This window comes from Acidimicrobiales bacterium, assembly GCA_035546775.1.
Taxonomy (GTDB): domain Bacteria; phylum Actinomycetota; class Acidimicrobiia; order Acidimicrobiales; family JACCXE01; genus JACCXE01.
This window is the reverse complement of sequence record DASZWD010000048.1, coordinates 1-40,736: the sequence shown is the minus strand read 5'-3', so window position 1 is coordinate 40,736 and position 40,736 is coordinate 1. Positions and strand designations below refer to the sequence as shown.

General features: G+C 69.5%; 38 protein-coding genes and 1 riboswitch. Of the genes, 18 read left to right on the top strand and 20 right to left on the bottom strand.

Translation table 11 applies throughout. From position 1 onward, the window contains the following. On the bottom strand, positions 1 to 3,716 hold a 3,716-nt coding region (locus tag VHC63_12000), incomplete at its 3' end, for a Calx-beta domain-containing protein (GenBank protein HVV37320.1). Positions 3,717 to 3,909: 193 nt separating this feature from the next. On the opposite strand from VHC63_12000, the gene VHC63_11995 reads away from it, so the two are divergent. Both VHC63_11995 and VHC63_11990 read left to right on the top strand, forming a co-directional pair. Then, positions 3,910 to 4,365 carry an Rrf2 family transcriptional regulator gene (locus tag VHC63_11995; GenBank protein HVV37319.1) on the top strand — a complete coding sequence of 152 codons (456 nt, stop codon included), beginning with the start codon at positions 3,910 to 3,912 and terminating at the stop codon, positions 4,363 to 4,365. Continuing rightward, entirely contained in the window at positions 4,362 to 4,802 is a 441-nt protein-coding gene (locus VHC63_11990) for a hypothetical protein (GenBank protein ID HVV37318.1), read from the top strand. Before VHC63_11995 ends, VHC63_11990 begins: the two co-directional genes overlap by 4 nt. On the opposite strand, the gene VHC63_11985 is transcribed toward VHC63_11990, so the two are convergent. Next, complete coding sequence (locus VHC63_11985) at positions 4,799 to 6,124, bottom strand: acyl-CoA dehydrogenase family protein (GenBank protein HVV37317.1); 1,326 nt, start codon at positions 6,122 to 6,124, stop codon at positions 4,799 to 4,801. The two genes, VHC63_11990 and VHC63_11985, sit on opposite strands and share 4 nt — an antisense overlap. Before the next feature lie 64 nt (positions 6,125 to 6,188). Then, on the bottom strand, positions 6,189 to 7,169 hold the full coding sequence (locus VHC63_11980) for an aldo/keto reductase (GenBank protein ID HVV37316.1): 981 nt from the start codon (positions 7,167 to 7,169) through the stop codon (positions 6,189 to 6,191). Positions 7,170 to 7,185: 16 nt separating this feature from the next. On the opposite strand from VHC63_11980, the gene VHC63_11975 reads away from it, so the two are divergent. Genes VHC63_11975 through VHC63_11960 form a run of 4 tightly spaced genes read left to right on the top strand, consistent with a single transcriptional unit; the run spans position 7,186 to position 12,097 of the window. Beyond that, positions 7,186 to 8,277: an adenylate cyclase regulatory domain-containing protein gene (locus VHC63_11975; protein ID HVV37315.1), complete on the top strand. Its 1,092-nt coding sequence runs from the start codon at positions 7,186 to 7,188 to the stop codon at positions 8,275 to 8,277. Positions 8,278 to 8,289: 12 nt separating this feature from the next. Further along, complete coding sequence (locus VHC63_11970; protein ID HVV37314.1) at positions 8,290 to 9,753, top strand: AMP-binding protein; 1,464 nt, start codon at positions 8,290 to 8,292, stop codon at positions 9,751 to 9,753. Positions 9,754 to 9,770: 17 nt separating this feature from the next. Continuing rightward, the gene (locus VHC63_11965) at positions 9,771 to 10,928 is read left to right on the top strand and encodes a YibE/F family protein (GenBank protein HVV37313.1); all 1,158 of its coding nucleotides are present in this window, start codon (positions 9,771 to 9,773) and stop codon (positions 10,926 to 10,928) included. After that, complete coding sequence (locus VHC63_11960) at positions 10,925 to 12,097, top strand: YibE/F family protein (GenBank protein HVV37312.1); 1,173 nt, start codon at positions 10,925 to 10,927, stop codon at positions 12,095 to 12,097. The genes VHC63_11965 and VHC63_11960 overlap by 4 nt, the downstream gene beginning before the upstream one ends. On the opposite strand, the gene VHC63_11955 is transcribed toward VHC63_11960, so the two are convergent. From VHC63_11955 to VHC63_11940, 4 genes are read right to left on the bottom strand one after another with little or no spacing between them, the layout of a single operon-like run. Continuing rightward, positions 12,057 to 12,923: a metal ABC transporter permease gene (locus VHC63_11955; protein HVV37311.1), complete on the bottom strand. Its 867-nt coding sequence runs from the start codon at positions 12,921 to 12,923 to the stop codon at positions 12,057 to 12,059. The two genes, VHC63_11960 and VHC63_11955, sit on opposite strands and share 41 nt — an antisense overlap. After that, complete coding sequence (locus VHC63_11950) at positions 12,920 to 13,810, bottom strand: metal ABC transporter permease (GenBank protein HVV37310.1); 891 nt, start codon at positions 13,808 to 13,810, stop codon at positions 12,920 to 12,922. The genes VHC63_11955 and VHC63_11950 overlap by 4 nt, the downstream gene beginning before the upstream one ends. Then, positions 13,810 to 14,673, bottom strand: a complete 864-nt coding sequence (locus tag VHC63_11945) for an ABC transporter ATP-binding protein (protein HVV37309.1) — start codon at positions 14,671 to 14,673, stop codon at positions 13,810 to 13,812. The genes VHC63_11950 and VHC63_11945 overlap by 1 nt, the downstream gene beginning before the upstream one ends. A 27-nt stretch (positions 14,674 to 14,700) precedes the next feature. After that, complete coding sequence (locus VHC63_11940; GenBank protein ID HVV37308.1) at positions 14,701 to 15,627, bottom strand: zinc ABC transporter substrate-binding protein; 927 nt, start codon at positions 15,625 to 15,627, stop codon at positions 14,701 to 14,703. Positions 15,628 to 15,709: 82 nt separating this feature from the next. Between VHC63_11940 and VHC63_11935 the strand changes: the two genes are divergently transcribed. After that, complete coding sequence (locus VHC63_11935) at positions 15,710 to 16,543, top strand: M15 family metallopeptidase (protein HVV37307.1); 834 nt, start codon at positions 15,710 to 15,712, stop codon at positions 16,541 to 16,543. Positions 16,544 to 16,604: 61 nt separating this feature from the next. After that, positions 16,605 to 17,036, top strand: a complete 432-nt coding sequence (locus VHC63_11930; protein ID HVV37306.1) for a PPOX class F420-dependent oxidoreductase — start codon at positions 16,605 to 16,607, stop codon at positions 17,034 to 17,036. On the opposite strand, the gene VHC63_11925 is transcribed toward VHC63_11930, so the two are convergent. Next, positions 17,033 to 17,905, bottom strand: a complete 873-nt coding sequence (locus VHC63_11925) for a phytanoyl-CoA dioxygenase family protein (protein HVV37305.1) — start codon at positions 17,903 to 17,905, stop codon at positions 17,033 to 17,035. The two genes, VHC63_11930 and VHC63_11925, sit on opposite strands and share 4 nt — an antisense overlap. A gap of 23 nt (positions 17,906 to 17,928) precedes the next feature. Here VHC63_11925 and VHC63_11920 point away from each other — a divergent pair, with 23 nt between their 5' ends. From VHC63_11920 to VHC63_11900, 5 genes are read left to right on the top strand one after another with little or no spacing between them, the layout of a single operon-like run. Then, positions 17,929 to 19,290 (top strand): hypothetical protein, encoded by a 1,362-nt coding sequence (locus VHC63_11920; protein HVV37304.1) that lies wholly within the window; start codon positions 17,929 to 17,931, stop codon positions 19,288 to 19,290. Continuing rightward, the gene (gnd, locus tag VHC63_11915; protein ID HVV37303.1) at positions 19,291 to 20,220 is read left to right on the top strand and encodes a decarboxylating 6-phosphogluconate dehydrogenase; all 930 of its coding nucleotides are present in this window, start codon (positions 19,291 to 19,293) and stop codon (positions 20,218 to 20,220) included. Next, positions 20,217 to 21,704, top strand: coding sequence for a glucose-6-phosphate dehydrogenase (zwf, locus tag VHC63_11910; protein ID HVV37302.1), 1,488 nt, complete (start codon positions 20,217 to 20,219; stop codon positions 21,702 to 21,704). The genes gnd and zwf overlap by 4 nt, the downstream gene beginning before the upstream one ends. Before the next feature lies 1 nt (position 21,705). Then, positions 21,706 to 22,368, top strand: a complete 663-nt coding sequence (pgl, locus tag VHC63_11905; GenBank protein HVV37301.1) for a 6-phosphogluconolactonase — start codon at positions 21,706 to 21,708, stop codon at positions 22,366 to 22,368. Beyond that, the gene (locus VHC63_11900) at positions 22,352 to 23,089 is read left to right on the top strand and encodes a glucose 1-dehydrogenase (protein ID HVV37300.1); all 738 of its coding nucleotides are present in this window, start codon (positions 22,352 to 22,354) and stop codon (positions 23,087 to 23,089) included. Before pgl ends, VHC63_11900 begins: the two co-directional genes overlap by 17 nt. Before the next feature lie 127 nt (positions 23,090 to 23,216). On the opposite strand, the gene VHC63_11895 is transcribed toward VHC63_11900, so the two are convergent. From VHC63_11895 to VHC63_11885, 3 genes are read right to left on the bottom strand one after another with little or no spacing between them, the layout of a single operon-like run. Continuing rightward, on the bottom strand, positions 23,217 to 23,765 hold the full coding sequence (locus tag VHC63_11895; GenBank protein HVV37299.1) for a hypothetical protein: 549 nt from the start codon (positions 23,763 to 23,765) through the stop codon (positions 23,217 to 23,219). A 4-nt stretch (positions 23,766 to 23,769) separates the two neighbouring features. Continuing rightward, a complete protein-coding gene (locus VHC63_11890) occupies positions 23,770 to 24,438 on the bottom strand; it encodes a fumarylacetoacetate hydrolase family protein (GenBank protein HVV37298.1) in 669 nt (222 codons plus the stop codon). Next, positions 24,438 to 26,090, bottom strand: coding sequence for an arylsulfatase (locus VHC63_11885; protein HVV37297.1), 1,653 nt, complete (start codon positions 26,088 to 26,090; stop codon positions 24,438 to 24,440). The genes VHC63_11890 and VHC63_11885 overlap by 1 nt, the downstream gene beginning before the upstream one ends. Before the next feature lie 13 nt (positions 26,091 to 26,103). Here VHC63_11885 and VHC63_11880 point away from each other — a divergent pair, with 13 nt between their 5' ends. From VHC63_11880 to VHC63_11870, 3 genes are read left to right on the top strand one after another with little or no spacing between them, the layout of a single operon-like run. Continuing rightward, positions 26,104 to 27,408, top strand: coding sequence for an enolase C-terminal domain-like protein (locus VHC63_11880; protein ID HVV37296.1), 1,305 nt, complete (start codon positions 26,104 to 26,106; stop codon positions 27,406 to 27,408). Next, on the top strand, positions 27,401 to 28,456 hold the full coding sequence (locus VHC63_11875) for an extracellular solute-binding protein (protein HVV37295.1): 1,056 nt from the start codon (positions 27,401 to 27,403) through the stop codon (positions 28,454 to 28,456). Before VHC63_11880 ends, VHC63_11875 begins: the two co-directional genes overlap by 8 nt. Next, positions 28,453 to 29,403 (top strand): aldo/keto reductase, encoded by a 951-nt coding sequence (locus tag VHC63_11870; GenBank protein ID HVV37294.1) that lies wholly within the window; start codon positions 28,453 to 28,455, stop codon positions 29,401 to 29,403. Before VHC63_11875 ends, VHC63_11870 begins: the two co-directional genes overlap by 4 nt. 142 nt (positions 29,404 to 29,545) lie before the next feature. Here the strand turns inward: VHC63_11870 and VHC63_11865 are convergent, their stop codons facing one another. From VHC63_11865 to VHC63_11835, 7 genes are all read right to left on the bottom strand, one after another. Next, positions 29,546 to 29,917, bottom strand: a complete 372-nt coding sequence (locus tag VHC63_11865; GenBank protein HVV37293.1) for a hypothetical protein — start codon at positions 29,915 to 29,917, stop codon at positions 29,546 to 29,548. A gap of 93 nt (positions 29,918 to 30,010) precedes the next feature. Further along, a complete protein-coding gene (locus VHC63_11860) occupies positions 30,011 to 30,847 on the bottom strand; it encodes an ECF transporter S component (protein HVV37292.1) in 837 nt (278 codons plus the stop codon). Next, positions 30,844 to 32,394 carry an ATP-binding cassette domain-containing protein gene (locus VHC63_11855; GenBank protein HVV37291.1) on the bottom strand — a complete coding sequence of 517 codons (1,551 nt, stop codon included), beginning with the start codon at positions 32,392 to 32,394 and terminating at the stop codon, positions 30,844 to 30,846. The genes VHC63_11860 and VHC63_11855 overlap by 4 nt, the downstream gene beginning before the upstream one ends. Then, positions 32,391 to 33,437 carry a hypothetical protein gene (locus VHC63_11850; protein HVV37290.1) on the bottom strand — a complete coding sequence of 349 codons (1,047 nt, stop codon included), beginning with the start codon at positions 33,435 to 33,437 and terminating at the stop codon, positions 32,391 to 32,393. The genes VHC63_11855 and VHC63_11850 overlap by 4 nt, the downstream gene beginning before the upstream one ends. Then, positions 33,434 to 34,207: a hypothetical protein gene (locus tag VHC63_11845; GenBank protein ID HVV37289.1), complete on the bottom strand. Its 774-nt coding sequence runs from the start codon at positions 34,205 to 34,207 to the stop codon at positions 33,434 to 33,436. The genes VHC63_11850 and VHC63_11845 overlap by 4 nt, the downstream gene beginning before the upstream one ends. Further along, positions 34,207 to 35,742 (bottom strand): hypothetical protein, encoded by a 1,536-nt coding sequence (locus tag VHC63_11840; protein ID HVV37288.1) that lies wholly within the window; start codon positions 35,740 to 35,742, stop codon positions 34,207 to 34,209. Before VHC63_11840 ends, VHC63_11845 begins: the two co-directional genes overlap by 1 nt. Before the next feature lie 85 nt (positions 35,743 to 35,827). Then, positions 35,828 to 35,966, bottom strand: a riboswitch (cobalamin riboswitch). Continuing rightward, positions 35,952 to 36,812: an LLM class F420-dependent oxidoreductase gene (locus tag VHC63_11835; protein HVV37287.1), complete on the bottom strand. Its 861-nt coding sequence runs from the start codon at positions 36,810 to 36,812 to the stop codon at positions 35,952 to 35,954. It overlaps the preceding riboswitch by 15 nt. A gap of 30 nt (positions 36,813 to 36,842) precedes the next feature. Between VHC63_11835 and VHC63_11830 the strand changes: the two genes are divergently transcribed. Then, positions 36,843 to 37,220 carry a cupredoxin domain-containing protein gene (locus tag VHC63_11830; GenBank protein HVV37286.1) on the top strand — a complete coding sequence of 126 codons (378 nt, stop codon included), beginning with the start codon at positions 36,843 to 36,845 and terminating at the stop codon, positions 37,218 to 37,220. Here the strand turns inward: VHC63_11830 and VHC63_11825 are convergent. Both VHC63_11825 and VHC63_11820 read right to left on the bottom strand, forming a co-directional pair. Beyond that, the gene (locus VHC63_11825; protein HVV37285.1) at positions 37,217 to 38,731 is read right to left on the bottom strand and encodes an amidase; all 1,515 of its coding nucleotides are present in this window, start codon (positions 38,729 to 38,731) and stop codon (positions 37,217 to 37,219) included. The genes VHC63_11830 and VHC63_11825 overlap by 4 nt on opposite strands. A 5-nt stretch (positions 38,732 to 38,736) precedes the next feature. Next, positions 38,737 to 39,324: a helix-turn-helix domain-containing protein gene (locus tag VHC63_11820; GenBank protein ID HVV37284.1), complete on the bottom strand. Its 588-nt coding sequence runs from the start codon at positions 39,322 to 39,324 to the stop codon at positions 38,737 to 38,739. 54 nt (positions 39,325 to 39,378) lie between these two features. Here VHC63_11820 and VHC63_11815 point away from each other — a divergent pair. Beyond that, a partial coding sequence (locus VHC63_11815; protein ID HVV37283.1) for an FAD-dependent oxidoreductase occupies positions 39,379 to 40,736 on the top strand: 1,358 nt, incomplete at its 3' end.

Sequence of the window (40,736 nt, the reverse complement as noted above, 5' to 3'; positions counted from 1 at the left end):
GCGACGAAGTTGCCGCCGCCAAACTCGCCGTACGGTTTGAAGTCGACGCTGGTCGGGACCAGATCACCGGTGTAGACCTTGACCCGGTTGGTGCCGGTCCAGACGCCCACGACGATCTCGGCGTGGCCGTCGCCGCTGAGGTCACCCATGGCGACGGTGAGGCCGCCGGGGAACGATGCGCTGCCGACCATGACGCCGCCGTTGCGCAGCGTGCCGTCGTGGTTGAACAGCCGCAGGTGCGGACCGCCGCCCGACCACGGCACCACGGCGATTTCCGCCTTGCCGTCGCCGTCGACGTCACCGGCGGCGACGTTGACGCCGCCGTTCCAGTTGGGCTGGGCGTTGGGGTCGATGTAGGCCATGAACCCGAACAAGCGGGTGCGGCCCTCGCCCTTGGTACCGGTCGTCACTTCGACGTCGGGGCCACCACCGGCACCCGGGCCGGTGATGATCTCGTCCTTGCCGTCGCCAGTGACGTCGCCGGTCGCAACCGTGACGCCACCGTGCCAGTCCGCGCTGTAGGCGAAGAAGCCACCGTCGACGGGCGTGAGCGTCTGGCCGTTGACCTTCCACACGATGACGTGCGGACCGCCACCCGGACCCGCTCCGGTGATGATCTCGTCGACGCCGTCGCCGTCGATGTCACCGGCGGCCACGAACACGCCGCCGCGGAACTGGCCGCCGGCGTAGGCGAACGTCGAGGTCAGCAACTGACCGGTGGCCGAGTACACCGACAGCACCGCGGGATCGCCGGGGCCGGACCCGGTGATGATCTCGTCGACGCCGTCGCCGGTGACGTCACCGCGCGCGACGCGCTTGCCCGCCGACGTGTTGCCGTCCATGAATCCGACGGTGGCGGTCGTGCTGCCGACGGAGAACGACTGGATGTGCGGACCGCCGCCCGGACCGGCGCCGGTGGTGATCTGCGGATGCGCCGTGTGCGGAACGGTCGTCGACGTCGTGGTGGTCTCGCCCGGCGTCGTGGTGGTCGTCGTCCCCTCCGTGTCGTCGTTGGTGATGGTGCCGTTGCCCGTGCCGTCCGAGATTGTGGCGTTGGTCGGCGAGCTGAGCGTGACCGTGTAGCCCTCGTCGGGCTCGACCGTCGTGTCGCCCTTCACCGGAACCGTGAGCGACTTGGTCGTGTCGCCCGGGTTGAAGGTGAGATCGCCCGACGTCGCGGTGTAGTCGTCGGGCTGGGTGGCGGTGCCGTCGGCCGTGGCGTAGTGCACGGTGACGGTCTGGCCGCTGGCCGGGGCGAGTGTGACGTGGAACGTCGCGTTGGTGGTGCCGCTGTTGCCCTCGGTCACCGTGGCGTTGTCGATCGACAGCGCCGACGCGTCGTCGTCGTCGATGATCGTGGCGGTGCCCGTCGCCGGTGTACCCAGCGTGGCGTTGCCGTTTGGCGAGCTGATCGTGGCGGTGAACGTCTCGTTCGGCTCGTCGAGAGTGTCGGCGATGACCGTCACGTCGAAGTCGGCCCGAGTCGCGCCCGGGTCGAACGTGAGATTGGCCGAGCCCGTGGTGTAGTCACCCGGCGACTTCGCCGTTCCATCAGCGGTCGCGACGTGGACGGTGATCGGCTTCGACGACGGGTTGCTCAGCGAAACGCCGAACGTGGCCGTCGTGTTTGTGCTCGACCCTTCCGTCACCGTCGTGTTGCCGATCGAGATCGTCGGTGCGTTGTCGTCGTCGGTGATCGTCAGCGTCGCGTCGCCATCACTGATACCGGCGCCGGACTGGTTGGTCAGTTGGACGTCGACGGTCTCGTTGTCCTCGTCGACGGTGTCGCCCACGACGGGAACGTCACAGGTCTTCGACGTCTCGCCCGGCGCGAACACGACCTTCGTCGCGGTGACCACGTAATCGCCCTTGCCGTCGCCAGTGTCGGCCGTCGCGTTGCCGCTGTTCGGCTGGGGCGTCGTGCAGTCGACGTCGACTTCCTGGCCTGACGCGGCCGACAGCGTGACCGTGAGGCTGGCTGCCGTGCTCGGGCTCAGGCCCGTGTTGCCTTCCGTCACCGTCTTGTCGGCGATCGACAGCGTGGGCGCGGCGTCGTCGTCGGTGATCTTGGCCTGGCCGACCGCGTCCGTGATCGACGCGTTGCCTGCGCCGGTCAGCTGCAGCTGGAAGTACTCGTCGGATTCGTGCTTCGTGTCGTTGACCAACGGCACGGTGACGGTCGCCGTCGTCTGCAGCGCGTTGATCGTGACGCACGTGCTGGCGGCGGTGTAGTCGGAACCCGCCACGGCAGCCGCGCCCGTTGCCGGGTCCTGGGGGCCGTCAGCGGTCTGGTAGCAGACCGGCACCGACGCGGTGTTGAGCGGCGGGCGGTTGACCGTGATCGTGAACGTCGACGGGCCACCGGACTCGCTCACGGTCGGGGCGTCGCTCACGCTGACGGTCGGGATGCTGCCGGTGTCGTCGTCGTGGATGAGGCCCTGTGCCTGGCCGTCGCCGATCGCCGCGTTGCTGGCGTTGGAGAGGTTGAGCACGAACGACTCGTCGCCCTCGGTGTTGTTGTCGCCCCGGATCGGGACCGTGACCGTCTTCGACGTCTCGCCGGGCATGAACTCGAGACCGGTACCCGGGGTCGGACTCGCAGCCGGGTCACCGCTGCCGCTGGTCGCGATGTAGTCGGCGTTGGCATCCGTCGAGCCCGACGTGGCCGTCCGGTCCGCCGTGGCGTAGTCGACGACGACTCGCTTGTTCGACGCGGGAGTCAGCGTGACGGTGAAAGTCATGTTGACGGTGCAGGTCTGCTGGGCGTCGAGGGTGTGCCCGCACGGCGTGTCGTTCTCGGTGACCGCCGCGGGGTCGGCGACGTCGAGGCGCGCCAGGGCGTCGTCGTCGACGATCTTGCCCTCCGCCATCGCCACGTTGGCGGCGTTGACGTCGTTGGTCGCCTTCAGCCGCAGCTCGACCCACTCGTCGAACTCGTCCTTGGTGTCGGGCGTGATCGGCACCAGAACATCGGCGGAGAGGTCGCCGGCGTGGATCGTGACCGGAGTGCCGGCCAATGCGGTGTAATCGGTCCCGGCGGTGGCGGCCAGCGGGGGCTGCACGCCCGGCGTGTTCGGATCGGTGTCGTTGGTCGGGTCGTGGGTGAAGGCGTAGAAGGTCTGGTCGGAGCCGGCCTTGGCCGACAGCGACGCGGTGAACTTCATGTTGACGGTGTCACCGGTGTTGCCCTCGACCTGCGAGGTATCGGGCAGGCTCAGACCCGGAGCCGCGTCGTCGTCCTGGATCGTGACCGTGCCGTTGGACCCCGCCACGAACGTTCCGCCGTTGCCGTTGGTGACCGTGCCGAGCGCGACGGTGAAGACTTCGTTGCCCTCGTCGATCGTGTCGCCCTTGACGTTGAACACGACGTTCTTCGACGTCTCGTGCGGGGCGAAGACGACGTCGCCGCTCTGGTCGACGTAGTCGACGCCGTTGGTTGCCGTATCGCCCTGCGCGCCCGTCGTGTAGTGGACCGTCACCGAGCTGGTGTTGTCCTGTGACAGCGCGAAGGTGACCACGACCGGCGAGTTGCCGAAGTTGCCCTCGGTCACGTTGGCGTTGTGGTTGGTGAACGTCGGCGCCGGGTTGACGTCGACCGTCGGTGAGCCGTTGGCTTGGGCCACCAAACGCGGCAAGCCGACGCCGGCTACGAGGGCCACCGCCGCAAAGGCAGCAATGGCGATGCGGCCCCGGCGCGAACCGGTGGCCCTGAACACATTCGGCACGTTGTCTCCTTCAAGCCCTGTCCCCACCCCCGGTGAGGGCCCCTGCCCCAGCAGGAAAAGCAACCGGCAGTTTCTCACAAAGCGCCCCCAAACGCCCGACAAACGCGCCAATTCTTTGACCTCACAGCGTTGACCTCTCCCAGAGCTAGAGGGTTTTTCTGCTGTCTGAGGCAGACTCACACCCGTGCACATCACCGCCAAAGCGGAGTACGCCATGCGGGCGTTGCTCACCCTGGCCGCACACGACGGCGGCCCACTCACCGCCGACAAGCTGGCGTCGGCGCAGTCGCTGCCGGTGAAGTTCCTCGAGAACATCCTCGTGGACCTCCGCCGGGGCGGGCTGGTGCGCAGCCAGCGCGGGTCCGAAGGCGGGTACCGACTCGCCCGCCCCGCGGCGGAGATCAGCGCCGCGGACGTGCTGCGCCTGGTGGACGGCCCGCTGGCGGAGGTGCGCGGGGTGCGCCCCGAAGCGGCGTCCTACGAAGGCCCCGCCGCCCACCTCCAAGAGGTGTGGGTGGCGGCTCGCGCGTCGTTGCGCGGGGTACTCGACAACGTGACCCTCGCGGACATCGCCAGCGGCAAATTGCCCAAGCGGGTTGCCGACCTCGCCGCCAACCCGGAGAACTGGCAAGCGCGGTGAACACCATCAAGCGCGACGGCAAGCCGATGCTCATGCTGTGGCGCGGCGTGCGGGTGCGCTGCCCGCGCTGTGGCGGCGGGAAGCTGTTCGTGCACTGGTTCAAGCTCAAGGAGCGCTGCCCGACCTGCGGCTACAAGATCGACCGCGAGTCGAACGGCGGGTTCTGGCTCGGCGGCTACGTGATGAACACCGCGCTCGGCGAGTCGCTGCTGGCGCTGTACCTGCTGTGGTTCGCCGCCAAGGTCATCAACAACCCCGACATGCGTATCGGGCCGTATCTGACTGTCGCCATCGCGCTCGCGCTGCTACCGCCGCTGATCCTGTTCCCGATGTCGCGCACGACCTGGATGGCCGTCGACATGCTCATCCACCCCCTCGAGCCGTGGGAAGTCGCCGACGCGGACTTGCACCGCGCCGACAGGAAGGACGCTACTTAGGCGTTCTTGGGCAGTTCGGAGAACGGCGTCGCCGGGTCGGGACCCGGCTCCTTGGGCAGACCGAGGGCGCGCTCGCCGATGATGTTGCGCTGGATCTGGTCGGTACCGCCGTAAATCGGCGGCGCCTGCGCGTACAGGGCGCTCATCGTGATCATGCCGAGGAACGGATTGCCGGTGGCCTTGTCGTTGACCTCGCGCTGCTCGTCCTTGTAGGCGTGCAGCATGCCGCTCGGGCCGAGGATGGCGAGGCCGAGGTCGCGCTGCGTGCGCACGATCTCGGACTGGCCGAGCTTGGCGATGTTGGCCATGCCGGGGATGTCGCCGCCGCGGGCGCGCACGCCCTTGAGGCGCTCGGCGTTGAGGCGGCCGATCTCACCGAGGGTGTGCAGCTTGGCGAGGCCCTGGCGGATCGAGGCGTCGTTCGCCTTGCCGTTGCCCTTGGCCATGCCGATCAGCATCTGGGCGCTCGACTGGCGCGTGCCGCCGCGGGGACGCGCCGCGCGCGACTCGGTGCGGGCCTGGACGAAGTCGCCGGCGCGCATCTCGAGGTTCTTGGCGATCGTGCCGGGCATGGCGCTCGCACCCGCACCGCCTCCGCCGGCGCCGAGACCGGCGCGCTCGTTGGCGAGGGTCGTGTTGGCCGCCGCCCAGCCGTTGTTGACGTCGCCGATGACCCAGTTCTCGGGGACGATGGCGTCGGAGATGAAGACCTCGTTGAACATGGCGTGGCCCGTCATCTCGACGAGCGGGCGCACGTCGACGCCGGGCTGGTGCATGTCGATGGCCATCCACGAGATGCCCTGGTGCTTCGGGGCGTCGGGGTTGGTGCGGGCGAGGAGCATTCCCATATCCGCCGTCTGGCCCATCGACGTCCACACCTTCTGGCCGTTGATGATCCACTGCTCGCCGTCCTTGACGGCCTTGGTCGTCAAACCGGCGAGGTCGGAGCCGGCGCCGGGCTCGGAGAACAGCTGGCACCACGCCTTCTGGCCGGTGACGATGTCGCGCACCAGCGTGTCGATCTGTTCCTGATTGCCGTGGGTGGCGATGGTGGGCGCCGCGAGGAGCAGGCCGAGGCCGCTCGGGGCACCGAGGGCGCCGTATTCGGCGATGGCGTTGGCGACGGCGACGGCGTCGGCGCGGCTGAGCTCACGGCCGTAGGCGTTCTTGGGCAGCGTCGGTGCCGACCAGCCGGCGGTACCGAGCTTTTCCCACCACTGGGCGACGGTGAGATCGGGGTCCCAATTCTCGTCCAGCCACGCCTGAAGCTCGTCGAGGATCTCGGCGCCGGAGCGCGTGTCGGTGGTCTCAGTGACAGCCATGCGGCAACGTTGTCAAAACTTGACCGAACGGTCAAGTTGCCGCCGCTGTGTGCGGAGTTGTCCGCTACCGGAAGAGGCCGGTGATCTCGCGCATGCGACCGAGGACCTCGGGCGTGAGCTTGGGCAGCACGTCGAGGGCGCCGAAGTTGTCGACGACCTGCTCGGGCCGGCTGGCGCCGGTGATGACCGTCGAAACGTGCTCGTTGGCCGCGCACCAGGCGATCGACAGCTGGGCCAGCGTGCAGCCGAGCTCGGTGGCGACGTCGCGCAGCTGCTTCACCGACTCGTTGCGCTTCGGGTCCTTCAGCATGTTCTGGAGCCACTCGTAGCCCGGCAGCGCGCCGCGGCTGTCCGACGGGATCTCGCCGTCGATGTACTTGCCGGTGAGCAGGCCGCTCGCGAGTGGTGACCACGTCGTGAGCCCGAGCCCGATGTCGTCGTAGAGCCGGGCGTACTCGCGCTCGACCTTCTTGCGTTCGAAGAGGTTGTACTGCGGCTGTTCCATCACCGGCTTGTGCAGGTTGCGTTTGTCAGCGACGTCCCACGCGGCGCGGATCTCGTCCGCCGACCACTCCGACGTTCCCCAGTACAGCGCCTTGCCCTGGTCGATGAGGTCGCTCATGGCCCACACCGTCTCCTCGATCGGCGTGTGCGGATCGGGGCGGTGACAGAAGATCAGGTCGAGGTAGTCGAGGCCGAAGCGCGCCAGTGAACCGTTGACCGCCTGGAACAGGTACTTACGGTTGAGCGTGTTGCGCCGGTTCGGTCCCTCGGCGAGGCCCCAGAAGAACTTCGACGACACCACGAAGGACTCGCGGTCCCAGCCGAGCTTGTCGAAGGCCTGGCCCATGATGCGCTCGGACTCGCCCGCGGCGTACGCCTCGGCGTTGTCGTAGAAGTTGCAGCCGGCCGCCTGCGCGGCGGCGAGGCAGTCGACCGCCTTGTCGACGTCGATCTGCGGGCCGAAGCTCACCCACGAACCGAAGCTCAACACGCTCACCTGCAAGCCCGAGCGTCCCAACCGTCGATAGATCATCTCTGCCATGCAAGAGTTCTAGCCCGTGTCGCTCGACGAGTTCGCCGCCGCTGGACTGTACGACCGGGACGCGCCGCGGGCCGACGAGCGCCGCGAATTGCTCGAGCATCTGGCGTCGCGCTTCGCCCTCGACGACATCATCGCGATGGCACAACAGACACCGCCGTACGTGATCGCGGCGTCGCTCGCAATGGAAGCGCCGACGTTCATCAGCGCGCGACAAGCGGCGGTTGCGGCCGGCGTGCCGATCGAGGACGTCAGGGAGTTGCGCGCCGCGCTCGGTTGGCCGGTCGTCGACGACGACGACGCGTCGCTGCCCGACACCGTCGTCGAAGACCTCGCGTTGTTCGCGCTGGCGAAGGCGTCGTTCGAGCCGGCGGCCGTGAACGAGTTCGTCCGCGTGCTCGGAGCCGCCGTGCTGCGGCTCATCGAGGCGGGCCGATCGATGATGTCGTCGAGTGCTGACCGAGAAGGCCGGGCGACGGAACTCGAGCTGTCGATGGCCAACGAGGTGTCGAACGCCGCGTGGAACGCCTTGCCGCCGCTGATCGGTCACGTCATGACGGAGCACGCCGGCAAGGAACTCGACTTCGCCACCCGGGTGAACGACGCCGATCTGCGCCTCGGGGTTGTCTTCGTCGACCTCGTGGCGTTCACGAGCTGGACGGCGTCGGTGTCGCCGGCGGTTCACGCCCGGGTGCTGGCGCGTTTCGAACGCGCCGCCTGGGAGATCGCCGTCGCGCACGGCGGCCGCCTGGTGAAGCTCATCGGCGACGAAGCGATGATCGTCGCACCAAGCGCGGCGGCCGCGTTGCAGGTCGCAACCGAGCTGGTGCGCTTCGCCGCCGCCGACGGCGAACTGCCGCGGGCGACGGCCGCCGCGGGTTTCGGTCCGGTGGTGGCGCGCGGCGGCGACTACTTCGGCGCGCTCGTGAACCTCGTCGCGCGCGCCATCAGCGTGGCACAGGCGAACGAAGTGCTGGTGACCGAAGACGTCGTGGGGCTGCTCGACGCCGGTGCGTGGCGCTGCGTGGAAAAGGGAACGTTCGACCTCAAGGGCGTGGACGCTCCGGTGACGCTGTGGCGCGTCGAGCAAGCGAGCACGCCGCCCAACTAGACATCGCTGCCGATGGCGCCGATCTCGTTTCCCGCACGTCTGAAGCAACTCGCCGACGAAGCCCCCGACCGCGTCGCGGTCACCTGCGACGGGCGACAGATCACCCGCGCCCAGCTCGAAACGCGCGCCGATACGCTGGCACGCCACCTGCGCGACCTCGGCGTCGGCGAGGGCGACCTCGTCACCATGGCGCTGCCCAACTCGATCGACTGGTACGTGACCGCGCTCGCCCTGTGGAAACTCGGCGCCACGCCCCAGCCGGTGTCGTACCGGCTGCCGGCCGTCGAGCTCGAGGCGATCATCGAGTTGGCGAACCCGCCGCTCGTGATCGGTACCGACGCCACGCCGACGTCGTCGCGCCCGCTGTTCAAGGTGAGCGAATGGCTGCGCGACAACCCCGCACCGTCGGGCGACACCGAGCCGCTGCCCGACAAGATCTCGCCGGCGTGGAAGGCGCCGACGTCGGGCGGCTCGACGGGTCGCCCCAAGCTGATCGTGTCGGGCGACCCGGCGGCGATGGACCCCGACGCCGCGCCGCCACTGATGACCCAGCGCGACGGCTGCATGGTGATGCCCGGCCCGCTGTACCACAACGCCCCCGTGGTGTGGACGTGCCAGGCGCTGCTGTGGGGCAACCACGTCGTGCTGCTGCCGCGCTTCGACGCGCACGCCACGCTGGCGGCCATCGAGGAGCACCGCGGCGATGTCGTCTACGTCGTGCCCACGATGATGAAGCGCATCTGGCGCCTGCCGATCGACGAGCGCGAGGCCTACGACCTGTCGTCGCTGCGCGTCGTGTGGCACCTCGCCGAGCCATGTCCGGTGTGGTTGAAGGAGGCGTGGATCGAGTGGCTGGGCGCCGAGAAGATCGTGGAGCTGTACGCCGGTACCGAGGCGCAGATGGCGACGATCATCACCGGACCCGAATGGCTGGCGCACCGCGGGTCGGTGGGCCGCGTGCCGCCGGGCCAGGTGATGATCACCGACGAGGACGGCAACGAGCTGCCGCCGGGGGAGATGGGCGAGGTGTGGATGCGCTCGGCGCGCGAGACGCCGACGTACCGCTACATCGGGGCGCAGGCGCGCCAGCGCGACGGCGGCTGGGAGAGCCTCGGCGACACCGGTTACCTCGACGCCGACGGCTACCTCTATCTCGGCGACCGGTTGTCGGACATGATCCTCAGCGGCGGCGCCAACGTGTATCCCGCCGAAGTCGAAGCGGCGCTGCAGGAGCACCCGGCGGTCGAGAGCTGCGCCGTCATCGGCTTGCCCGACGACGACCTCGGCAACCGCGTGCACGCCATCGTGCAGGCGAACGCTTCGACGTTCGACGCGGAGCACGTGAAGTCGTTCCTCGCCGAACGTCTCGTGCGCTACAAGGTCCCGCGCACCTTCGAACTCGTCAGCGAGCCGTTGCGCGACGACGCCGGCAAGGTGCGGCGCAGCGAACTGCGCGCCCAGCGCATTCCCAACTAGCGCGTAAGACTGCACGCGTGAGAGAACGGCTGCGGGCCCTGCCCGTGCTCGACCGCACGCTCTTCGGGATCGTCGCGGCGATCGCGCTGGCGACCGTGGTCGGTCTCATCGCGCTGTGGCCCAGCGGCGGGCTGCCAAAGCTCAACGAGCAAGGCAACACGTTGCCCTACGTCAAGGCGAAGGTAACGGGCGCCACCACGATCAGTTGCCTCGACCCCGACGAGAACCTGCCGACGCACTGCAAGCGGTACTCCGTGCGCGTGATCTCCGGCGTGAGCCACGGCCTGACGGGCTCGTTCCGCGTCTCGAATATCGACTTCTCCGTCCCGACGATCCACACCGGTGCCCGGGTCGTGCTCTCGTACAACCCGTACGCTCCCGCCGCCTACCGCTACTCGTTCGTCGAGTTCGACCGCTCTACGCCGCTGCTCGGCCTCTTCGTCGCGTTCGTGGTGGTGGTGATCGGCTTCGGGCGTTGGAAAGGCGTGCGCGCCCTGGCCGGCCTGGCCGTCAGCGGCGCCGTGGTCGTGCTGTTCTTGCTGCCGGCGTTGCTGAACAACCACAACTCCACGCTCGCCGCCCTGATTACGACGTCGGTCGTGGGCTTCGCCGCGCTCTACATCGCGCACGGGGTGACCCGCGCGACAACGGTCGCGTTGATCGGCACGTTCGCGTCGGTGGGTCTCATCACGGCGATGGCCGTCATGTTCACCGCCCTGGCGAACTTGACCGGCCTCTCCGACGAGTCGTTCCAGCTGCTGCGGGTGACGGCGAGTTCGCTCGACCCCCGCGGCGTCCTCGTCGCCGGCATCGTGATCGGCGCCCTCGGCGTCCTCGACGACGTGACGGTGACCCAGGTCTCGGCCGTCAACGAGTTGCGCGCCGCCAATCCCGAAATGACGGGGCGCGATACGTACCGCGCCGCCGTGCGCATCGGTCGCGATCACGTCGCGTCGACCGTCAACACCCTCGTGCTCGCCTACGTCGGTGCCGCGCTGGCGCTGCTGCTGTTCTTCTTCCAGGAGGGACGCGCGGTCGCGCAGGTGCTGAACCGTGAGGTCGTGGCGGTCGAGATCAGCCGCGCGCTGATCGGCTCGATCGGCCTCATCATCGCCGTGCCCGTCACGACCGCCCTGGCGGTCGCCGTGCTCGTGCGCGCCGACGACACCCCGTGAGCGCCGGCCATACACACGGCCGCGACGGCGGCAACCTCCACATTCCCGCTCCCCTGGCGCGACGGCTGACCTTCACCGTCGTGCCCTTTGCCGTCATCGTGCTGGTCGGCATTGTGGTGCTGTGGCCCCACGGGCGCGGGCCGAACCTGACCGACGTCTTCGGTAGCCAGAAACTGATCAAGGCCACCGTCGTGTCCGTCGACTCCGGTGATTGCGCGAACGGCGACTGCCGGGTCGTACAGGTGCGCCTGCGGGACGGCCCGCACAAGGGTGCGATTGTGACGCTGCAGTCGAGTGGCACCGCCGGGCCAGCGATCCACCTCGGCGACCGCGTCGTCGTGGGTTCGTCGACCGACGGCGGCGGGCGCTCGTACTTCTTCGCCGACTATGACCGCGACTTCCCGCTGCTGGTGCTCGGGTTGTTGTTCGTGGGCGCCGCCGTCGTGTTCGGCCGCGTGAGCGGGCTGCGCGCCCTCGCCGCCCTGGTGGCGAGCCTGGTCGCCCTGGTCGCCTTCGTGATCCCGTCGGTCCTGCACGGCCACAGCCCGATCGCCGTAGCGCTGGTCGGCGCCGCCTTCATCATGCTGGTGGTGCTCTACGTCACCGGCGGATTCAACACCCAGACCACCGTCGCCGTCCTCGGCACGCTGGCCAGTCTCGCGTTGATTGCGGCGCTCGCGTGGATCTTCGTCCAGGCAAGCAAGCTCACCGGACTCGCCGACGAGGACGCCGCCTACCTCTCGGCCGCGGCATCGAGCATCAACCTGCAAGGCCTGTTGCTCGGCGGCATCATCATCGGTTCGCTCGGCGTGCTCGACGACATGACGGTCACGCAGGTATCCGCGGTGTGGGAACTGCGGCGCGCCAACGACGAGTACGACGCCCGCACCCTGTATCTCGCCGCTGAGCGCGTCGGACGCGACCACATCGCGTCAACGGTCAACACCTTGGTGCTCGCCTACGCCGGCGCGTCGCTGCCGCTGCTCATCTACTTCACGCAATCGAATGTGCACCTGCGCCAAGTGCTGACCAGCGAAGTCGTCGCCGTCGAGATCGTGCGCACCCTCGTGGGCAGCATCGGCTTGATCGCGTCGGTGCCGATCACGACCGCGCTCGCCGCGTACGTCGTCACGCGCCCGCACGTCGAGGCCGAAGCCGACCTCCACTAGCGGCGGTGCCGAGGTACCCGGCGGTGATGACGGCGAGGATGGCGAAGCTGGGCGGCACCTTCGGCACGACGTAGCTGAACGTCATCCCGGCCCAGAGTGCGACCACGGCTACGGCAACGGCAAGCGCCATTCCGCGATAGGGCCGCGCGGTCAGGCGCATCGCGATGCCGGCGGGTCCCGCGAGGAGCCCCAGGATCAGCAGGGCCCCGACGGCCTGGGTCGCTTCAGCTGCCGTTGCGCCCACCAGGGCGAGGAAGACGTAGCCAAGGATGCGCACGGGCACACCGCGCGCCGATGCGACGTTTCCGTCGAGGCTGGCGAACAGCAGTGGGCGCGCGATGACGATCCCACCGGCGAGTAGGACGATGGCGATCACGACCGCGGTGCGCGCCGCGGCGGCGTCGAGTCCGAAGATGGACCCGAACAAGACGCTGACGCCCGCAGTGCCGTGACCGGTGCTGTGTCCCGTCGTGAATATCGACAGCGCCAGGACGCCGAGACCCAGAATCCAGGCGAACGTGGCGCCGATCGTGACGTCGTCGGCGCGTCCCTGCGGTCCGATGGCGCCGAGCAACAGCGCCGTGCCGATGGTGGCGGCGAACAACCCGAGGCGAGCGTCGACACCGAGCGTGAGCGCGATCAACGCCCCGGTGAAGGCGACGTGGCTCAGCGCGTCAGCGGTGAAGATCTGGCTGCGCAGGACGAGGAAGTACCCGATCAACCCCGCGGTGGCCGCGATCGCGGTGCCGGCGACCAGCCCGTGGCGCATGAAGGGGTGGCTGAGCATGTGGCCGAGCCCGACGACGGGGTTGAGCGAAGCGATCACGACGCCTGCAGCACTCGACGGGATCGACGCGGCACAGCCGCGGTGAGCACGACTGCGATCAGGTACGCGCCGAACGCGACCGTCGTGACGTAGAACCCGATCGGGTAGCTCGAGTAGTACGCCAGCGCGAGGCCCGACCACGTGACACCCAGGGCGAGCGCGACGGTCAGCCCGACACTGAACACGGGATTGGTGGTGATTCGCTGCGCGGTGGCCGCAGGCAGCACGAGGAGCGCGAACACCAGCAGCGAGCCCGTGATCTGGCTGGTGGCCGCAGCGGCCACGCCCAGCAGCACGAGGAACACCGCCGACAGGAGCCGCACCGGTACTCCGCTCGCCGTGGCCACGTCGGGGTCGACAGAGGCAAACAACAGCGGGCGCGCCACCACCGCCAACGCGATCAGTCCTGCGGTCGCGATCGACGCGAGCCAGACAACACCCGCCGTCGTGATGCCGAGGAAGCTGCCGAACAGCAGGGCGTTGATGCCGTTGAGGTTGCCCCGGTACAGCGACACGAACAGGAACCCACACGCCAGGGCGAAGGCTTGGACGGTGCCGATCACGGCCGACTCCTCGCTGAAGGACCGGCGGCCCGACTGCGGCTGCGCGGCGATGACCAGTGCCGCGGCAAGGCAGAACGCGAAGAAACCGAGATTGGCGCTGGCGCCGATGAGGACGGCGCCGGCCGCGCCGGGAAAGCCAACCACGGCCAGGGTGTGGCCGGCGAAGGACTGGCGGCGCAACACCATGAACCAGCCAACGCAGCCCGCGGTGACCGCCGCGATCGTGCCGGCGCGGAACGCGTTGACCATGAAGGGGTACTCGAAGAGCTGGCGAAGGTCGCGCGCGACGTTCCAGCTCAGCTCCGGGTTGACCCCCGCGAGCATCAGTGGGAGTGCCGGTCGTGGTGGTGGGCCGGCGGCTCGGGGTGACCGACCACCACCAGCCTTCCGTCGGAGGCCGACAGGACCTCGATGGGCGTGCCGTATAGCTCGCTAAGCGTGGCGCTGGTGATGACGTCGCGCGGCGCCCCGATCGCCGCGCCGCCGGGTCCGAGGTAGATCACCCGGTCGAGATAGCTGGCGACGGGGTTCACGTCGTGGGCGACGAGCATCACGGTCATGTTCTGCTGGCGACAGATGTCCGCGACGAGACCGGCCACTGCGGCCTGGCTGGGGAGGTCGAGGCTGTCGAGCGGCTCGTCGAGCAACAGCATCCTGGGCCGGCGGACGAGAGCCTGAGCGATCAGGAGCCGTTGCTGCTCGCCGCCGGAAATCTGCCCAATAGGGCGGTCGGCGTAGGCGCTCGCACCGACCAGCTCGATGACTTCCTCGATGCGCGCCTGCGCCTCGCGATGGCGCTGTCGCCCGAACAGCGGCAACGGCACGCCCCAGCGGTCGCCGTCGAGGCCGAGGCGGACGACGTCGACGCCCCGGATCCGCAGCCCCGCGTCGAAGCTGCGGCGCTGGGGCAGGTATCCGATTTCGTGACGCGTCTCGCCGGCGGGACGACCGAGGACCACCGCGGTCCCGCCGCTCAGCGGTTGCAGCCCGAGCAGCACCTTGATCATCGTCGACTTACCCACACCGTTGGGTCCGAGGATCGCAACGAATTCGCCGGTTCCCACCGTGAGGTCGACGTCGCGCCAGATCGTGCGCGCGCCGGCGCGTACCGACGCGCCGCTCAGTTGTACGGCGACGGGGACCGCAGCGGGTTCCGACCTACGCCCGCTCGCTCGTTCGATCGACACGGCGCCCATGATCTCGCGCGGCGACCGTTACTTCCCGGTTGCCGCTGCCAGCGCCGCCTCGAGGGCGCGCAGTTCCGCTGTCTGCCACGCCTGGAAGGTGGCACCCTCCGGAGTGAGCGTCTCGGTCACGGTCGCGACGCCGATCGCCTTTGCCTTGGCGGCGTTGACGAGCCGCTGGACGTCGGGCGTGGAGTTCTGGCTGTTGAACACGAAGACCTTGATGGCCTTCGACGCGATCTGTTCGTCAACGGTGGCCTTGTCGGCCGCGGTCGGATCGTTGCCTTCGGCGATGGCGTCGAGGAACGACTCCGGCGTGACCAGGTCGAGACCGAGGGCGGTGGAGAGCGGGGCGAAGATGCTTTCGGACGCGCCGACCGGCGTGCCGGTGTACTTGGCCTTGATGTCGGCGATCACCGCGTGGTACTCGGCGAGGCCCGTCGACTCGAAGGCGTCATGTTGCTGGTCGAAGTACGCGGCGTCGGCCGGGCGCAGCTTCTTGTACTCCGCAGTGATGGCGGTGATGACTTTCTCGACGGTGGTCGGCGAGTACCACTGGTGCGGGTTGTCGCCCTCCTTCAGCCCGACGAGATCACCGACCTTGGTGATGGCGCGACCCGATACCGGGTTGGCGCTCAGGAGCTTGTCGGCCCACCCGTCATACCCAATGCCGTTGACGATGACGTACTTCGCCGAGGCGATCTCGCGCCCGTCGCCCGGCGTCGGCTCGTAGTCATGGGGATCGGTGTCGGGGTTGGTGATGAGGCTGGTGACGCTGACCCGATCGCCACCGAGTTGCGTGGCGATGCTGCCCCAGAAGTCCTCGGCCGCGACCACGGCCAACTTGCCGCTCGCCGACTTGGGCGACTTCGAATCACTGCCGCAGGCCGACAGGGCGAGGACGACACATAGGGATATCGCGATACCGCCCAGCAGGCGGCGTGAGAGACGGGACATGGTCGGTAAGCTAAGCGAGAATGATTCTCATTACAAGCTGGGGCGCGGATGGGGGAACAATCCCTCTGGGTACCATCCGGCGGTGCGCGTCCCCGTCGCCGTCCTCTTGGTGATCGCGATGGGACTCGGAGGGTGCGGGCGCGGCGGGACTTCGACGGCGACGTCCACGTCGACACGCGTGACGACCGCTCCGGCGTCCACCACGACGACGACCGCCGCCTGGGTGGTGGGAGCCACCGCCTTGCCACTGCGACCCGACGGGCTAGGCGAGATGCTGCCGACGCCGGCGCCGTTGGTCGACCGCCGCTTACCGACCAAGGACCTGCTGCCGCCGCCGTCGTCGGGTGCGTTTGCCTCCACCATCAGCCCGATCAGTGACGCGATCCGGACCCGCATGGGTGAGACGTATCACGACGGATGCCCCGTCACCCTGAGCGAGCTGCGATATCTGACGGTGTCGTTTTGGGGCTTCGACGATCGCGCCCACACGGGAGAGCTGGTCGTCAACCAGTCACAAGCGAACAACGTGGTGCAGGTGTTCGCCACCTTGTTCGCCCACCGTTTTCCGATCGAGGAAATGCGCCTGCCTACCACGGCCGATCTCGACGCCCCCCCGACGGGCGACGGCAACAACACGGCGGGCTTCGTGTGCCGAAACTCCCGCGGTACTTCCAGCTTCTCGGCCCACGCCAGCGGCCTCGCCATCGACGTCAACCCGTTCCAGAACCCCTACAGCAAGGGTGACATCGTGCTGCCGGAACTGGCGTCGGCCTACCTCGATCGCTCCAACCATCGACCCGGCATGGTCTACGCCGGCGACGTCGTCCAGCGCGCCTTCGCGTCAATCGGCTGGAGCTGGGGCGGCGCCTGGCGCAGCCCCGTCGACCGGATGCACTTCACCGCCACTGGTCACTAGGCGCGTGCGTCGTCCGAACTCAAGCCACCCAGGCAGGCGCCCGGGGTTACGGTCTCGGGCGATGGCCGCTCCGATGAATGACGACGCGCGCCGCGCCTTCCTCTCCGAGGGCACGCGCACCGGGAAGCTGGCAACGACGATGCAGGACGGCTCGCCCCACGTGACGCCGATCTGGTTCGTGCTCGACGGCGACGACATCGTCTTCACGACCCACGAATCCTCACTCAAGGGCAAGGCGCTGCTGCGCGACGGCCGCGTCTCGATGGTGGTCGACGACCAGGCGCCGCCGTACTCCTTCGTGATGGTGAAGGGCACCGCCGTCGTCTCGCGTGACCTCGACGACCTCGTGGCGTGGGCCACGAAGATCGGCGGCCGCTACATGGGCGCCGAGCGCGCCGCAGAATTCGGGCAGCGCAACGGCGTCGACGGCGAACTGCTCGTCCGCATCACGCCGACCAAGACCGTCGCGCTGGCCAACGTCAGCGGCTACTAGAGCGCGGCGCGCCAGGGCGTCACGTCGAGCCCGGGATATTTCGCCTCGAAGGCGTCGACCATCGCCGCGTTCCAGTAGGGGTGCCCCGGGCGCGGGATCGAGAACAGCGCCAGCTCTTCGGGGGTCTTGCCGCGGGCGAAGCGGGCGAACGTCGGGTCGTTGCCGAGGCGACCGTAGGCGTCGTAGCTGAACCACTCGGCGGCCGCCGGCCGGTAGCCGACGACGATCACGAACCGCGACGCGTCCGCCCGCGCGAAATCGGTGCCGCGGTGCCACACGTCGGAGCGGTACGCCAGCAGCGTGCCCCGCTTGGCCGTGGCGACGACTTCGTGCTCGTACAACTCGTCGTAGGAAACCTTCGACCGGCTGCGCGGCACCAGCCGCGGTGGGGCGCAGTCCTCGTCCACGTCGGACAGGAACAGGAACGCCTCCATGTGCCAGTAACCCGGCTCCATGCGCGCCGGGATCAGCGAGTGATTGCCGTCCTGGTGGATCGGCTGCTCGTAGTTGATCGCGCCCGCCCACTTGCCCCACACCGCCCCTTGGTAGACGCGCAGGTCGTCGTCGGCGAGCGCATGGCGGGCGAACTCGACGATGCGCGGGTGCACGAACAGGTCGTTGAGCCGGCGCCCGCCGTGCACGGGAAACCCGCGCATCCCGTCGAATTGGCTGCCCCGGAACTGCTTGCCCACCGGCGTCCCGTCCCCGTAGCGGCTGGCGCGGTTGTAGTCGTCGAAGGTGTCCTCGGCGTAGAGGCGCTCGAGTTCAGGGGCGACGGCGTCGACGTCGTCGGTCGGCACGAGCCCCTCCACGAGGGCCCAACCTTCTTCCTGCCACTGGCGCGCCGCGTCCGCGAATTCATAGGCCATGCGCGGAGGGTACGTTCACCGTCATGGACGATGCGGCTCAAATTGCCAAGCAGCTCCTGAGTGGCGACACCGCGCTGTGGCCGTCACCCAACGTGGCCGACACCCGCCTCGGGTGGCTCACGATCGCCGAGCGGTTGGCGGCGGAGGCCACTGAGCTGCGGGCGTGGGCCGACAGCGTCGAGCGCTCCCGCGTCGTGCTGCTCGGCATGGGCGGCTCCTCGCTCGGGCCCGAAGTACTGCGCGCCGCCATCTTCAGCGACCACCTCACGGTGCTCGACACCACCGAGCCCTCGACGGTCGCCGCCGCCACCGAGGACTTGTCGGACGCGCTGATCCTCGTGTCGTCGAAGTCCGGCGGCACGCTCGAAGTGCAGACGTTGCTGGCGCGCTGCTGGGAACGCCAGCCCGACCCGGCGCGCTACGTCGCCATCACCGATCCCGGCACCGGGCTCGACGCCCTCGCCACCGAGCGCCGGTTCAGTCGTGTGTTCCGCAACGACCCGAACATCGGCGGGCGGTACTCGGTGCTGTCGTATTTCGGTCTCGTGCCCGCCGCGCTCCTCGGCTACGACGTTGCCGCGCTGCTCGAGGCGGCCGCGAGCGTCGACGCCGTCGACGCGGTGCAGCACGGCCTCGACATGGGCGCTGCCGCCTTGGCCGGGCAGGACAAGGCGACGATCCGGGTGCCCGAGGCCTACAGCGAGTTCGGGTTGTGGGTCGAGCAGCTGATCGCCGAGAGCTTGGGCAAGCACGGCAAGGGCGTCGTGCCCGTTCCGACGACGGAACCCGAACACGGACCTGACCGCCACGAGATGACGGTGACGCTGTCGTCGCCCGAAGACCTCGGGCGCGCCTTCGTGTGGTGGGAGTTGGCGACGGCCGCTGCCGGTCACGCCATTGCCGTCGACCCGTTCGACGAACCGAACGTGGCCGAGAGCAAGGCCAACACCCAGCGCGTCCTCGACGCGCTGCCGTTGCCGACGTTGGAGACGGCGCCGGCCGACGGCGTGATCGACTGGCTGCGCACGGAGGTCCAACCCGGCGACTACGTGTCGCTGCAGGCTTACATGCCCTACGGCGACTCGTTCGGCCTCGACCAGACGCGTCACCGGATCGGCGACGCGCTCGGCGGCGTGGCGGTGACCGCCGGCTTCGGCCCACGCTTCTTGCACTCGACCGGGCAGCTGCACAAGGGCGGTCCGAACACCGTGGTCGTGGTGCAGATCGTCCCACGCTCGCCCCGACCGTCGTTGCCGATTCCGGGATTCGGGTACGACTTCGCCACGCTCATCGACGCGCAAGCGATCGGCGACCACCAGAGCCTCGTGCAGCACGGTCGCCGCGTGCTGCGCGTCGCGGCCGACGACTTTGCGGAGATCAACTAGATGCGACTCGCCATGATGGGCCTCGGCAAGATGGGCGCGGGCATGAGCCGGCGCCTGATGAAGGCGGGCCACGAAGTCGTGGGCTTCGACCTCAATCCCGATGCCGTCGCCGAACTCGCGCGCGACGGCGCCATCGCCGCGGCGTCGCTCGAGGACGCGATCAAGCAGCTCGACGCGCCCCGCGTCGTGTGGCTGATGCTGCCCGCCGGTCGCCCGACGCAAGACACCATCGACCACGTCGCCGGGATCCTGCAGGGCGGCGACATCATCATCGACGGCGGCAACTCACGCTTCACCGACGGCGTCGCCCGCGCCGCCGCGCTGCAACTCAAGGGCATCCATTTCGTCGACGCCGGCGTGAGCGGCGGCATCTGGGGTCTCGAGAACGGCTTCTGCCTGATGGTCGGCGGCGCGGACGACGCCATCGCCACCACGCGGCCGATCTTCGAAGCCCTCGCGCCGCCCGACGGCTTCGCCCACGTCGGTCCGCCGGGCGCGGGTCATTACGTGAAGATGGTCCACAACGGCATCGAGTACGGGATGATGCAGGCCTACGCCGAGGGCTTCGAGTTGCTGGGCGCGGCGTCGGAGTTCAACCTCGACTTGCACCAGATTGCCGACGTGTGGCGCAACGGGTCGGTGGTGCGGTCGTGGCTGCTCGACCTCGCCGAGCGGGCGCTCGCCGACGACGCCACCCTCGACGACATCCAACCCGTCGTGGCCGACTCCGGCGAAGGCCGCTGGACGGTGGAGGACGCCATCAACCGCGCCGTACCCCTCCCCGTCATCACCGCCGCGCTCTACACCCGCTTCGCGTCGCGTGACGTCAACGCGTTCGCGCCCCGCCTGCTCGCCGCCCTGCGTAACCAGTTCGGCGGTCACGCCGTGCTCGTCGCCGACCAGGCACAGCACCCCGACCCGAAATCATGACAAGACAGGCGCCGCCGGCGGCCTTCGTCATCATGGGGGCGTCGGGTGACCTCACCACGCGGAAACTGCTCCCGGCGCTCGCGCGTCTTCACGCCGGCGGCCTGCTACCGCACGGCTTCGCCATCGTCGGCACGGCTCGGTCCGAGATGAACGACGAGCAGTTCCGCCAGCTGCTCCACGACGCCGCGCCGAAGGGCGGCGCCGGCTGGCGCGACGTGATCAGTCGCTCGCGCTACGTGGCGGGCGAGTACCACTCGCCCTTGACGTACATCAATCTCGGCGAGGTCCTGCGCGAGGTCGACAACGCGTGCGCGACCGGTGGCAATCGCATCTTCTACCTGGCCACACCACCGGCGGTGTTCGGGACGATCGTCGAGCGACTCGGTGGCGCGGCGATGAACAAACCATCCGAACACGGTTCGTTCGTGCGCGTCGTCATCGAGAAGCCGTACGGGAGGGATCTCAAGACCGCAACGGAACTCGACCACACGGTCCACACCGCCTTCGACGAGTCGAGCGTGTATCGCATCGACCACTACTTGGGGAAAGAAACCGTGCAGAACGTGTTGGCGCTGCGCTTCGCCAATGCGATCTTCGAGCCGATCTGGAACCGGCGCTATATCGACAACGTGCAGATCACCGTCGCCGAAACGCTCGGCATCGGTCATCGAGGCAGCTTCTACGAGACCGCCGGTGCGCTGCGCGACATCGTGCAGAACCACGTGCTGCAGGTCTTGACGCTCGTTGCCATGGAACCTCCGGCGCGCATCCAGCCCGAGGAGATCCGCGACGAGAAGGTCAAGGTGCTGCGCGCCATCGACATCATGAGCTCCGACGAGGTCAACGACTACACCGTGCGCGGCCAGTACGGGCCCGGCGAGGTTCTCGGCGAGCGGGTCGAGGGCTACTGCGACGAAGAGGACGTGGCGCCTGACAGCCACACCGAGACGTACGTGGCAGCAAGGTTCATGGTGGACAACTGGCGCTGGAACGGCGTGCCCTTCTTCGTGCGCACGGGGAAGCGACTACGGGCCCACACCACTGAGATCGCCATGGAGTTCAAAGACGTTCCGCATCTGCCGTTCAAGGCGATGGACGCGACCGGCTTGGGCTCCAACGTCCTCGTCGTGCGCGTGCAGCCCGACGACGGCATCACGCTGCGCTTCGGCGCCAAGGTGCCAGGGCAGGACTTCCGCGTGCGCACCGTCGACATGGATTTCACCTACGCCGACGCCTTCACCGAAGAGTCACCCGACGCCTACGAACGCCTGCTGCTCGACGCGCTCGTCGGTGACCCGACGCTGTTCATCCGCGAGGACGAGGTGCGCAACGCGTGGAAGATCTGCGACCCGATCCTCGACGCCTGGGCCGAAGGGCGCTCGCCACTGGCGCACTACCGCGCCGGCACGTGGGGTCCGAAAGAGGCCGATCGCCTGCTGGCGCACGAGGGCCGCGCCTGGCACGAACCGTGCTGCGGTTCATGACGTGTACGGCGAGCTACGCGTCGTCGACGATGTAGCCGACTGTTTCGTGAGCCGCGTCGTGGATGCCTGGCGCGACCGGCCACGGGCGTTTTTCAGTCTCGTGGTGTCCGGTGGCGACCTGGCGCGCCGGTGTTACGAGCACCTCGCCGCCCACGCCCGCGACGTCATCGACTGGTCGCTGGTCGACGTCTACTGGGGCGACGAGCGGCTTGTCCCGCGCCGGCATCCCGACTCCAACGAACTGCTGGTGCGTCAAGCACTGATCAACCGCCTGCCACCGATCCGGGGTGTGTTCCCCATGCGGGTCGAGTCGACGGCCGACGAGTACGACGCCTTGGTGCGCGCTGCCGCGCCCTTCGACGTGATCCATCTCGGCCTCGGTCCCGACGGCCACACGGCGTCGTTGTTCCCGCAGTCGGCCGGACTCGACGCGCCGATCGACCGCTACGTCGTCGACAACGAGGACCCGCTCGGCCACAACTTCCACCCGCGGCGAACGCTCACCTTCGCCGGCATCGCGCTCGGCGACCTCGTGCTGGTCACCGTCGACGGCGAAGCCAAACGCGACGCGCTCGCCCGCGTGCGCGCCGGCGACCCGTCGGTGCCCGCTGCGTACGTCCGCGCCCCGCGCGTGGAATGGTTGGTAGGTGAATCCGCGCTTTGAAGGTCGCACCGCTGTCGTCACCGGCGCCGCATCCGGCATCGGTTCGGAAATCACCCGGCTGCTGATGGAAGAAGGCGCCCGCGTCTTGGGCGCCGACGTCGACCCCACGAATGTTCCGGCGGGCGCGTCCGCCTTCAAAGCCGACGTGTCGAACGAGTCCGACGTCAACTCGATGGCCGCGGCGGCGATCGAGGAGTTCGGCCACATCGACATCCTGTGCAACAACGCCGGTATCGGTTCGGTGCACGACGTGCTCGGCTGCTCGCTCGACGAGTGGGAAAAGCTCTTCGCCGTCAACGTGCGCGGCGTGTTCTTGGGCATCAAGGCGGCGTTGCCCTCGATGCTGGAGCGGGCGCACGGCGTCATCGTCAACACCGCGTCGGTTGCCGGGATGATGGGCCTGCGCGATCGCGCCGCCTACTGCGCCACCAAGGGCGCCGTCATCTCGCTGACCCAGCAGGTGGCCGTCCAGTACGCCGGCACGGGCGTGCGCTGCAACTGCGTATGCCCCGGCACCGTCGACTCGCCGTGGGTCGGCCGGCTGCTGGATCAGGCCGACGATCCCGCCCTGGCGCGCGAGCGCCTGGTGGCGCGGCAGCCACTCGGTCGCCTCGGTCAGCCGACCGAGGTCGCGAAAGCGATCCTGTACCTGGCGTCGGACGACGCGTCGTTCATGACGGGTTCGTCACTCGTCATCGACGGCGGCATGACCGTCGTCTGAGAGCGGCGCGATCCGGCTCTTTGGGCTCTGGCGGTCGCTGTGCGACCGCCAGAGCCCAACGTCCGCAGGAATGCCCGGTCGTCCGCGAACACCGGTCAACCACACCAACGGCATCGTCGCGTTGCAGTTAGGAGAGGCGGGTGACGTGGTCGCCGCGGCGGATCGTGCCGGGTTGGACGACGCGGGCGTTGCGGCCGCGGAGGTTGAGGGCGATGCCCGGGCCGGTGTTGATGAAGCGGGTGGCTTCGGCGCCGAAGCGTTCGGTGAACTTCTTGCAGCCGCGATGCGGCTTGGCGGTGATCTCGATGACGGCGTCGCCGACGGCGAGACGCGATCCCGCCGGCAGGTGCTGGGTGCTGAGGTCGAAGTCGACGTAGAGCTGGTCGCCGGCGAGAGGCCAACGGTCCACCGAGCCGGCGACGAGTTGCGCGACCCGGGCGTTCATGATGTTGAGCTGCGCCTCGGGATGCGGTGAGCCGTCGGGCGTGCTCGAACTCGGACGCACCGACCAGGTGTCGCCGACGAGGCCGACGGCGAGATCGAGCTGACCTTCCTCGAGCACCTCACGCTCGCCGAGCGCCGGCCGGCGCACGATGAGGTCGAGCGTGCCGGCGTCGGTGGGCGACTCCCGGATGTAGCCGAGCCCCGCCGCCAGTTCGTCCGCCCCTACGTGCACACCCTCAGTCCACCACGACGGGATTCGTCAGCACGCCGATTTTCTCGATGTCGACCTCGCACACGTCGCCGTCGGTCAGGTAGATCGGCGGCGTACGGGAGAAGCCGACACCGAAGGGCGTGCCCGTCGCGATGATGTCGCCGACTTCCAGTGTCATGAAACGCGAGCAGTAGGCGATCAACTCGGCGACGCCGAAGATCATCTCGGACGTGTTGGAGTCCTGCAGCGTCTCGCCGTTGACGCGGCACTTGATCGCCAGGTTCTGCGGATCGGGGATCTCGTCGGCGGTGACGATGGAGGGACCAAGCGGGCAAAACGTGTCGAACGACTTGCCCCGCACCCACTGCTGGTCGCCGAACTGGGCGTCGCGGGCGGAGACGTCGTTGCAGCACGTGTAGCCGAAGACGTAGCTCAGGGCGTCGGCCTCGCTGACGCGGCGCGCCTTGGTCCCAATGATCACGGCGAGTTCGGCTTCGTAGTCGACCTGCGACGAGTCGGCGGCCGCCCAGCGGATCGGGTCACCGTCGTAACAGATGCTGTTGTTGGTCTTGACGAAGATCAGCGGCGACTTCGGCGGCTCCATGCCCGACTCGCGGGCGTGGTCGGCGTAGTTGAGGCCGATGGCGAGCACCTTGCTCGGCGGGGCGATGTCGGTGAAGGCAACTCGTGCCATTAGTGCTCCTTGATCAGGTCGACGTAGAGCGCCGAGCGGCGGCCCGTCGGACCACCGTCGGCGAAGGCTTCGATTGTGGTGTCGCCGGCCGGCAGGTCGACGGCGAAGTCGTACTTGGTGCACTGCAACACCCAGGGCGTCGTGTAGGTGGCGTCACCGACGCGCAGGTTGACCGCGCCGTGGATGTCGGGACGCGACCACACGAAGGGCTCGAGGCGCACCTCGACACGCGCGGTGGTGGCGTGCGCGACCGTGATCTCCCACCATCCCGCCGTCGTGCCCATCCAGCCCGCCAGCTCACCCATGTCGGCCAGCGAGTCGTCGATGCGCCAGTCCTGGCGGGTGAGGGTGACGGTGTCCTCGCCGGGCGCGCCGATCACGATGCGCGGCGCGGCGAACGGTTCGGGACGCGTGGCGCAGATGTCGTCGAACCAGGCGTCGTAGTCGGCCCGCAGGGCGGCGACGAGTTCGGTGTTCTCGGCCGCGATGTCGTTGCGCTCGCCCGGGTCGGCCTCGAGGTCGTACAGCTCATCGGCCTTGTTCGGCTCCGGGCGGTACAGCTTGTGCTGCTGCGTGATCACCGCGTAGTTGCGATACCGCTCGGGCGTGTTGCCGCGGTGCCATTGCATATAGATGTGGCGGTCGACGGGCTCGCCGAAGAGATCGACGCCGTCGACGCCCGCGGGCATTGGCGCGCCCACCGCCGCGGCGATCGTGGGCAGTACGTCGATGGGCGACGCAATCCGCGTGTCGTCACCCACCTCGTTGTGCCAGCGCCAGAAGAACGGCACCTTGACCGCGCCGTCGTAGAGCGAGCCCTTCTCGCCCCGCAGCCCCGCGTTCCACCGCACCTGCGCTTCGGGCGGCAGCGTGTAGTCGCGCGCCGAGGGGCAGGGTCCGTGGTCGCTGGTGTACACGACGATGGTGTTGTCGTCGACGGCCGCGAGGATGCGGCCGATGTTCCAGTCGATGTTGGTCACCATGCCGTAGAGGCGGGCGAACGTCTCGGAGACCACACCGCGATACGGCGCCACCCACTGCTCGGGAACCTCGAGGGGTGTGTGCGGTGCATTGGTGGCGAAGTAGGCGAAATACGGTTCGTCGCGGTGCGCCTCGATGAAGGCGATCGTGGCGTCGGCGAACACGTCGGTGCAGTAGCCGTCGGTGCGCACGGGCCGGCCGTCGCGGAACAGCACGGGGTCGAAGTACGCCTCGCCTTCGCGCCAGTGGTTCTCGCGGTGGTCGCCGGGTTGCCCGATGCCACCGGCGTTGTGCATGAGCGTTTCGTCGAAGCCGAGGTCACAGGCGCGCATCGGGTACGCGTCGCCGAGGTGCCACTTGCCGAACGCACCGGTGCGGTAGCCGGCGCCCTGCAACACGTGGCCGAGCGTTACCTCACTTGGATCGATCATCGAGCGCCCGCAGAACGTGTCGATGGCGCGCGTGCGCAGGTGGTAGCGGCCCGTCATCAGCGACGCGCGCGCCGGTGTGCACATCGGCCCGCTGGCGTAGCGGGTGAAGCGCACACTCTGCGCGTACAGGGCGTCGAGGTTTGGCGTCTTGACGTACGGGTTGCCGTGGCAGGCGAGGTCGCCGTAGGCGAGGTCGTCCATAATCATCACGAGGACGTTCGGCGAGCGCACGTCGGGCATGATGCTCCGTCGTATGGGGCAGCGCATTATCGACATGGCCGTCTACGACCTGAGGTTCCCGACCTCGGACCTGCTCGACGGGTCCGACGCCATGAATCCCGACCCGGACTACTCGGCGGCCTACGTCGTGTTGACGACCGACGACCCGGCGCTCACCGGCCACGGCATGACCTTCACCATCGGCCGCGGGACCGAGGTGTGCTGCGCGGCGATCGAAGCGATGCGCCACTGCGTCGTCGGTCGTGACCTCGACGAGCTCGAAGCCGACACCGGCGCGTTCTGGCGTTCGATCGCCGGCGACAGCCAGCTGCGCTGGCTCGGCCCGGAGAAGGGCGTCATCCACCTGGCGACGGCCGCCGTCGTGAACGCGGTGTGGGATCTCTTCGCCCGCCGCGCCGGCAAGCCGCTGTGGAAGTACCTCGCCGACCTGCCGGCCGACGCCATCGTGCGCGCCGTCGACTTCCGCCACATCTCCGACGCCATCACCCCCGACGAGGCGTTGGCGCTGCTCCAGGCGACCGAAGCCGACATGGCCGATCGCGACGCCGACCTGCGCGCCCACGGGTACCCGGCCTACATCACCTCCGCCGGCTGGCTCGGCTATCCCGACGACTTGATCCGTTCCAAGACGCGCGCCGCGCTGGCCGATGGGTGGAACGCGCTCAAGATGAAGGTCGGCCGCGATCGCGACGACGACATCCGCCGCACGCTGGTGCTGCGCGAAGAACTCGGGCCCGACCGCATGCTGCTGATCGACGCCAACCAGGTGTGGGACGTCGACGAGGCGATCGAGTGGACCAAGGCGCTGCACGCGGCCAACCCGTGGTGGATCGAGGAGCCGACGTCGCCCGACGACATCCTCGGCCACGCCCGCATCGCGCAGGCCGTCCACCCCGTGCGCGTCGCGACGGGCGAGCACTGCCACAACCGCATCATGTTCAAGCAGTTCATGCAGGCCGGCGGCATGGACATCGCCCAGATCGACGGGTGCCGCCTCGGCGGTGTCAACGAGGTCATCGCCGTGCTGCTGCTCGCCGCCAAGTTCGGCATTCCGGTGTGCCCCCACGCCGGCGGCATCGGGCTGTGCCAGCACGTGCAGCACTTCTCGATGTTCGACTACCTGCGGGTGTCGGGTCGCTGCGACGACCGCATGATCGAGTACGCCGGGCACCTCCACGAGCACTTCGTCACCGCGCTCGACGTTCACGACGGGCGCTACTGGGCCCAGACCGATGCCGGCTTCGGCCTCGAGCTGCGGGCCGAGTCGGTGCGCGACTACGCGTTCCCGAGCGGCGCGGTGTGGGCGGCCCGTGGCTGATCGCCTCCGCGTCGCACTGGTCGGCGGGCCGATGTACGACGCGCTGTACGAGCCGTTCATCGACGACGTCGAGGTCGTCGTGCACGCCGATCATCCGACGCTCAACCGCGAGGTGGCGGCGCGGCTGGCGGCGGGCGAACGCATCGACGTGCTGTCGACGCACGGCAAGTACGCGCCGTCGCAGTCGCCGTGGCTGCGCCCGCTCGACGACCTCGTCGACACGAGCGCGCTCGCACCCAAGGCGGTCGAGCTGTGCTCGTATCAGGGCAACGTGCTGTGCGCGCCGCGCAACATCGACGTGCGCATCCTGTGGTGGCGCACCGATCGTATGGACGCACCGCCCGTCACGTGGGACGACGTCCTGGCGGGCGACGCCGTGTTCGGGTTCACCGGTCGCGAGTCGGGCCTATTCGGGCTGTTCTTCGAAGTCGTCACCGGACTCGGAGGTGCGCTGTTCGACGGCGACCTGCGACCGACGATGACGACCGAGATTGCCGAGCACGCTGTGAGCACCATCGTGCAGCTGGCGGCGCGCGCGCCGGCCGAGTTGCCGGACTGGCACTACGACCAGGTCGACGCCGCGCTGCTCGAAGGCCGCGTGGACTGCGCCGCCGCCTGGCCCGGCGGCTACGACGCCATCGCCGCGTCGCCGCTCTACGACGTGCTGCGCCCGGCCATGTATCCCGGCGGCGTGTCGTACTCCGGGTGCCACGCGTGGGCGATCCCGACGACGTGCGGCGACGTCGCCCGCGCCGCCGCGTTCGTGCAGGAGTTGTGTTCGGCGGCCACGCAGGCGCGTGAGCCGGGCATCCCCGCCCACGTGGAAGCCCTCGTGGCGCGCACACCGCGCGACGCCGTCGACGCCGAACGCCTCGCGGTCACGCAGGAGACGATCGCCACCGCGATGATCACCTACCCCCACATCGAGGGCTTCGACGCCATCGAGGACGCGGGCTGGCAGGCGATCAACGCCGCGCTGCGCGGCGAGATCTCGCCGGCCGAGGCGACGCAGCGCGTGCAGGCGGCCTCGGAGCGCGTGCTCGGGTGATCCGAGACCTCGACGTCAGCCGCCTCAGTCTCGGGTGCGCGCCGCTGGCCAACCTCTACACGGCTGTCGATCCTGACGTGGCGACGGCGACCCTCGACGCCGCGCTCGCCGGCGGCATCACCTACTTCGACACCGCGCCGCACTACGGCGCCGGGCTGTCCGAGACGCGGGTCGGCGCCTGGTTGGCGTCGGTGCCGCGGGCGTCGGTGCGGCTCTCCACCAAGGTCGGCCGGCTGCTGGAGCCCGGCGCGCCGCGCGACAACATCTTCGACGCGGTGCCTGATCTGCACTCGTCGTTCGACTTCTCCGCCGACGGCATTCGCCGCTCGCTCGCGGCGTCGCTGGAACGCCTGGGCACCGACCGGGTCGACATCGTGTACGTCCACGACCCGGACGACCACATGGACCAAGCCCTCGCCGAGGCCTTCCCGGTGCTGCGGCAGTGGCGCGACGAGGGAATCGTCGGCGCCATCGGTGCGGGCATGAACTTCGCCGGACCGCTGGCGCGCATCGTGCGAGAGGCCGATGTCGACTGCGTGCTCCTCGCCGGCCAGTACACGCTGCTCGACCAGACTGGGCTGCACGACCTGCTCCCGTTGTGTGGGGAAAGGGGCGTACGTGTCGTCGCGGCCGCGGTGTTCAACAGCGGCATCCTCGCCGACCCGTCGGACGGCGCCACCTTCTTCTACTCGCCGGCGGCGCCGGAACTGATCGAGCGAGCCCGTCGGATGCAGGCGGTGTGCGCCCGCTACGACGTGCCGCTCGCCGCCGCCGCCATGCAGTTCCCGACGGGCCATCCCGCGGTCGAGACGGTGCTGGTCGGCATGCGCTCCCCCGAGGAAATTGCGGCGAACACGGTCGGGTTTCGCGTCAACATCGCTGCTGACCTATGGACGGAACTGAAGCAGGAAGGCCTGCTGCCCCAGACCACACCGACGCCCTCGTAGCGGCGCAGGCCATTTCGTCGCGACTGTGGGGCCCCGGCGCGCCGTGGCACCCCGGCGGTTTGGCGTGGGAGTTCGCCACCGCCCAAGACCACGCGGCCCTTGAGATGCACGTGTGGGACGACGTCGCGTGGGCGCGGATCTATCAACCGGATGCGCTGATGGCGCAGGTCGACCCGGCGAACCCCGAGGTGGCGCGCGACGTGGTGGCCTGGTTGGAGTCGACCCGCGCCGGAAGCGCGCCGAGACTCGAAGTCATGGATGGCGACACCACCCTTACCGAAGCGCTGCGCGCTCGCGGATACGACGAACGCGACGAACGGTTCCAGCTCGACAGGCGGATGACGGCGACGTCGCCGCGTGCTGCACGCTGTGGTTTGACCCCGCGTCGCGCAGCGCCGAGATCGAGCCCCTCGGCGTCGTACCAGAACACCGGCGCCGCGGTCTCGCCCAAGCACTCTGCCGCGCCGCGCTGCGCGCCACCGCCGAAGCGGGCGGCACCGAGGTCGTCATCCATCCACGGGGCGACGTCGCGTATCCGGCCGCCCGCGACGCCTACGCCGCCGCGGGCTTTGTCACCGTCAACCGCAGCCGCATCTTCGGCCGCTGACTACGACGCAACGGGCACGTCCTCGACGGGTCGGTCGACGAAGGTCGCCACTTCGCCGAACGCGGCGCGACGCGCCGAACGCCGGAGCGTGATCAGCACGGTCGGACCGACGGCGACGATGGCGATGACGTTGGTGACGGCGCGGCCGGTGTCCCAGCCGATGGCCGACGTGGCGACGCTGAACAGCACGAACCGGCGGAGGTTGGTGAGTACCGACGCGCCGGCGATGAAGCTGAGCTTGGTGCCCGACCCGACGGTGTAGGGCCAGAACCACAAGTTGAGGAGAAAACCGAAGGCGTACGCCGATACGACCCCGTAGAGCGCGAGCAGTGCGATCTCAGTGCGGCCGCGCCAGCGCCGCCAGGGCAGGAGGCCGGCGCCGAGGCCGACCCAGGCGGCGCCCAGCATCTGGAACGGCAGCCACGGACCGACGCCGGCGGTCAACAGCGCGGAGGTGAACATGGCGGTGGCGCCGAGGACGAAGCCGAAGCCGGGGCCGTACACGCGGCCGGCAAGGACAAGCAGGAACAGCATCGTCTCGATGCCGGCCGTGCCAGCACCGATCGGGCGCAGTACGGCGCCGATGGCCGACAGGACACCGAGCATCGCCAGCGTTTTGGTGTCGATGCGACCGGCGGTCATCTCGGCGAGCACGACGGCGATGAGGCACGGCAGCATGACCAGGAAGACGAGCGGGGCGTCCTGTCCGTGCGCGACGCCTCGGGGCGCGTGCTGGAACAGCGGCCAGGCGAACATAGCGAGGCCGGCGAACGACACGGCCCCGAGCACGAGCCACGAACGCAGCGACAGCGTGAGAGCGTGGGTCCGCGTTGTCATGCGAGAACGCCCAGCGCGTCGGCCACCTCGGCGACGGTCAACCACTCCGCGGGGTACAGGATCTTGGCCACCTGCGGAGCGAACGCCGCCGACGAGCACACCACCTCGGCCGCCGGGCCGTCGGCGACGATCTCACCTTCGGCCATCACGACGACGCGGTCGGCGACCTCCGCCACGAACTCGACGTCGTGGGTGGCGATCATCACGGCGCGCCCCTCGGCCGCCAGTTCGCGCACGACCTCGGTGAACCGCTCCTTGGCGACGGGGTCGAGGCCGCGGGTCGGTTCGTCGAGCAGGACGACGCGCGGTCCCGTCACCAGTTGGATGGCGAGCGTGAGTCCGAGCCGCTGGCCTTCGGACAGATCACGCGGATGGCTGTCGGGGTCGACTGCGCCCACCAGGCGGCGCAGCAACGCCGCGGTGGTCCCGGGTTCGACGGCCGCATCGCGATCGCTCTGCGCGCATTCGGCGCTGACCGAAGTCAGATACAGCAGGTCGCCGGGCGACTGGGGCACGAGGCTGGCCGCACCGGCGGCTCGGCCATGGAGCGCCCACAGCAACGACGACTTGCCCGAGCCGTTGCGGCCCATGAGCGCCACAACCTCGCCGGCGCCGAGCGCAACGTCGACGCCGCGCACCGCCGTCACGCCGCCCGGGTAGTCGACGACCACCTTGGCCGCCGCCAGCAACGTGACGCCCGGAGTCGACGCACGGCCGCGTAACGGCTGGGCCCGCGCCGCCAGCTGCTCCCGTAGCGGCTCGGCGAAGCGGCGGGCGTCGCGCACCGAGAGCGGTAACGGGTCCCACTTGCACACCTGGCCGAGGGCGACCACCGGCGGGGCGAGCGGGCTCCAGGCGAACACCTCGCGCGGGGGGCCGACAGTGACGCCGCCGTCGCCCGTCATGGCGATGACGCGATCGGCGTAGTGCACGACGCGCTCGAGCCGGTGCTCGGCGGCGACCACGGTGATGCCGAGGTCGTGCACGAGGCGCGACACGGCGGCCAACACGTCTTCGGCGGCGGTGGGGTCGAGGGCGGAGGTCGGCTCGTCGAGCAACAACACGCGCGGTTGGGCCGTGAGGACCGAGCCGATGGCGACGCGCTGCTGCTCGCCGCCCGACAGTGTCCGCAGGGCGCGACCGCGCAGCGCGGCGATGCCGAGCAGGTCGAGCGTTTCCTCGACGCGCTTGCGCATCGTCGCCGGCGCCACACCCAACTGCTCCATTACGTAGGCGAGTTCTTCCTCGACGGTGTCGGTGACGAACCCGCTCAGCGGATCCTGGCCGACGTAGCCCACGACGTCGGCGAGGTCGCGCGGCATGGCCGACCGCGTCGAGCGGCCGTTCACCGTGACCTCGCCTCCGAGCGCGCCCCCGGTGAAGTGCGGCACCAGGCCGTTGATCGCGCCCAGCAGCGTCGACTTACCCACGCCCGTGCGCCCGATGACAACGCACAACTCGCCTTCGGCGATCTCGAAGGTGACGTCGCGCAGCGCCGGCGCGTCCGCATCCGAGTAGGTGAACGTCACGTGGTCGAACGTGATCACACGACCACCGCCGGCAGGGCGCCGAGCAGCACGATCGCGAACCCGGCGAGGGGCAGGACCGGCAGTTCGAGCAGCGACGCCGAGGGGTTGAGGTCGCCGGCGTGCAACCGGGCGACGAGCACCAGTCCGAGCGCCACGGCGACGCCGCAGGCGGTCACCACCCACTCCGGCCGGCGCCACGGGTCGGCGCGGTACACCGTCGTGCGGATACGGCGGTTGCCCACGACCACGCCCGCGGCGCTGGCGCCCACGCCGACGAGCAGCGCCGGCACGCCCAGCCACCGCGGTGCGGTGCCGTCGAGCAGGGCGTAGGTGCCGACGCACACGCCGCACAACCCGGCGAGCAGCGCCGCGCCACTGAGGCGTCGCGTCCGTGCCGGGAGATCGGCGACACGGCCGTGCCCGCGGGCGTCCATGGCCGCGGCCAGCATCAGCGACCGGTCGAGGGCGTCGGTCATCACCGGCATCAGCACTTGCCGCACGACGTGCATGCGGCCACTCGACGCGCCGCCGCGCAACCTGCGGGCGCGATGGACGCGGCGGGCGCTGTCGACCAGCTGCGGCGCCATCGCCACCGCAACGATCACCGCAACGCCGACTTCGTGCAGCGCGGCCGGGGCCGCCTTGATGAGCCGCTTCGGGTTGGCGAGCACGTTGGCGGCGCCGAAGCACACGAGCAGCGTGGCGAGGCGCAGGCCGTCGTAAAACGCGCCGAGGACACTCTCGGCGCTCACCGCGCCACCGGCGCGCAGGCCCGACGACGCCGGCAGCGGGAACGACGGCAGGCGGAACAGCACGTGGGATCCGGCACCGCCACCGAGCACGACGCGGAACACGACGCGAATGCCGATTACCACGGCCGCCAAGATCAGGTAGCCGCGGAAGCCACCGGCGCTCGAGCGATCGGGCCGGCAGACGCGCGTCACGGTGAACACCACGAGCAGCACGGTCACGAGCAGGAACGGGTTGGTGGTGCGGCTGGCGGCCGTCGCCAGCCCGAGGGCCCACAGCCACCACGCCCCGGGGTGCAGCTCGCGGGTCACTGGCCCCGCCGCAGGGCAAACGCCATGGCGCCGACCAGCAGCACTGCGAGGCCCGAAAGCACGAAACCGAACCCGCTGCCGCCGCCCTTCCCCGTCTCGCTGAGGTCCACGTGGCCCAACTTCACCGTGGTCGTGGTGGCGTCGGGCACCAGCGCCACGCTGTTCGGCAGCGTTGAGGTCGTGGCGGTCGTGGACGTCGACGGTGGTGGGGTTGTGAGGCGTGACGGGGCATTACTCCGCACACCCGTCGGTGGGGACGTCGTGACGGGCGACGGTGCCGGCGCCGGAGCGCTCGTCACCGTCGTCGTCGTAGTCGGCGCCGGGGGGACGGGATAGCGCGGCGGCGCCTTGTCGCCCGTCGAGAACGACCAACCGTCGTACGAGCCGGCCGGCGGTTTGCGCGAGCCCGGCCCGTGCGCCTGGTACTGCCAGTCGCCGCCCGGTCGCGCCGACCAGTACGACCAGTAGGCGTTGCCCGGTGGCGTGTGCGAGCAGTCGGCGCTCTCCGGTTTGCCCGCGATGCGGCAGACGAAGTCCGAACCGCTCACCGTCTCGTAGGCGATGTGGGCGTGGCGCAGCACGTCGAAGCCGTTGCTGATCGGCTGCGCGGCGCAGCGCACGTTGACGCCACCGCCCAGCGACTGGAAGTCGACGACGGCGGTGACGCCCTGGCCGTCGGTGCACGCCTGGTTGGCGTCGTCGGCGCGCGACGCCCCCGGGAGCGCGCACCAGACCGCCGCGATGACTGCTGCGGCGGCGAGACGGCGCATTACTTCTGGAACGGATAGATGACGCGACGGCGCCGCGCCACCAGCACCAGGGCCAACCCGAACGCCACCAATCCGAGCGCGAGCCGCGACTGTTCACCGCTCGACGTACCGGTGCGGACGATCGTGGTGTGCGCCGTCGTCGACGTGGTCGCCGCCGCCGCGGCGGCGGTAACAGTGAGCGGCGCCGAGATCGTGACGCCCGACGTCTCACCCGTCAGCGTGACGGTGTGCGAGCCCGCACCCACCGACGACGGCAACACGAAGCTCTGCGATGCGAACCCGGCGCGGTTGGCCACGGGCTCACCCACGATCACGGGATCCGACGCGACGGTCACGCGCACCTTCTCGCCCGTCGCGAAGCCGCCGCCCGACACGGTCATCGTGCCACCGGTCTGCGCAGTGGACGTTGACAGCGCAATCGTCGTCGACGGTTCCACGGGCTCGTCGGTGCCGATCAGCGGATACGCCGGGAGCCCGAGCGCCAGCACGCCCTGGGCGGTCGCGCGCGCCGCGAGCGTCTTGCCCTGGACGTCGAGACCGTCGCTGGCCGCCGCGTCGTGCGTGTCCTTGTCGAGCGCGATGGCGCCGTCGTTGTCGCCCGAGGTGAGTTGCAGCGTGTTCACGAACGTCGCCGCCTTGTTGGCGGTTGGTGCCTCGCCCAGCCCGCGCAGCACCGACGCGGCGAGACCCGACGAGTTGGCGTTGTCCCCGAAGCTGCCGTTCGTCATCTGCGCCGCCTTCACGTCGGCCACGCCGGCGTCGATGGCGTCGGTCACCGCGCTGCTCTCGTCCTGCACCGCCAGGGCCATCAGCGCGAACGAGGTGGCATCGAGGTCGGCCTTGGCGTTGTCGGTGCACTTGGTGTCGGCGAGCTCCGAGCGGAAGCCGCCGTTCGGGCACTGCTGCAACAGCAGGTAGTTGACGGCTTGGGCCGGGGTGCCGTCGTCGGTGGCCGCCAGCGCCAGCACGTCGAGGGCGTCGCCGATGCCGTTGCTGTAGTCGACGGGATCGCCGCTTTGGAAGTCGGTGGCGTCGTCGGTGAAGTGGCCGGTCGACTGCATGCGGCCGCGCAGGTCCGCTTCGAGGTCGTGGCCGTCGATGTTGTTGGGGTCGAGGTCGTAGACGATGGCGAACACCATCGCTTTGCCCACGGCGCCGGCGTACAGCGAGTTCGGGTCGCTGCCGGTCACGTAGGCGTCGACGTTGGTCTTCATCCAGTCACGCCCCGCGGCCACTTCGCTGTCCGCGGTGCGACCGCCGGCGGCGAGGGCCAGCAGGCCGTCGACGGTCAGCCCGGCGTCGTCGAAGGTCTGGAACTGGTTGTTCGTGTCGGTGTAGCCCGACTTCAGGTGGTGGCCGTTGGCGGCGAACTGGCCCTCGAGCCAGTCGAGCGCCTTCGACGCGCTCGAGGTGACGGCCTGCGCCGACACCTTGCCGGAATCCCAGTCGGCGGCGTGTGCCGGCGATGCCGCCGACAGCACGAGGCTGGCTCCGGCGCCTACCGCGAGCGCCGTGTGGAGGAACTTGGTTCGCATGTGTTCGCTTTCTGTGGGGTCAGCGGACACAGACCCCTGCGCACATGGCGACGTGGGGCTCATGCACCGCAAACTCGACGGTTCGGTTGAGCCAAACCACGCAGGCAGGCGATCCGACTTCCGGCGCACCTTGTAGCGCCGGTCACGGTTGCGGGTCAGTGCCGGAATCTCACCGGCTTCCCCCACCTACGGGTTATGTCGGTGCCAGCCTACAGACGCAGTGCGTCGCGCACCTGGTTGAGATAGTCGACGTGCTGCTCGACGTCGGTGAAGCCGTGGTTCATCGTGAGGACGGCTGCATGCGTCCCGTCGGCCGCCGCCCACGCCGCCGCGTGTTCGGCCAGCCGCTCGACGCCCGACGACGAGTAGAGCACCGCTTCACCGCCGAAGCTCTCGACCGCTCGGCCGGTGGCCGCCACCATCTCCTGCACGCGCCGCCACGTCTCGACAACGTCCGCGGCGCGACCGCCGAAGATGAATCCGTCGGCGAGGCGCGCCGCCCGCTTGAAGGCCACCTCGCCCCAGCCGCCCAGCCAGATCGGGATCGGCTTGGTCGGGCGGGGCAACAGGGCGGCGCGCTCGACGCGGTCGAAACGACCGCTGAAGTCGACGACCGGCTCGCTCCACAGCTTGCGCAGCAACTCGATCTGCTCTTCCTCGCGCTTCCCGCGGGTGGTGAAGTCCTGGCCGAGGGCGTCGTATTCGACGTAGTTCCACCCGACGCCCACGCCGAGGCGGAACCGGCCGCCGGAGAACAGATCGAGATCGGCGGCCTGGCGCGCGACCAGCGCCGTCTGGCGCTGCGGCAGGATCAGGATGCCGCTGAAGAACCCCAGCCGCGGCGTGATGCCAGCCAGGTACGAGAACATCATCAGCGGGTCGTGAAACGGATCGTTCTCGGTGTAGGGACCCATCAGCGCCGGCTCGCGCCCGGCGTGCACCGCGCCGAGCACGTGGTCGTAGGCCACGAGGTGGCTGAAGCCGAGCTCCTCGACGGCGGTGGCGAAGCGGCGCAACGCGTCGGGGCTGCCACCGAGTTCGATCTGCGGGTAGACGACACCAATCTCCATACCGCCAACCTACGTAGAACCGCCATGCGTATGAGACGAATCCTCTCCACCGCCGCTGCGCTGGGGTTCACCGGCGTCGCCCTCGCCGGCTGTGGTGGCAACTCCAAGCGCGACGATGCGTCGGCCACCACCGCGGCGAACAGCGGCACCACGCTCACCCTCGTCGCCAAGAACATCGCGTTCGACCAGTCGACGCTCACCGCAGCCGCCGGTGACTCGGTGACCTTCGTGATCAAGAACGAGGACAACACCGAGCACAACCTGACCATCGCCGACCTCAAGGTCGACAAGGACGCCGAGGCGGGCAAGTCAGCGACGCAAACCGTGACCAACCTCAAGCCGGGCACGTACCAGTACCACTGCGAGTATCACCCCGCGCAGATGAACGGGACGCTGACGGTCAGCTAGGTCGGCTGCGGAGCGACGAGGGGCCACGGCCGCTCGCGCTCAGCCGCCAACGCCACGTCGAAGAGCAGCGCGTCCTCGTGGTGGCGCGCCAGCACCTGGAGGCCGACGGGCAGGCCGTCCACCGTGCCGGCGGGGATCGACACCGCCGGGTTGCCGTAGATGTTCGAGATGATCGTCAGCGCGCCCATGTTGACGAGATCGGGCACGCGCCGGCTGGCGATGTCGAGCACGCGTGACGGCAAGGACGGGGCGAACGTCGTGGCGGCGCGCACGGCGCCCATCAGGCCGCGGAATGCGTACTGCCCCGCGCCGCTCGCCAGCGCCCGCTCGACGATGCCGACCTGCTTGGCGCTCGTCGTCGCCTCGGCGGCAAAGGCTGGACCGGGATTGGTGGCGGCCATGATGAAGTCGACCTGCTCGAAGGCGGCGCCCATCGCTTCGTTGGCCGCGATGCGCATACCCTCGGCCGCCGCCGCCGTGTGCAGGTTGTACATGGTCTGGGCGAGGAACAAGCCGAAGGCAATCTCGTCCGTGAGATCGCTTGCTCGACCGGGCCACTTGTCGCCGAGGTCCTCGAGCAGCGTCGCCAGGTTGCCCATGGCCCACTGCGCGGCCAGGTTCGGCGGGCGCACGTCGAGGTCGACTTCGACCATGCCCGTCGCTTCGATGAGCAGCTTGGCCTCGGCGCGAATCTGTTCCTCGACGCCCGCCTCCAGCGTGGCGCCGCCGAGGTTGGGGACCACGGCCACGCGCTTGCCGGTGAGGTCGTGGGTGCCGAGGTTGGCTTCCCAGTTACCGGGCGACGGCAGGCTCGTCGGGTCGTAGGGGTGCACCCCGGCGCACACGTCGTAGTAGCGCGCCGCGTCGCGCACTGAACGCGCCAGATTGCCGAGGACGACCGTGTTCGGGCGCATGTAGGCGTTCGGGCTGCGCGGGATGCGACCAAACGTGCCCTTGAACCCGAGCAGCCCGGTGTAGCCCGCGGGGATGCGAATCGATCCGCCGCCGTCGCCGCCCGTGGCCAGCGACACGAGGCCGCCGGCGACCGCGGCGGCCGAACCGCTCGACGACCCGCCGACAGTGCGGCCGTGACGCCACGGGTTGTGGGTGACGCCGTTGATCTTGGTGATGCTGACGTTGAGGCCGCCGAACTCGCTCGCCGTGGTTTGGCCGACCGGCACGACGCCCCCGCGGGCGAACAACCGCTCGACGACGTGCGAAGTGTGGTTCGCGATGCGGTCCTTGAACACCAGCGACGCTTCGGTGAAGGGCCAGCCGGCGACGGGCTCGAGTTCCTTGATCGCGGTCGGCACCCCCCCGAAGGGCAACGACACGTCCGCCTGGGCGGCGGCGGCCCGCGCCCGGTCGACGTCGACGTAGGCGAACGCGTTCAGCTCCGACGTGCGGATCGCCTCCAGCGTCGCGTCCAGTTCTTCGCTCGGACTGCGCTCGCCGCGCCGGAAGGCGTCGACGAGCGAACAGGCGTCGCCCTGCCAGGGAATGTCTGCCACGGCCGTCAGCCTCGCAGAAGCCGCTCCACCAGCGCATCTACGGTCGGGCGCACCCGCCGCAAAGCCGCCTTCGGGTTCTCCGACGCGGCGATGATCGCGCCCGCTTCGTTGAGCATCCCGAGCAAGAGCTGGGCGGCAATATGCACGTCGCCGGGGATCGTGTGGCCTTCAGTGGCCGCCGCCCGCAGGGCCGGGGTGAGCAACGTGACGCACGCCGACTCGTTCGACGCTCGCACCCATTCGGGACCCAGAGCGGCGGCGGCCTCGATGAGCAGGATGCGCATGACGGCCGGTTCGGCGAACGCCTCGACGTAGGCGCGGCAGCTAGCCCGGATCTGCTCGTAGGCCGAGGGCGCCCGCCGCGCCGCGGCCACCACGCGGGTCGCCAGTTCGGCGTCGAGTTCGTCGGCCACCGCCGCGAAGGCGTCGCGCTTGGATTCGAAGTGGTGGTAGAGCGCGCCGCGCGTCACCCCGGCGCGCTCGGCGATCTCCTCGCGGCCGGTGGCGGCAAACCCCTTTTCGGTGAACAGTGCGCGGGCGGCGGCCAGCAAGGCGGCGCGGGTGGCAGTACGCCGTTCGAGCTGGGTGGGCACGGCACCAAGTGTAGCACTCTTTACATGCGTGCGGCCCGCATGTAACTTGCTCGCATGGCCAACCGAACGCTCAGCGCCGACGTCTGCATCGTGGGAGCCGGCTACGCCGGCCTCACCGCGGCACGCCGCCTCAACCAGGGCGGCAAGTCCGTCGTTGTGCTCGAAGCCCGCGACCGCGTCGGCGGGCGCGTGTATTCGATGACGGGCCGCAGCGGCGCCGTCCTCGACATGGGCGGCACCTTCGTCGGCCCGCGCCAGGACCGTCTGCACGCGCTCGTGAAGGAGATGGGCGCGGCGACGTTCAAGACGAACCTCGAAGGCAAGAGCCTGCTGGCGTCCTACGGCAAGACGCGCCGCTACGACGCGACCAAGACGCCGCGCCTCAACCCCGTCGGTCTCGCCAGCTTCGGCCAGGCGGTGCTGCGCCTGGATCGCCTCGCCAAGACCGTGCCGCTCGACGCGCCGTGGACGGCGCCGAACGCGTTCGAACTCGACAGCCAGTCGATCGCGTCGTGGTTGTCGCGCACCTCGGTGCCGACCAAGACAGCCCGCGACCTGTTGACGGCCACCTTCCGCGCCCTGTTTGCCTCGGAGCTCAACGAGGTGTCGCTGCTCAACGCCCTTTTCCTCATCAACTCCGGTGGTGGTCTGGTCAACTTCATGCAGGTGGCCGACGGGTATCAGGACAGCCAGGTCGAAGGCGGCATGCAGACCATGGCGAGCCGCATGGCGGCGGAGTTGGGCGACTCCCTGGTGCTCGCCGCGCCGGTCCGCGCCATCACCCAGACCGACGCCGCCGCGACCGTGGAAGCCGACGGCGTGCGCGTGCGCGCCGCCAAGGTGATCATGGCCATCCCTCCGCAGCTCGCCGGGCAGGTGCGCTACGACCCGATCCTGCCGCCGGAGCACGCGGCGCTGTTTCACCAGATGATCGGCGGTACCGAGATCAAGACCATCGCCGTCTACGACGAACCGTTCTGGCGCAACGACGGCCTGTGCGGCGCGTCGGCCGCCATGGACGACATCGCCGAGGTCACCCTCGACACGACGCAGCCGGGCGGCGCGCCCGGCGTGCTGGCGAGCTACGCGGCGGGCGGCAAGGCGCGCGCCCTGGCCCGCATGCCCGAGGCCGAGCGGCACGCCGCCATCCTCGGGATCTTCACCACCCGCTTCGGACCCAAGGCGGCGAAGCCACTCGAGATCGTCGACCTCAACTGGCTGGCGGAGCCCTGGACCCGGGGGTGCTCGATGGCGCGCATGGGCACCGGTGTGATCACCAACTTCTACAAGGAGATCCGCCAGCCCGTCGGCCACATCCACTGGGCCGGCACCGAGACGGCGACGGTCAGCCACGGCGCCATCGACGGCGCCGTCCGCTCGGGAGAGCGCGCCGCGGCCGAGATCCTTGGCAC

Coding starts and splice junctions, on each gene's coding strand:
- VHC63_11985 (HVV37317.1), bottom strand. CDS start 6,124: ATGGCTGTCACTGAGACCACCGACACGCGCTCCGGCGCCGAGATCCTC.
- VHC63_11980 (HVV37316.1), bottom strand. CDS start 7,169: ATGGCAGAGATGATCTATCGACGGTTGGGACGCTCGGGCTTGCAGGTG.
- VHC63_11970 (HVV37314.1), top strand. CDS start 8,290: ATGGCGCCGATCTCGTTTCCCGCACGTCTGAAGCAACTCGCCGACGAA.
- VHC63_11950 (HVV37310.1), bottom strand. CDS start 13,810: ATGCTCGCGGGGGTCAACCCGGAGCTGAGCTGGAACGTCGCGCGCGAC.
- VHC63_11940 (HVV37308.1), bottom strand. CDS start 15,627: ATGTCCCGTCTCTCACGCCGCCTGCTGGGCGGTATCGCGATATCCCTA.
- VHC63_11930 (HVV37306.1), top strand. CDS start 16,605: ATGGCCGCTCCGATGAATGACGACGCGCGCCGCGCCTTCCTCTCCGAG.
- VHC63_11925 (HVV37305.1), bottom strand. CDS start 17,905: ATGGCCTATGAATTCGCGGACGCGGCGCGCCAGTGGCAGGAAGAAGGT.
- VHC63_11920 (HVV37304.1), top strand. CDS start 17,929: ATGGACGATGCGGCTCAAATTGCCAAGCAGCTCCTGAGTGGCGACACC.
- gnd (HVV37303.1), top strand. CDS start 19,291: ATGCGACTCGCCATGATGGGCCTCGGCAAGATGGGCGCGGGCATGAGC.
- zwf (HVV37302.1), top strand. CDS start 20,217: ATGACAAGACAGGCGCCGCCGGCGGCCTTCGTCATCATGGGGGCGTCG.
- VHC63_11890 (HVV37298.1), bottom strand. CDS start 24,438: ATGGCACGAGTTGCCTTCACCGACATCGCCCCGCCGAGCAAGGTGCTC.
- VHC63_11885 (HVV37297.1), bottom strand. CDS start 26,090: ATGCCCGACGTGCGCTCGCCGAACGTCCTCGTGATGATTATGGACGAC.
- VHC63_11880 (HVV37296.1), top strand. CDS start 26,104: ATGGGGCAGCGCATTATCGACATGGCCGTCTACGACCTGAGGTTCCCG.
- VHC63_11865 (HVV37293.1), bottom strand. CDS start 29,917: ATGGATGACGACCTCGGTGCCGCCCGCTTCGGCGGTGGCGCGCAGCGC.
- VHC63_11860 (HVV37292.1), bottom strand. CDS start 30,847: ATGACAACGCGGACCCACGCTCTCACGCTGTCGCTGCGTTCGTGGCTC.
- VHC63_11845 (HVV37289.1), bottom strand. CDS start 34,207: ATGCGCCGTCTCGCCGCCGCAGCAGTCATCGCGGCGGTCTGGTGCGCG.
- VHC63_11840 (HVV37288.1), bottom strand. CDS start 35,742: ATGCGAACCAAGTTCCTCCACACGGCGCTCGCGGTAGGCGCCGGAGCC.
- VHC63_11835 (HVV37287.1), bottom strand. CDS start 36,812: ATGGAGATTGGTGTCGTCTACCCGCAGATCGAACTCGGTGGCAGCCCC.
- VHC63_11830 (HVV37286.1), top strand. CDS start 36,843: ATGAGACGAATCCTCTCCACCGCCGCTGCGCTGGGGTTCACCGGCGTC.